The organism is Mycobacterium sp. 852014-52144_SCH5372336, from assembly GCF_001665615.1.
Classification (GTDB): domain Bacteria; phylum Actinomycetota; class Actinomycetes; order Mycobacteriales; family Mycobacteriaceae; genus Mycobacterium; species Mycobacterium neumannii_A.
Genome location: NZ_LZSW01000049.1, coordinates 1 through 56937, shown reverse-complemented (window position 1 = coordinate 56937; position 56937 = coordinate 1). Strand labels below are relative to the sequence as shown.

Below are 56937 nucleotides of genomic sequence, written 5' to 3'. Positions count from 1 at the left end.
CCGGCGAAGCGGGCACCGTAACTGCCCACCCGCGCGGTGTCGCCGTCGAGCAGGGTGTCGACCATCGCCTTGCACGTCATGCCGTACGTGCACAACCCGTGCAGGATCGGACGCGGGAATCCCGCCGCCGCCGCGAAGTCAGGATCGGAGTGCAGCGGATTGCGGTCGCCGCACATCCGGTACAGCAGCGCCTGCTGGGGCGACGTGGGGATCGCGATCTCGAAGTCGGGCGTGCGCTGCGGGGGCTCCGAAGACCCAGACGGTCCCCGCTCACCACCGAAACCGCCTTCACCGCGTGCGAATATCGAGCGCTTCTGGGTCCACAACGGCGTGCCGTCGGGCGCCGTCACCGTGGTCTCCGACCAGATGACCGCGGCCTTGCCCTTGTCCCAGATGTCGGTGAACCGTGTGACGGCGATGCCTGTGCCCGCCGGCGGTATGGGGCCCGGTACCGACACCGCTTCGCTGGCGTGCAGGACCTTCGAGAGCTCGATGTCGATGCCCGGGAACTTGACCGTCGGCGGCTCCGTCATGTGGAAGCTCTGCGCGACGTTGCCGAACGTCGGTAGCACCTGCGGAGTTTCGTCGGTCAGGTACCGCAGCTCGCGCTTGTCCATCGGGTCGGCGCCCGCGCCCAGCCCGAGGTGGTAGAGCTGGATATCACTGCTGGTCCAGGAGAACTCGGCGGCGGGAAGCTCGGCGCCGAGCGCCTCGTCGAGGTTGATGGGCATGCGTTAACTCTTTCCGGCGATGTGTAGTGCTGCAAGGTAACCGAACGTCATCGCCGGGCCGATGGTCCCGCCCGGGCCGGGGTAGGTATGCCCCATGACCGGCGCGCTGACATTGCCCGCAGCATAGAGGCCATCGATCACCGAGCCGTCGTCGCGCAGGGCGCGACCATGCACGTCGGTGACGACGCCGCCCTTGGTGCCGAGATCGCCGGGCACCATCTTGGCGGCGAAGTACGGCGGGTGGCTGATCTCGCCGAGGTTGGGATTGGGCTTGTTGGTCGGATCGCCGTAGTAGCGGTCGTAGGCGCTCTCGCCGCGCTTGAAGTCCTCGTCGACGCCGGAGCGCGCAAATCCGTTGAAACGCTGGACCGTGGCCTTGAACGCATCCACCGGCAGGCCGGTCTTTTCAGCCAGTTCCTCCAGCGTGGCCGCCGTGACGATCACTCCCGATTCCAGCCACTTCTTCGGAATCCGCTGTCCCGGTTGCAATCCTGCGAAAATGTAACGGTCTCGGTACTGCTGGTCGAACACCAGCCAGGCGGGGATGTTCTCACCGGGACCCGCGCCCTGCCCGTACTGGCCGCCGTACATGTGATGGCAGGCCTCGACGTAGGGCATGGACTCGTTCATGAACCGCTTGCCGGCCATGTTGACGATGATCGACCCCGGCGAGTTGCGTTCCGACAGCGCGAACCACGGCGCACCGACCAGCGGCACGGTCGGACCCCACCAGGCGTCCTCCATGACATCGAGTGTGGCGCCAAGCTTCTCGGCGGCGATGATGCCGTCGCCGGTGTTGGCTTTTGCGCCGACCGTCCACTCGGTGGTGATCGGGGCGCGCTGATACTTCACTCGCATCTGCTCGTTGTGCTCGAAGCCGCCCGAGCCGAGGATGACGCCGCGTCGTGCCCGGATCAGTTCCGGCTCACCGGATTCCGGTGCGCTGGCGTCACGTACGTATATCCCGCGAACGACACCGTCTTCGACGTAGAGGTCGGTCAGCGCCGTGTTCAGCCGCACGGGCACCCCGGCTTCGCGGAGCCCGATCCGCAACGGCGCGATCAGCGCGCGGCCCATGCCGACCAGGTTCTTGCCGGTCGCCTTGGCCCACATCGTGCGCGCGCCCACCTTCAGGCTGCGAAGCACACCGCGCGGGTGGCGTTTGAGCTGGTTGAGCCGCACGTAATCCTGCTGCATGACAACGACGTTCAGTGGAACCTTGCCGTAGGGCGGTTCCAGGCCCGGCAGATCTGACCCGAGCTTCTTCGCGTCGAACGGCTTGGGTTCCACCGAGCGTCCCGTCGCCTTGCCGCCCGGCGTCTCGGGGTAGTAGTCGGAGTAGCCCGGCACCCAGCACAGCTTGAGCGGCGAATGCTCGAGCACGAAGGACAGCATCTCCGGGCCGCGGTCCAGATAGGTGTCGATCTTCTCGGCGGGTACGACGTCGCCGATGATGTTGTGCAGGTAGGTGCGAGCGGCTTCGGGAGTGTCTTTGACGCCGGCGCGCTTGAGGACCTCGTTGTTCGGGATCCACACGCCACCACCTGACCGCGCAGTGGAACCGCCGTAGTGCGGAGCCTTCTCGACGACTACTGTGAAAAGTCCCTGGTGGGCCGCGGTGAGCGCGGCGACCATACCGGCGGCGCCGCTGCCCACCACAACGACGTCGTACTCCTGACCAGTCATGTAGAACACGTTATAGAATTGCCCGGCCGACCCACAACCGCGCCGGTCAACAGAACAAGGGGACTTCATAAGGATGCTCAGTGATCAGGTGCGGCAGAAGCTCGCCGCCGATCTCGCCCAGGCCGAGCGCAGCAAGGTTCCCATTTCACCGTTGACCGACGCCCATCCGGACATCGACGTCGTTGATGCCTATGAGATCCAGCTGATCAACATCCGGCAACGCGTCGCCGAGGGCGCCAAGGTCATCGGCCACAAGGTCGGGCTGTCGTCGAAGGCCATGCAGCAGATGATGAACGTCGATGAACCCGACTACGGGCATCTGCTCGACGACATGGCCGTCCATGAGGACACCCCCGTCAAGTCCGCCGACTACCTCTATCCCCGCGTCGAGGTGGAGGTTGGATTCATCCTGGCCGACGATCTGCCCGGTGAAGGTTGCACCGAGGATGACGTCCTGGCAGCGACGGCCGCCTTCGCACCCGCCATCGAGTTGATCGACACCCGCATCACTGACTGGAAGATCAAACTCTGCGACACCATCGCCGACAACGCGTCCTCGGCGGGTTGGGTGCTGGGCGAGAACCGGGTTTCGCCGAAGGACATAGACATTCAGGCCATCACCGCCACTTTATCCCGCAACGGTGAGGTGGTGGCGAAGGGCCGCAGCGACGCGGTGCTGGGTAATCCGGTGACCGCGGTGGCGTGGCTGGCGCGCAAGGTCGACAGCTTCGGTGTCCGCCTCAAGGCCGGTGACATCGTGTTACCCGGCTCGTGCACCAAGGCGTTCGACGCCACCCCCGGCGCCGATTACGTCGCAGACTTCGCCGGGCTCGGCTCGGTCCATCTGAGTTTCGAATAGGAGCGTCATGCCTAAAGCAAGCGTCGCGATCGTCGGGTCGGGCAACATCAGCACCGATCTGCTGTACAAACTGCTGCGTTCGGAGTGGCTGGAACCGCGCTGGATGATCGGCATCGACCCGGAGAGCGAGGGCCTGGCACGCGCCCGCAAGCTCGGGCTGGAGACCTCACACGAAGGGGTCGACTGGCTGCTGGCCCAAAGCGAGAAACCCGACATGGTCTTCGAGGCCACCAGCGCCTACGTGCACCGCGACGCCGCGCCGAAATACGCCGACGCCGGGATCCGCGCGATCGACCTGACACCCGCGGCCATTGGGCCCGGTGTGATCCCGCCGGCCAACCTGCGCGATCACCTCGACGCGCCGAACGTCAACATGGTCACCTGCGGCGGGCAGGCGACCATTCCGATCGTGTACGCGGTCAGCCGTGCAGTGGAGGTGCCCTACGCCGAGATCGTGGCGTCGGTGTCGTCGGCGTCGGCCGGGCCCGGAACGCGCGCCAACATCGACGAGTTCACCAAGACCACCAGCGCTGGTGTGCAGAACATCGGCGGCGCCCAGCGGGGCAAGGCAATCATCATCCTCAACCCGGCCGAGCCGCCGATGATCATGCGCGACACCATCTTCTGCGCGATTCCCGAGGATGCCGACCACGACGCGATCACGCAGTCGATCAAGGATGTCGTCGCCGAGGTGCAGACCTACGTGCCCGGCTACCGGCTGCTCAACGAACCGCAGTTCGACGAGCCGTCGGTGGTCAACGGTGGTCAGCACGTCGTCACCACGTTCATCGAAGTCGAGGGTGCGGGCGACTACCTGCCGCCCTACGCTGGAAACCTGGACATCATGACCGCCGCGGCGGCCAAGGTCGGCGAGGAAATCGCGAAGGAATCGCTGGCTGTGCAGGCAGGAGGCCAGGCATGAGCACGCAGGAGATCTACTTCAACCCGATCTGGGACGTCCGGATGACGGACACGTCGCTGCGCGACGGCAGCCACCACAAGCGGCACCAGTTCACCAAGGACGAAGTGCACGCGATCGTCGCGGCCCTGGACGCCGCCGGTGTGCCGGTCATCGAGGTGACCCATGGCGACGGTCTCGGCGGGTCGAGCTTCAACTACGGCTTCTCGAAAACCCCCGAGCAGGAGCTGATCAAGCTGGCCGCCGAGACGGCCACCGAATCGAAGATCGCGTTCCTGATGCTGCCGGGCGTGGGGACCAAGGAGGACATCAAGGAGGCGCAGAACAACGGCGGCTCGATCTGCCGGATCGCCACCCACTGCACCGAGGCCGACGTCTCGATCCAGCATTTCGGGCTGGCCCGCGAACTCGGCCTGGAGACCGTCGGCTTCCTGATGATGAGCCACACCATTCCGCCGGAGAAGCTCGCCAAGCAAGCGCGCATCATGGCCGACGCCGGCTGCCAGTGCGTGTACGTGGTCGACTCAGCGGGCGCCCTGGTGCTCGAAGGCGTCCGGGACCGGGTCGCGGCGCTGGTGGCGGAGCTGGGCGACGATGCGCAAGTCGGTTTTCATGGCCACGAGAACCTCGGCCTCGGTGTCGCGAACTCGATCGAGGCCGTGCGCGCGGGCGCCAAGCAGATCGACGGTTCATGCCGCCGGTTCGGCGCTGGCGCGGGTAACGCGCCGGTCGAGGCGCTGATCGGCGTGTTCGACAAGATCGGCGTCAAGACCGGCATCGACTTCTTCGATATCGCCGACGCGGCCGAGGAGGTCGTCGCACCGGCGATGCCGGCCGAGTGCCTGCTGGACCGAAACGCGCTGATCATGGGCTATTCCGGTGTGTACTCGAGCTTCCTCAAGCACGCGATCCGCCAGTCCGAGCGTTACGGCGTGCCGGCGCACCAGCTGTTGCACCGCGCCGGCCAGCGCAAGCTGATCGGCGGCCAGGAGGACCAGCTGATCGACATCGCGCTGGAGATCAAACGCGAACAGGACAGCGCCAAGACCGGTTAGCGACGGCTTGACCTAACCGGCCCGGCTGGGCCGCTTCCTCGCGAGCCACACCGCGATTACGACGGCGGCTACGGCCAGGACCGCGTACTGGTAGCGCGATGTCCAGGTGGACACGGTTTCCCAGTTGTCGCCCAATTGGTAGCCGGCCACCACCAACAGGCTGTTCCATACCGCACTGCCCGCGGCCGTCAGCGCGACGAATCGGACGAACGGCATGCAGTAGATCCCGGCGGGAACCGAGACCAGGCTCCGGACCACAGGGATCATGCGCCCGAACAACACCGCCACCGATCCGTGGCGACGAAACCATGCCTCGCTTTTTGCAAGATCGTCGGCGGAGAAGAACGGAAGCCGCTCGACCAATCGGTGCACCCGGTCACGTCCGAGGCGCGCGCCGACCAGATAGAGCACAACGGCGCCCACCACGGAACCCGCCGTGGTTCCGGCGATGGCTTCCCACAGCGACATCTCACCTTGGGCGGCGGACAGGCCCGCGAGAGGCAGGATGATCTCGCTCGGCAGAGGAGGAAAGACGTTCTCCACGGCGATGACTGCGCCTGCACCGACGCCACCGAGACGGTCCATCAACGACACCGCCCATCCCGCCACACCTCCGACGCTGGGGATGTGCTCGCGAGCACGGTGGCGTCGGCGGTCACGGAGCCGTCCCCTCATTGGCGCGAACGTGGGTTACCCGCACGTCTAACCGCGATTTGGCGTGCGGGTAACCCACGTTCGGCGACTCCTACGACGCGGCGCGGGGGGCGCCGATACCCGGGTCGATCTTCGCCGGCTTACCCGCGGTCGGGGCGATGGGAATGTCGAAGATCGCCGTCGGCAGGTACACCGTCGCGCAGGAGTTCGGGATGTCCACGACGCCCGAGAACCGTCCCTCGATGGGCGCTGCGCCGAGCAACAAATAAGCCTGTTCCGGGCTGTAGCCGAAGTTGGTCAGGTAATCGATCGCGTGTAAGCAGGCCCGCTGGTATGCGAGCTGTGAATCTAGGTACCGCTGTTCGCCGTCGAGGGTGACCGACGTCCCCGTGAACGTCAGCCATTCGGAGTACTGCGGCTGCGTGTTACCCGGCAGGAAGACGGGATGCTCGCGCACGCCGTAGGTCTCCATCCCGCCGGAGATGACGTCGACCCGTAGGTCGATGAACCCGCCCATCTCGATGCCGCCGCAGAACGTGATCTCGCCGTCGCCCTGCGAGAAGTGCAGGTCGCCGACGGACAGCTTGGCGCCGTCGACGAACACCGGATAGAACACCCGGCTGCCCCGCGTCAGGTTCTTGATGTCCATGTTTCCGCCGTTCTCGCGCGGCGGCGCGGTGCGGGCGCCCTCGGCCGCGACCTTGTCGAACGCATCGCCGGTAAGAGTGCCGAGGATGGCGTCATTGGGCTCCGGCGGCAGCGCCAAGGGTGGTTCACGATCCGGGTCGGTCGCGATCAATGCGGCCTCACGTGAGTTCCAGTTGTTGAGCAGTTCGGTCGACGGCGCGGTACCCATCAGCCCGGGATGGGTGATGCCGGTGAACTCGACGCCGGGCACGTGCCGTGAGGTCGCCTTTTCTCCGGAGAAGTCCCAGACCGCCTTGTAGGCATCCGGGAACTGGTCGACCAGGAAGCTACCGCCGTTGCTCTTGGAGAAGATTCCGGTGTACCCCCACCCCTGACCTGCCAGCGGACCGGAATCCTCCTGGGGCAGGGGGCCGACGTCGAGGATGTCCACGATGAGCAGATCGCCCGGACGTACCCCCTCGACGGCGATCGGCCCCGACAGTGCGTGCACCTTGGACATCGGAGCGTCGCGGATGTCCTCGGCGGAGTCGTCGTTGTGGATGTCGCCGTCGAACCACTCCCGGCAGTGCACCCGGAACGAGTCGCCCGGCTTGACCGTCACCGCTGCGGGGATGTCGGGATGCCAGCGGTTGTGACCGACTATCTGCTGGTCGGGGAACTTCTTGGAGGAGTCGAGCGGAAAGATGAGTTCGGGCATGGGATTCCCTTCACGGTCGTGGGAGTTTGCGGTGCAGCGGGTTGGTGCTGACGTTCTGTCGACGGGTCGCAGGCGGTGGAGGCGCCGTGACGACATTGGGGCGATCGGCCGTCGCGCGCGTCGCATCCTGGAGATCCATCGCGACGCCAGTGCGGCCCAGGTGCGGTGACGACATCATCTTGCGAGCCTCACCGCGACATTTCGGGCATTCGACGACGTCCGGACGGCTGTGTATCGAATACGCTTGTTCCGTTGTGCCGCAACCGTATTCGCAGCGGTACCTGTACAAGACCATCGTCATACCCTTCCCGCGAGTGGCGCGCGCGGGCATGGACGGGCGAAGATTCGCGGTTCTACGGGCACGTCAGTCGCATACCCCTAAAGTCTTGATGTAACCCTGCTCACATGTCGGTGCGAAACTGTCGCACCCGCGAGGCACCATGATGCGGTGAGCAACCGCGCGCAGGCCCAGGAGATTCTCGAGCAGCTGGCCGGTCCGCAGGCCGTGCTGCGCGACGACCAGTGGAGTGCGATCGAAGCGCTGGTGGTGCACCGCCGCCGGGCACTCGTGGTGCAGCGCACCGGCTGGGGAAAGTCGGCGGTCTACTTCATCGCCGCCAAGCTGCTGCGCGCCGAGGGGCACGGTCCGACGGTGATCGTGTCGCCGCTGCTGGCGCTGATGCGCAACCAGGTCGCCGCCGCCGAGCGGGCCGGTGTCCACGCGGCAACCATCAACTCGAGCAACGTCGCCGAATGGGCCGAGATCCATCAGCGGGTGCGGAGCGGGGAACTCGACGTGCTGCTGGTCAGCCCGGAGCGGTTGAACAACCCCGACTTTCGCGACGCGGTGCTGCCCGCACTGGCGCACGACGCTGGGCTGGTGGTCGTCGACGAGGCACACTGCGTGTCCGATTGGGGCCACGACTTTCGGCCCGACTACCGGCGGATCCGCACTTTGATCGCCGAACTCGGCGCCGACATCCCGGTGCTGGCAACCACCGCCACCGCCAACGACCGGGTGGTCGACGACGTCGCGGCCCAGTTGGGCGTCGGCGGCGGCGACACTTTGGTGCTGCGGGGCGGACTGGACCGCGAGTCGTTGCGACTGTCGGTCGTCAACGCCGGCAACCCTGCGCAACGCGCGGCTTGGCTTGCTGCACACCTCGATTCGTTGCCCGGCTCCGGGATCGTGTACACGTTGACCGTCGCGCAGACGCACGACTTCGCCGCGTTGCTGCGTGAAGGAGGCCATGCGGTTGCGGCCTACACCGGCTCGACCGAAGCCGCCGAGCGCGAACAACTCGAGGCCGACCTGCTGGCCAACCGGGTCAAGGCGTTGATCGCGACATCGGCGCTCGGTATGGGCTTCGATAAACCCGACCTCGGATTCGTTGTGCACCTCGGCGCACCATCCTCGCCGATCGCGTACTACCAGCAGGTCGGCCGCGCCGGTCGGTCAACGGCCAGCGCCGAGGTCATCCTGTTGCCAGGCCGCGAGGATCAGGATGTCTGGCGGTATTTCTCGTCGGTGGCGTTCCCGTCGGAAGCGATGGTGCGCAATGTGATTCGTGCTCTCGACCCTGAGCGTCCGCAGTCGACGGCCGCGTTGGAGCCGATGGTCGATCTCAATCGGACGCGGTTGGAAATGGTGCTGAAGGTTCTCGACGTCGACGGTGCGGTGCGGCGGGTGAAGGGCGGCTGGATCGGCACGGGTCAGGATTGGGTGTACGACGAGGCTCGTTATCGCAAGCTCGACGAGGCGCGCAGACGCGAGCAGCAGGCGATGCTCGACTATCAAGCGACCGACCGCTGCCGGATGGCATTCCTGCGGGCTCAGCTCGATGACCCCGAACTGACCGAGGGAGAGCGGTGCGGTCGCTGCGACAACTGCACAGGTTCGCGCTATGACGCCACGGTCGATGCCGCCGCCGTGGAGGACACCCGAACGCGGCTCATGCGGCCCGGGATCGAACTGACGTCGCGCAAACAGTGGCCCTCGGGGCTTGGCGTTCTCGGGTTGGACCTCAAGGGCAAGATCTCCGACGGTCCGGAACCCGGTCGAGCGATCGGACGGCTGACCGACCTCGGCTGGGGCGGGCGCCTGCGGAGCCTGCTCGACGAACCGGATGCGGAGGCGTCCGACGACGTGGTGCAGGCCGCTGTGCAGGTGCTGGCGGCGTGGAAGTGGGAGAGTCGCCCGACCGCGGTGTTGGCGCTCGACTCGGACACGCATCCGCTGTTGATCACGTCGCTGGCGCGGGCACTCGCCCGGCTCGGGCGACTCAGCGATCTGGGTGTGCTCCGTTACGCGCCCGGGCGCAGGCCGGTGACCGCCAAGAATTCGGCGTACCGCGTGGCCGCGCTGGACGGTGCGTGGGAAACACCGGAGCTGCCTCGGCTCGACGGTCCAGTGCTGCTCGTTGATGACATCACCGACACGGGGTGGACGCTCACTATGGCCGCGCGGCTGCTGCGAGCTGTTGGTGCGCCGGCCGTCTTGCCGTTCGCGCTGGCCAGCGTGAGCTGATTGCCACCCCGAGTGTTAACAGGTTGATTCCACGTACCCAGCTGCGTGCGATCAACCCCGTAGAGGGCGCTGGGACTTTCCTGGCACCCGAAAAACGCCGTCTGTACTGGCGCTGTTTAGCCCGCCCCTCGGGCCGGTTACGCATTACGGAGCGGCCACCGTGTCGCAGACCAAAGGAGTGATTCGATGAACCTGTCCGCAACGACCGTTCGACGCGGCCTGTACGGAATGTTCGCCGGCGGCCTGCTTGCTTTCGGTTCCGCCGCGATCGTGGCACCGGTTGCCAATGCGCAGCCGGCTCCGGCGCCGACGCAGGACAACACCTGCAGCGTGAGCGCGATTGCCAACACCTCGAGCACGGTGTCGGCATCGACGAGCACCTATCTCGCCTCGAACCCCGAGGCCAACGAGGCGCTGACGGAGATCGCCACGAAGCCGCAGGATCAGGCCACGCAGGACTTCCGCGCCTACTTCGCGCAGAACCCGCAGGTCGAGTCCGAGCTGAAGGCCATCAACCAGCCGGTCGCCCAGATCTCGAGCCAGTGTGGTGTCGAGGTGACACCGACGCCGATCTCGGCCGCGTTGACTGACGCGTAACCCTAACAACCCCTTGTGGCGCCGGCTCCCAGCCGGCGCCACAAGCGTGTTCGAAGTATCGCTACCACTTGTAGATCAGGTTTCGCCGGGCCAGCCCGGCACCGCTTCAACAACACCGAAGGTGCAACAGCCGCCCTGCCGTTGGCAGGGCGGCTGCTGTGTGGAGGCCTGTCACCTCATCGGTAAGCGATGAACACGCCGTTCTCCAGGAAGACGCCGAATGCGTTTGCTTCCGCGTTCCACTCGACCTTGAGCGGCTCAAGATCCGGAAAGTCCGGCCTCAGTTCGACCGGCGGCAGCCAGACGTCGGGGATGTTGAGGCGTGCCGGGTCATCCCAGTGTCCCGGCGGAACGCCATAGAACGGGTTCGGAAGCACGCCTATCGTCGGGTCCTTCTTCACCTGTCCGGGCGGGCCGAACGGGTTGTGCCCGGGCGGGTCGCCCGGCGCCCAATTCGAGATGACCGGCCCGGGCGGATTCGGCGGACCGGGGATTTTCGGCCCCGGGTCTGCCTGCGCGAGCCCGCTACCCAGTGCGAATGCCGATAAGCCCAGCGCACCCGCCATTGCGGTGGTGGCGGCAAACTTCTTGATCTCCACGTTGAACTCCTTGTTCGTGGTGGCGCCGTCGGTGCGGCGTCACATCGACTTGTTGTTCACGCCGCCCCGTCCGATCGTCGGCGGTGCGGCTCGAAGACCCCCTGACGCGATTCGGACTACCCCTGAACCGCTCGGGAAAAACGCATCGCAAAAGATTTTAAGTTTGCTGAGCTAAGTGATGTCGCGACGCTTGACCCCGCCCAGCTGGCCGGTCACCGCGTCGGCCGTAGCCACCGATGCTCGCGCTCGTTCGGTGATCTCGTTGTCGGTCAATGCCTTTCCGATGTGGACCGAGACCACCATGATCTGTCGCTGGTAGTGGTCGTACACCGGTGCCGAGATCACGCTGATGTCATGGCGTTTGCGGCCAGTGTCGTTCTCGTTGCGCAGGTAAACCCGTTCGCCGATATCGGAGACCAGTTCACCGAGCAGCGCGCGCAACTCGTCAGGCAACTGTGCCGACATCCCCGCCATCAACGAATACAGTCGGCGTCCGCCGGGCGTCAGCCGTTCGACCAGGTAACCGTCCGTGCGGCATTCGGCGATCACCCGGTTCAACCGTTCGGTGTCGGTTCGCAACGACACTGTGGGCTCTTTCGCCAACCAGTCGCGCTGCGCCTCCTCGTCCCAGAGCACGAACATCAAGCCGACAGGGGGTGCGAACGGATAGCTCTGGCCGACCTCGACGCCGGCACTGACGCCCGACGGGGATACGAGGTCGAGCACCGTGATGCGGTCGTCGACCACCGCCGACAGGGCTGCCGTGACGCCGAAGCGCGACGACAGCCGACGCAGTTCCTCGCGAGCGGCGGGGCTGACGCGCAACGCCTCTTGGGCCCGATGCCCGAGCGTGATCAGGGACGGGCCCAACCTGTAGGTCTTGTCCCTCGGGTCGCGCACCAGATATCCGGCGTCGGCGAGCGTACTGACCAGCCCGAGGCAGGTCGGCTTGCTCAAGCCGGTGCGCCGAGCCAACTCTGAGACGCCGAACCGCTGGTCGGGATGACCGGCCATGAAGTCGAGGACGCGCACCACGCGCTCGGTGGGCGGCGACGCGCGACCGGGGATTTCGGCTGTGCTCACGCGGCCTAGGCTACTTTCCGTTCCATATTTGGACCATAGCGGTCGGTATATTGACTAGCCTTAGAACGCGTTCTAGTTTCGCAGTGTGTACTCACAGCCGCTGATCGATGCGATCGCCGAAGCCGAGCACCTCGTGTCCACCGCGCCGTTCATCGAATCCGAAGCCGACTTACTCGAAGGTCTGCAGTACCTGGCCGGGTGTGTAGCCGCCTGCACTCACCTGGCGTTCGACTACGACCGCGACCATCCGTTCATGCAGTCCGGGACGGGGCCGTTCACCAAGATGGGCCTCGACAATCCCGACGCGCTGTACTTCGGCACCCGGGTGCAGGCCGGTCACGAATACGTCGTCACGGGTAAGCGGGGCACCACGACCGACCTTGCCTTCCAGCTGCTCGGCGGCGAGTACACCGACGACAACGTTCCGCCCAGCCAAGCCGCCTTCGACGACCGCGAACTCGACATCGCCGAGGACGGGACGTTCGAATGGCGCGTCACCCCCACCAGTCCGTCGCAGTTGGTCATCCGCGAGGTCTACAACGACTGGTCAGCACAGCGCGGCTACGTCAGCATCGCGCGCACCGACACCGCCGGAACCGCCCCGCCACCGCTGACCAAGGCGACCATCGAGAAGCGCTACGCCGTTGCAGGCAAGCAACTGGTCCAGCGGGTCAAGACCTGGCTGCAGTTTCCGCACTGGTTCTACAACAACCTGCCGGTCAACACGATGGTGGCGCCCCGGCTCACACCGGGCGGCCTGGCCACGCAGTACTCGTCGGTCGGTCACTTCGACCTGGCGCCGGATCAGGCCATGGTCATCACACTGCCGGTCAGCGACGCACCGTATCTCGGGTTCCAGCTCGGCAGCCTGTGGTACATCTCGCTCGACTACATCAACCACCAGACATCGCTGAACGGCACTCAGGCACAAGCCGATCCGGACGACAAGATTCGCATCGTCGTATCCGACGCCAACCCCGGCGTCACCAACTGGTGCGAGACGCTCGGCCACCGCCGGGGGTATCTGCAGTTCCGCTGGCAGCGCCTGTCACGTGCGCTGACCGAGGCGGACGGTCCGACGGTCGAGGTCCTCGACGTCGACAGGGTCGCCGACGCGCTGCCGTACTACGACAGCAACAAGATCTCCGACGACGACTGGCGTACCAGGATCGCGTTGCGACAACAGCAGATTCAGAACAGGATGGTGGGCTGACCATGGTCGGGATGCTCGATGGAAAAGTCGTCGTCATCAGCGGCGTCGGACCCGCACTGGGCACGACGCTCGCGCGCCGATGCGCCCAGGAAGGCGCGGACCTCGTGCTGGCCGCCCGCACGGTCGAACGCCTGGAGGACGTCGCCAAGCAGGTCACCGATCTGGGTAGGCGGGCGCTGTCGGTGGGCACCGACATCACCGACGACGCGCAGGTGAACAACCTCGTCGACGAGACGATGAAGGCGTACGGCAAGGTCGACGTGCTCATCAACAACGCGTTTCGGGTGCCGTCGATGAAGCCGTTGGCCAACACCACTTTCGAGCACATGCGTGACGCGATCGAGTTGACCGTCTTCGGTGCGCTGCGGCTGATTCAGGGGTTCACCCCTGCGCTGGCGGCATCCACCGGATCCGTCGTCAACGTGAACTCCATGGTGGTGCGTCACTCGCAGGCCAAGTACGGCGCCTACAAGATGGCCAAGTCGGCGCTGCTGGCGATGTCACAGTCGTTGGCCACCGAACTCGGCGAGCAGGGTATCCGGGTGAATTCCATTCTGCCGGGCTATATCTGGGGCGGGACGTTGGAAAGCTACTTCAACCATCAGGCCGGCAAGTACGGCACCACCGTCGACGAGATCTACAAGGCGACCGCGGCCGCATCCGATCTCAAACGGCTGCCCACCGAGGACGAGGTGGCCTCGGCGATCCTGTTCATGGCCAGCGACCTGTCGAGTGGAATCACCGGCCAGGCGCTGGATGTCAACTGCGGGGAGTACAAGGCGTGACGCGCACGGACGTCGGTACGGTCGAGGATCTGCACGCTTCGGCGACCAAGGCCTGCGGCCTCGACGACTTCGGCAGCGACGACGACAACTACCGCGAGGCCCTCGGGGTGCTGCTCGAGTCCTACCGCCGGGACGCGGATCTCACCGAATTCGGCAGCAAGATGCAACGGTTCTTCGTACGCAACGCGCTGGTCGCCCGCTTGGTGTCAGAAGCGGCGTGGAAGCAGCACCCGCAGCACGTCGACGTCTCGATCGAGAAGCCGATCTTCGTGACGGGCCTGCCCCGCACCGGCACCACCGCGATTCATCGGCTGCTGGCCGCCGACCCCCGCCACCAAGGGCTGGAGTTGTGGCTCGCAGAATTTCCCCAACCTCGGCCACCTCGCGAAACCTGGTCCGACAACCCGGTTTTCGCCCAACTCGACGCCCAGTTCAGCAAGGCCCACGCCGAGAACCCGGACTACACCGGCCTGCATTACATGACCGCCGACGAGGTCGAGGAATGCTGGCAGTTGCTCCGCCAGTCGCTGCATTCGGTGTCCTACGAGACGCTCGCCCACATCCCGACGTATTCGCAGTGGCTGGCCAAACAGGACTGGACGAAGCCCTATCGGCGGCACCGCAAGAACCTTCAGTTGATCGGTCTCAACGAACCCGAGAAGCGGTGGGTCCTGAAGAACCCGAGCCACCTGTTCGCGCTCGACGCGCTGTTCAAGACGTATCCGGACGCGCTGGTCATCCAGTGTCACCGGCCGCCGGAGACGATCATGGCGTCGATGTGCTCGCTGGCCCAGCACACCACCGAGGGCTGGTCGAACACGTTCGTCGGGGAGACGATCGGACGCGATTCGCTGGAGACCTGGTCGCGGGGACTGGAACTGTTCAACGCCGAACGGGCCAAACACGATCCGGCCCAGTTCTACGATCTCGACTACTTCGAGCTGATCAAGGATCCCGTCGGCGCCGTGGCCGACATCTACCGTGCGTTCGGAATCGAGTTCACCGACGCCGCGCGTGACGCGGCGACCGCGACTCACGAAGAGAGCAAGAAGGGCCCACGGGCACCCAAGCACACCTACTCCCTGGCCGATTACGGCCTGACCGACGACGAGGTCAAGGAGCGCTTCAAGGGGCTGTGACTTCGTGCCCGGTTCAAGCGGCGGTGTTGGCCAACTTCTCGATCCGCTCGAGCGCGTCCTCGGCCAGGGACCGCACGTCGTAGCCATTGGCGGGACCGCATGTCGAGATCTCGATCGCGGCGTTGTACGCGGCGACCAGCGCGCTGTCACAAGCCCAGTCGTCACCCTTGAACGACCACAGGAGAATCTCGGGTAAGCCGGAATCGACTGGCGGCAGAAGTTCGAAGAGATATTCGCGTTCGGCCATGCTGGTGACCCGAAAGGTCATGCCCTGGCACGAGTCGATTGTGTGCTTCGCCTGTGCGAGTGCACCTTTGGCGTCGAAATCGGCGCGGTAGACGCCGACCATCTCCTCGACGTACACGTCCAGACCGCCGTTGACCGTCATCCAGTGCCCGCCGTCGTACGCCGCGGGATCATGAGCGACGATGAACGGTGGATCCACCTCACGCGCCACGCCCGCGCAGCCATCGGGGTCGACGGATACGAACAGGTTTCCGTCGCCCTTGGTGACGTCGGGGCTCAGCAGGTCGCCGACCTGTCCGGCGGTGATCGGGGCGACCGGCGGTTCGACCGTCGGCTGGGGGCTGTCAACCACCCGCGTGCAGCCCGCAGCGGTCAGCGCGAACAGGCAGAATGTGACCGCAACGCAGCGCATATCAGAGCACTTTACGACTGCGCGTGTTGAGGAAAGCTAGCCGTCGCCAGGGGAGGGGGCCGACGAGATCTCCTCCAGGCACCCTTCGGCCACAGCGTGTTTGATGCTGTCGGCCAACCGGGGACAGGCCTTGGCGCGGGCGGGGTCGGCGCCCGATTCGCGGATCTCGGTGAAGTACGCACACCGTCGCGATGCCTCGGTGTTCCACTGCACCGACGTGTGAGCCGGCCCCAGCTTTTTGACGTCCACCGAGACGTGGCAGAAGCGGCAGTCGACCGACACCAGGCCCGACCGCAGATAGCGTTCGCGGTCCCGTTGGGTGGCTTCTCGCAGCGCCGCCGCCCGTTCGGCGCCGAAAGAGGGCGCCTTCGAGGTGATTCCGGGTGCCGAACCGCCGTGACCGTGGCCGTGGTCGTCGTCGTGCGCGCCATGCAGCATCAGCATCGCCCGGGCCAGCCGGTCGACATCAGGAACTTCGTCGCGCGGACTCATGACGAGGTCTGCTCGGCTCTTTCCTTCTCGTCCTTCTCTTCGGCCTGACGCTTGAGGTTCTCCTCGACCTCGACATGCCACTTCTCGTTGGCCGCCGTGGTGTCGACCTCGATCTCGAAGCGGTCGGTCATGTCCGGGGTGACGTCGGCGACGTCGACGTAGAACTGCTGATACCACCGACGCATCTGGTACACCGCACCGTCCTCCTCGACGAGGAGCGGATTGTCGATGCGCGTCTTGTGCTTCCAGATCTCCACGTCCTGAAGGAAGCCCTTGCTGACACCCTCGGTGAACGTATTGGCCAGCTTCTCGGTCATCTTCTCGTCCAGGCCCTTGGGCTTCTCGACGATGACGCCCCACTGCAACATGAAGGAGTTCTGCGTGACGGGGTAGTGGCAGTTGATCAGGATCGACTCGGCCTTGTATCCGCCGTAGTTGTTGTGCAGCCAGTTGATCATGAACGACGGGCCGAAATACGACGCTTCCGAGTCGAGGTGCGCCTCACCGTAGGTGGTGCCCATGTCGTTGATGTCAGGCCGGCCCACGTTGTGCAGGTACTGCGACGCGATATGGCCCTCGAAGACGTTCTTGAAGTACGTCGGCAAGCCGTAGTGGATGTAGAAGAAGTGCGCCATGTCGGTGACGTTGTCGATGATCTCCCGGCAGTTGGCGTTCTCGATCAGGATCGAGTTCCACTTCCAGTCGGTCCACTCGTCGCTTTCGACCTCCGGGATGTCGGGGATCCGGACCTCAGGCTGGGGCGGATTGCCCTCGTGGTCGTGCCAGACGAACAGGAGCCCGCCGCGAACGTCGGTCTCCCAAGCCCGAGTGCGGGCCAGCCGCGGTGTGCGCTTGGCGTAGGGCACCAGCTTGCATTTGCCGTCCCCGCCCCAGCGCCAGTCGTGGAACGGGCAGGCCACCTCGTCGCCCTTGATTGTGCCCTGGGAGAGGTTTCCGCCCATGTGGCGGCAGTAGCCGTCGAGCACCTTCACATCGCCGTGCGAATCGGCGAAGACCACCAGCATGGTGCCGAAGATCTCGATGCCGTGCGGCTTGCCGTCCAGGTAGTTCTTCACCGGGCCGAGGCAGTGCCAACCCCGGGCGTACCGGTCGGGCAGGGCGCCGGTGTCGATCTCACGAATTCCCGCGCTGTTGGTAGTCACGGTGGGCCTCCCGGTTCTGTGTCTCTAACTAGAACACGTTACAGTTTTTCCCGCTCCACACGCAATCTATGCAGGTAATCCGCCCCCTCATGAAGCGCTCATTGCCACTCAACTAGGGGTATAACCAAACGATGCCGTTGTACTCCTTCGAGGGGCGCGCACCGACGATCGATCCGGACGCGTTCATCGCGCCGACGGCCACGCTGGTCGGTGACGTGCACGTCGAGGCGGGCGCCTCGGTCTGGTTCAACGCGGTCCTGCGGGCCGACTTCGCTCCGATCGTGGTCCGCGAGGGCGCCAACGTGCAGGACTGCTGCATCCTGCACGCCCCGCCCGGCATCCCTGTGGACATCGGACCCGGCGCCACGGTCGCACACGCGTGCGTCGTGCACGGTGCGCACATCGGCGCGGAGGCGGTGCTCGCCAATCACTGCACGGTGCTCGACGGCGCGGTCGTCGGCGCGCGCACCATGATCGCGGCCCACTCGCTCGTCGTCGGCGGCACGAAGATCCCCGACGAGGTGCTGGTGACAGGGGCGCCCGCGAAGGTGCGCGGCCCGATCGCAGGAACCGGCGCGGAGATGTGGGTGAACACCAATCCCGGTGCGTACCAGGAGTTGGCTCGCCGGTACTCGACGGGTCTGCACGCCGTCGAGGAGTGACTACCGCGGCTCCGGCAGGCCGGTGCGCAGTGCGATGTCCTGCATCCTGCCGACGTTGATCACGAATTCGTCGGTGGTGGCGTCGCCGAGTGCGCTCTGAAATTCCAGTCGCACCAGCGCCGGACCCCGCGTGAACAGCAGCATCGTTACTGCCTTGCTGCGGTCGACCGACTCGCCGACGGCGATGATGCCGTCTGCGCCCACCGGAGCCGGTCGCGGTGTCGCGTCGGCGACCACCTGGTTGAGCTGGGGTATGGCCTCGCGCAGTGTTCGGGTCGCGGTTTCGGCATCCGGGTAGATCACGACCGTGTTGGCGATCGCACGCGTGTCGTCCTGGTTGACGAAAAGGGCGCTCGCGCCGGGCAGACCGCCGGGGGCCGGGTTCGTCGACTGGACGGTGAAGGTGTCCTCGTCGTCGCTGAGATCGGACGCCTGTAGCAAAAGGCGGCTGTAGTCGACGGTCGTGTCCGGCTTGTCGGTGCCGCTGGTCGTGGGGGCGTCAGGCGCCGGAGAGTCGGCTGGCGACGTGGTCGAGGTCGGGGTGCCCGTGTCCGGACCTGTGGCAGCCGGGTCGCAGCCGACGGCGGCAGCGCAGATCAGCGCCGCCGTGGCGGCCGCAGACATCGACTTCAGACGGGTAAGACGGCGGTTCTCAGGCAATGCGATCGGACTTCGTGCTCGAGAGTCGGGACAGAGATCAATAACTCAACGTACCGACCTGACCATCGACGCTGGTTACGCGTACTGCGGGCGGTACGGTGGCGCCATGACCATCGGCCAAGTTGCCCAACTGTGGCGCCACCCGGTCAAGTCGCTGGGCGGGGTCAAGGTGGACGAGACCCATATCGGTCCGCGCGGAGTGCTCGGCGACCGGCTGTGGGCGGTTCGTGACCTCGAACGCGACATCACGGCTTCGGCGCGACGCATTCCGCTGCTGCTGACCGCAACGGCTCGCTACGCCGACCCGCTGCCACCGGACGCGGGCCCCGGAAACGTGCCCGAGGTGGAGATCACCTTCCCCGACGGCACTGTTCTGTCGAGCCGCGACCCCGCGGTGCACACCAAGCTCTCCGAACTGGTGGACCGCGACGTCCGGCTCACCGCGCTGCCGCCCGCCGAGGACACGAGCCTGCACCGCATGCGGCTGCACAACCGGAAGGACGCCGTGGCCTCGGCCCAGTTACGCGCCGACTTCGGGGTCAACGAGGGCGAGAAGCTTCCCGACCTGGCGAAGTTCCCAATGGGCGAGCTGTTGAAGCTCGGCCGCTATTCGACGCCGCCCGGCATGTTCGTCGATCTCGCTCCGGTGCACATCCTGACCGCCACCAGCGTGGCTGCCATCGCTGACGAGATCGGTGACGACGTCGACGTGCGGCGGTTCCGGCCCAATGTGCTGATAACGCTCGACGACCCGGAAGGGGACCTCCCCGAATCGAGCTGGGTGGGCGCCGAAGCCAGGATCGGTGATGTGGGCCTCGACGTCATCTCGCAGACCGTTCGCTGCGTCGTGCCCAGCCGAGCGCAGCCGGGACTCGAGGTGGACCGCAGGATCACCCGCGCCGTGGCCGGCCGCGCCCAGCGGTGCCTCGGTGTCTACTGCACGGTCCCGCGGCCCGGCATGGTTCGGGTGGGCGACGCCGTCGACGTCCGGACGGTCTCCCCGTCACGTCCGAGGAAGCTGCTCGACGAAACCACGATGAGGGCCAAGCGCTTCACGCTCGGTCTGGCCACCGCAGCCGCCGACCGGATCTTCCGTTAGAGCTTGCGCGCGCTGGCGGTGGCGCGGTCCAGCTCCCAATAGGCGCGCAGCGCGACCAGTTTGCCCTCGTCGTCGACGCGGTAGGTGAACACGCCCTCGGCCGTCACCTCGTAGCCCGCGGACTGGATCACGATGCGCCCGACGTTGGCTTCCTCGTTGCCGCACTGGAACGTCTCGACAAAGTCGAAACGCAACTCGCTGGGCGCGATCGCCTTATCGTAGAACGCGGCGATGGCTTCCTTGCCGCGGTGGCCTTGGCCCTCCGGGTCGAAATGCGACGGTCCGATCGGGTCCTCGACAACGGCGTCCTCGGCGAAGTTGTCCAGCCATGCCTGCTTGTCGTGGGCGATCGCCGCCTCGCGGGATCGCTTGCCCGCCAGGTGGACCGGTGCGTCGGGGTTGGTGACGGTCACTGCTGCCAGCCCGAGTGGATGTAGGTGTCGGCGAAGCGCTTCATCGAATCCTGTTTGTCCTTGAGCGGTGCGTCGAAGCCCAATCCTTCGAACACCCAGGGCATCACGATGTTGTCGGTGACGCCGGATTCGGCGAGTTCACGGTGGCCGTCGACGCCGAACTTGTCGATGCACACCGCTTGAAACTCGAACGGTGCGTCGGCGCGGCCGTATTCGGCAAGCAGCGCCTTGAGCTTGGCGATCGTCTCGGCCAGCTGCTCACCGGTCATCATCGCGCTGGTCCACCCGTCGCCGACACGCGCCGCGCGCTTGAGCGCGACGTCGGTGTGGCCGCCGACGTAGAACGGGACCGCTGCGGTGGGCGCCGGGCTCATCTGCAGCTTGTCGAAGTCGTAGAACTCGCCGTGGAACTCGACCATGCCGCCGGCCAGCACGAGTTTGATGACCTCGATCATCTCGTCGACCCGCTTGCCGCGCTTGGCGTACGGCTGGCCGCACCACTCGAACTCCTCAGGTGCCCAACCGATCCCAACACCGAACCCGAACCGGTTGTTCGTCAGGTTGGCCACCGACCCGACCTGGCGGGCGAGTAGCAGCGGGTTGCGTGAGCCCAACTTCATCACGTTGGTGTAGAAGCGCAGCGTCGACGTCACCGCACCCATCGCGCCGGCGGCGATCAGCGGGTCCACCCACGGGGTGTTCTCGTCCCACATCCGCGAGCCATCCGGGGTGTAGGGGTAGTCCGCCGATTGCTTCTCCATATAGAAGATGGAGTCCGGCAACGCGATCGAGGTGAAGCCAACCTCCTCGGCGGTCCTGGCGATGTCGACGAGCTGATCGATCGGGCACATCGGCACCGCGCACGTGTACTGCATCCGGGTCACGGTCACGCTGCCGGCTTGTCGCTGGAAACCACCCACATCGAGTAGTACTGCGATCCGCCGCCGTAGGCGTGACCGAGCGCCTTGCGGGCGCCCTCGACCTGGTGCTCACCGGCCTTGCCCATCACCTGGATCGCCGCCTCGGCGAACCGGATCATGCCCGACGCGCCAATGGGATTGGAGGACAGCACACCGCCAGAGGCGTTGAGCGGGATGCGTCCGCCGATCGCGGTCTCCCCGGCCTCGGTCAGCTTCCAGCCCTCTCCCTCCGCTGCGAAGCCGAGGTTCTCGAGCCACATCGGCTCGAACCAGGAGAAAGGCACATAGATCTCGGCGACGTCGATCTCGTCGATCGGGCTCGTGATGCCCGCGGATTCCCACAACGCCTTGGCCGCGTCGCGGCCCGCTTGCGGATTGACCTGATCGCGACCCGAGTACGCCAGTGGTTCGGTGCGAAGCGCGGTCGCGTGGATCCAGGCGACCGGGTTGCCGTCGGCCAGACGCTGGTCGGCAATCTCCTCATTGCCGATCACCAGTGCGCAGGCGCCGTCGGAGGACGGGCACGTCTCGTCGAATCGGATGGGGTCCCACAGCATCTGCGATGACATCACCTTCTCCAGCGTGATGTCGGGCTGATGCAGATGGGCCAACGGGTTCTTGGCGCCGTTGAGCCGGTCCTTGACCGCGACCATCGCACCGATGTGGTTAGGTGCGCCGGAGCGGCGGATGTAGGCGCGCACGTGTGGGGCGAAGTAACCGCCTGCGCCCGCGCCGACGGGTTTGGTGAACGGCACCGGAATGCTCAACGCCCACATGGCGTTCGACTCGGACTGCTTCTCCCACGCCATCGCCAGCACGCGCCGGTATTTGCCGGACTGCACGAGGCTGGCGGCCACCACCGCGGTCGAACCGCCCACCGAACCGGCGGTGTGCACGCGGATCAACGGCTTGTTCGTCGCACCGACGGCATCGGCCATGAACAGTTCGGGCATCATCACGCCCTCGAAGAAGTCCGGCGCCTTGCCGACCACCACCGCGTCGATGTCGTCCATCGTCGCGCCCGCGTCGGCCAGCGCCTTGTCGATGGCTTCGCGCACCAGGCCGTTCATCGACACGTCCTGGCGCTTGGCGACGTATTTCGTCTGTCCGGTGCCCAGTACCGCAGCCAGTTGCTTGCTCATGACCGTCCTTCCAGGACCGCGACCAGATTCTGTTGCAGCGCAGGCCCGCTCGTGGCATGCGCCAACACCCGCTGCGCGGAGCCGGTGAAGATGTGTTGTGCGGCGAACCCGATGCGCTCGAGGCCCGCGGAGAACATCGGGTTGGCGGACAACGCTCCACCCGACGGGTTGACCTTCGTCTTGCCGCCCAAGCCGATCGCCTCGGTGAGGATCAGGTGCTGGTGGCTGAACGGCGCGTAGATCTCGGCCACTTCGATGGATCCCGCGTCACCGCCGGTGGCTGCCTGTGCGGACGCTGCCGTCGACGGCGAGGTGGTCAGATCACGGGCGCCCAGTATTGGCGTCTCGATGCGATGTTCGATCCCGGTGATCCACGCGGGGTTCTCACGGAGCTCACGTGCCCGGTCACCGGCGGCGAGCACGATCGCCGACGCGCCGTCGGTGATCGGCGCGATGTCGTGGCGGCGCAACGGATCCGCGAAGTACGGACGTTCCAGGAGTTCATCGATCGATTTGGCCGGCTTCTCGCTGTCGGTGCGGCCGGCGGCCGTCATCGCGTCCAGCGCCACCTGCGCCATCTGCTCGGCGGTCCACTTGCCGGCGTCCAGTCCGAACCGCGCCTGCAGGCCGGCCATCGACACCGCGTCCGGCCACAGCGGGGCCACGCTGTACGGGTCGGTCTGCAGCGCCAGCACCCGGCGCAGCACACCCGCGCTGGACTTGCCGAAGCCGTACACCAGCGCGGTGTCCACCTCACCGGTGAGGATCTTGATGTAGGCCTCATAGAGCGCCCACGCCGCGTCCATCTCGACGTGCGACTCGTTGATCGGCGGCACCGCACCGATCGAGTCGATCGCGGAGATGAATGAGAAAGCCCGGCCCGCAAGATAATCCGACGAACCCGAGCACCAGAACCCGATATCGGTCTGCTTCAGGCCGAGCTCGTCGTAGAGCTGATGGAAGCACGGCATCAGCATTTCGACGCCGTTGGTGGTCCCGTCGGTGCGCCGTACATGTGGTGCGTGCGCGAAGCCGACGACCGCTACCCCGTTGTCCGAAGTCATGAAATGAAAGCCCCTTTACAGGTGGTGCTTGTAGGAGTCGTAGTCGGCGTCGGGCTCACCCGTCGGCCGGAAGTGGTCGATGTTGTCGATGCCCAGGCCCCACTCCTCGCGCGGTTTCCAGACCGCTTCCACGCGCATGCCCATCCGGACCTCCGACGCCTCGATCTCGGTCACCAAGTGCAGGAAGGGAATGTCGGCGCCGTCGAGCAGCACGTAGGCGGCGACGTAGGGCGGTTTGATGCGCTGCCCGGCGAACGGGATGTTGATCACGGCGAACGTGGTGACGGTGCCCTTGTCCGAGAGTTCGAGGAACTCGTCGAGCGCGAGACCGGTGGCGGGGTCGGCCTCTCTGGGTGGGAAGTACACCTTGCCTGGCTTGCCGTCACGGCCGTGCTTCGAGCGCGCCCCGAGCAGCTTGCCCTCCTCGAGCGCCCGCAGGAATGTGCTTTCGGGCAACGATGCGGTGTGCTGGATCTCGATCGACGACGGCGACACCTGCACCGTCACCGGGTCGCGGTCGTCGGGCTGACCCTCCGGTTCCGCCTCGTCGCCGAGGGCGAAGTACGCGATGTCGGTGATGGCGCCGACGGGTTGGTCGACCCAGTGCGCGTGCACCCGCGCGCCGGTGCTGATCGCGTCGGACGACTCGGCATCGACCGCGTGCAGCAACGGGGTGTCGGCGCCGTCCAGTTTGATCAGGGCCCACGCGAACGGCCGGTCGAGAGGCTGACCCTGGAGCGGGGCCGGCTGCCAGGTCCACGAAACCACGGTCCCGACACCGGCCACCGGTACGATTTCCGTCAATCGCTCGTAGGTCACGGGATCGAACTCGGCAGGCGGCACGTGCACCCGCCCATCCGAACCGCGCACTCCGACGATGCGTCGCTCGCGCAGGGCGGTGAAGAACTGGGACAGGAGTGGTCCGACTGAACGGGTGTAGTCGAATGAGAGCTTCAGCGGCGCGGAAAGCGGCCGCTCATGCGGATCGATCTGCACCGGGCTGCTTTGGCTGGTGGTCACGGCATCGAGTAGAACAGGTTCTAACAATGGTTTCAAGACACCGTTATGAGGTCTGCAAATGAAGCTCGGACTGCAATTGGGGTATTGGGGCGCGCAACCGCCTGAGAACCACGCCGAACTGGTCGCCGCCGCCGAGGAGGCCGGCTTCGACACGGTGTTCACCGCCGAAGCCTGGGGCTCGGACGCCTACACACCGCTGGCGTGGTGGGGCCGCGAGACCAAGCGCATGCGGTTGGGCACGTCGGTCATCCAGTTGTCGGCGCGCACTCCGACCGCGTGCGCGATGGCGGCGCTGACGCTCGACCACCTCTCGGGCGGACGGCACATCCTGGGGCTCGGGGTGTCTGGACCGCAGGTCGTCGAGGGTTGGTACGGCCAGCGCTTCCCGAAGCCGTTGGCGCGCACCCGTGAGTACGTCGACATCCTGCGTCAGGTGTGGGCTCGCGAAGCGCCAGTGCGCAGCGACGGCCCGCACTATCCGCTGCCGTTGAGCGGTGAGGGCACGACGGGTCTTGGCAAGAACCTCAAACCGATCACCCATCCGCTGCGTGCCGACATTCCGGTGATGCTGGGCGCCGAAGGGCCGAAGAACGTCGCACTGGCCGCGGAGATCTGCGATGGCTGGCTGCCGATCTTTTACTCACCGCGCATCGCCGACATGTACAACGAGTGGCTCGACGAGGGCTTCGCCCGCCCCGGCGCGCGCCGCAGCCGCGAGGACTTCGAGATCTGCGCGACGGCGCAGGTGGTCGTCACCGATGACCGCGCCGAGATCATGGAACTGATGAAGCCGCATCTGGCGCTTTACATGGGCGGGATGGGCGCCGAGGACACCAACTTCCACGCCGACGTCTACCGCCGGATGGGTTATGCGGAGGTCGTCGAGGACGTGACCAAGCTGTTCCGCAGCGGACAAAATGACGGCAAAGAGCGAGCGGCCAAGATCATCCCCGACGAGTTGGTCGACGACTCGGCGATCGTCGGCGACCTCGGTTATGTGCAGGAACAGATCAAGGCGTGGGAGGCGGCGGGCGTGACGATGATGGTCGTCGGCGCGCGTTCGCCCGAGCAGATTCGGGATCTCGCCGCGCTTGTGTAGACCTCGAGTAGACACTTCCTTGCTAGTTGTCTACCCGGCGTTCTAGATTGACGCGATGACCCAGCACACCATCGCAGGCACGGTGCTCACCATGCCGGTGAAAATCCGCAAGGCGCATCAGCACATGGCGATGTTTTCGGTGGACGCCGACGCCGCTCAACAATTGATCGACTACAGCGGTCTGAAGGTCTGCCGGTTCCTGCCGGGCCGAGCGATCGCGGTGCTGATGCTGATGCGCTACGAGGATGGCGACCTCGGCCAGTACTACGAGTACGGCACCAACGTGATGGTGAACCCGCCGGGTTCGGATGCGACGGGTCCGCGGGCTCTGCAGTCCGCGGGTGCGTTCATTCACCACCTGCCGGTCGATCAGGCGTTCACGCTGGAGGCGGGAACAAAGATTTGGGGTTATCCGAAGGTGATGTCGGAGTTCACGATTCGTGACGGGCACACGTACTCGTTCGACGTCACCATCGACGGCCAGTTCGCGGTCGGCATGGATTTCCGTCCCGGCCTACCGGTTCCGGGCAAGTTCACCGCCAAGCCGCAGGCCCACCCCACGTACTCCTGTCGCGACGGTGTGGTGCGCCGGACCGTCGGCGAGATGAAGCTGAGCGACGTGCGCTACCGGCCGGGCGGAGCCAGGGTCCGGCTCGGCGAACATCCCTATGCGAAGGAACTGGCCTCGCTAGGCTTCCCCAAACGCGCTTTGTTCTCCGGTTCGGCTGGGAACGTGGAGATGTCGTTCGCGGATGCAGAGGAGCTTCGATCGTGACCGTTACGGCGCCGCAGACCAAACCCGATGTCGACCTGACCGACGGCGCCTTCTACGCCGGCGACTCGCGGTCGGTCTACAAGTGGATGCGCGAGAACGAACCGGTGTTCCGTGACCGCAACGGATTGGCAGCGGCCGCAACGTATGCCGCCGTGATCGAGGCCGAGCGCAACCCGGAACTGTTCTCCAACGCCGGTGGCATCCGACCCGACCAACCGGGCGTCGAGATGATGATCGAGATGGACGACCCGCAGCATCTGCTGCGCCGCAAGCTCGTCAACTCCGGGTTCACGCGTAAGCGAGTGAAAGACCTGGAGGGCTCGATCGAGAACCTGTGCGACACGCTGATCGACAACGTGTGCGAGCGCGGCGAATGCGACTTCGTCTGGGACATCGCCGCGCCGCTGCCGATGGCCGTCATCGGCGACATGCTCGGGGTCCGTCCCGAGGAGCGCGAGATGTTCCTCAAGTGGTCCGACGACCTGGTGGGTGCCCTCAGCAGCACCGCGGACCCGGAGGAATTCCAGGTCACCATGGACGCCTTCGCGGCCTACAGCGAATACATGATGGGCATGATCGCGGCCCGCAAGGAGACCCCGACCGACGATCTGGTCAGCGTGTTGGTGCACGCCGAGGTCGAGGGCAGCAAGCTCGAGGACCATCAGATCGTCACCGAGGTGCTGCTGCTGTTGATCGGCGGTGACGAGACCACGCGGCACACCCTGTCCGGTGGCACGCGGCAGTTGCTGTTGCACCCCGAGCAGCATCGGCGCCTCGCGGGCGATCTGTCGTTGCTGCCCAACGCGATCGAGGAGATGCTGCGCTGGACGGCGCCGGTGAAGAACATGGCGCGGACCGTCACCGCTGACACCGAGTTCCACGGAACGGCCCTCAAAGAGGGCGAGAAAATGATCCTGCTGTTCGAGTCGGCCAACTTCGACGAGGCGGTTTTCGAGCGTCCCGAGTCTTTCGATATCGAGCGCTATCCGAACAACCACTTGGCGTTCGGCTTCGGCACGCACTTCTGCCTGGGCAACCAGCTCGCGCGACTCGAGCTGTCGGTCATGCAGACCAAACTGCTGCAGCGACTGCCCGATCTGAGACTGGCCTCCGGCGACGAGTTGCCCTTGCGGCCCGCCAATTTCGTGAGTGGTCTGGAGAAGATGCCGGTGGCGTTCACGCCGACGGCGAAGGTGCTCTAATCCCATTGCGCCGATTGTGAAACGAGCGACGGAAATCCGACCGAAACCGTCGCAGGTTTCACGAACGAGCGAGGGCGCGGGGGGCGCTGCGGTCCTACTTCATCTGGAAGTTCGGGGCGCGCTTCTCCTTGAACGCCCGCGGGCCCTCCTTGGCGTCCTCGCTCAAGAACACCGGGATGCCGTTGGCGGTGTCGGGCTTGAACGCCTCGTTCTCGTGCATGCCCTCGGTCTCGCGGATGGTTTTCAGGATCGCCTGCACGGCCAGCGGCCCGTTGTTGTTGATCACCTCGGCGATCTCCAGCGCCTTGTCCAGCGCGGAGCCGTCGGGCACCACATAGCCGATCAGCCCGTACTCCTTGGCCTCGGCGGCGGTGATGTGCCTGCCCGTCAACAGCAGATCACACGCGATGGTGTACGGAATCTGGCGCACCAGGCGCACCGCCGATCCGCCCATCGGATACAGGCTCCACTTCGCCTCGGAGATGCCGAACTTGGCGCTCTCGCCCGCGATGCGGATGTCGGTGCCCTGCAGGATCTCGGTGCCGCCCGCGATGGCCGGGCCCTCGACGGCGGCGATCAGCGGTTTGGTCAGTCGGCGGCCCTTCAGCAGCGCGTCGATGCGCGACGGGTCGTAGCTGCCGTCGGAGAACGAGTCGCCGGGCGGCTTGGCCGTGGCCGCCTTGAGGTCCATACCCGCGCAGAAGTAGCCGCCGGCGCCGGTCAGGATGCAGGTGCGGATCTCGGGATCGTTGTCGACGCGGTCCCAGGCGTCCACCATGATCGAGAGCATCTCGGTCGAGAGCGCATTGCGTGCCTCGGGCCGGTTCAGCGTCAGGATCAGGGTGTGTCCGCGCTGCTCAATGAGGGCGTCGGGGCCCTTCTGGGGATCACTCACGAGGGTTCGCCTTCCAGCGTCGATGCCACAGACTTGTCTGGAAATGTAACACGTTCTAGTTTAGGTCTCGTGGCCCTGAACATTGCCGATCTCGCCGAGCACGCCATCGACGCCGTGCCAGACCGTGTCGCCCTCATCTGCGGCGACGACCAGTTGACGTACGCCCAGTTGGAGGAGCAGGCCAACCGGTTGGCCCACTACCTCATCGACCAGGGCGTCAAGAAGGACGACAAGGTCGGCCTGTACTGCCGCAACCGCAACGAGATCGTCGTTGCGATGCTGGGCATCGTCAAGGCCGGCGCCATCCTGGTCAACGTCAACTTCCGCTACGTCGAGGGCGAGCTGAAGTACCTGTTCGAGAACTCCGACATGGTCGCGCTGGTACACGAGCGCCGCTACGCCGACCGCGTCGCGAACGTGCTTCCCGAGACGCCTGCCGTGAAGACCGTCCTGGTGGTGGAGGACGGCAGCGATGACGACTTCGAGCGTTACGGCGGCGTCGAGTTCTACTCCGCTCTCGGACAGAGTTCGCCCGAGCGTGATTTCGGTCCGCGCAGCGAGGACGACATCTATCTGCTCTACACCGGCGGCACCACCGGTTTCCCCAAGGGCGTGATGTGGCGTCATGAGGACATCTACCGGGTGTTGTTCGGCGGCACCGACTTCGCCACCGGCGAGTTCGTCAAGGACGAGTACGACCTGGCGAAGGCGGCCGCAGAGAACCCGCCGATGATCCGCTACCCGATTCCGCCGATGATCCACGGCGCCACCCAATCGGCGACCTGGATGTCGTTGTTCTCCGGTCAAACCACGGTGCTGGCACCGGAATTCGACGCCGACGAGGTCTGGCAGACCATCGAGAAGCACAAGGTGAACCTGCTGTTCTTCACCGGCGATGCGATGGCCCGCCCGCTGCTCGACGCGCTGACCAAACTGCACGACGCCGGTCGGGAGCCCGACCTGTCGGCGTTGTTCCTGCTCGCGAGCACAGCCGCACTGTTCTCCACCAGCATCAAGGAGAAGTTCCTCGAACTGCTGCCCAACCGGGTGATCACCGATTCGATCGGATCCTCGGAGACCGGCTTCGGCGGCACCAGCATCGTGGCCAAGGGGCAGTCGCACACCGGCGGGCCGCGGGTCACGATCGACCACCGCACCGTCGTCCTCGATGAGGACGGCAACGAGGTCAAGCCGGGATCGGGTGTGCGCGGGTTGATCGCGAAGAAGGGCAACATCCCGGTCGGGTACTACAAGGACGAGAAGAAGACGGCGGAAACGTTCAAGACGTTCAACGGGATTCGCTACGCCATCCCGGGTGACTACGCCGAGGTCGAGGCCGACGGCACCGTCACGATGCTCGGGCGAGGCTCGCAGTCGATCAACAGCGGCGGCGAGAAGATCTACCCCGAAGAGGTCGAGGCCGCGCTCAAGGGTCATCCCGACGTGTTCGACGCGCTCGTGGTCGGCGTGCCCGACGAGCGCTACGGCCAGTGCGTCGCAGCCGTCGTGCACCGCCGCCCTGGCACCAACCCGACGCTGGCCGAGCTCGACACGTTCATCCGCCGGGAGATCGCGGGATACAAGGTGCCGCGCAAGATCTGGTGGGTCGACGACATTCACCGCACGCCGGCCGGTAAGCCGGACTACCGCTGGGCCAAGGACGTCACCGAAGAGCGCCCCGCCGACGAGGTGCACGCCAACCATGTGGGGTCGGCGTCGTGACGGGAATGCGCACCGAGCTGTGCGGTCGGTTCGGCATCGACTACCCGATCTTCGTCTTCACGCCATCGGAGAAGGTCGCCGCAGCTGTCAGCAAGGCGGGCGGTTTGGGCGTGCTGGGCTGCGTGCGGTTCAACTCGGCAGACGATCTCGAAGACGTGCTCTGCTGGATGGACGAGAACACCGACGGCAAGCCCTACGGCGTCGACGTGGTGATGCCCGCCAAGGTGCCCCAGGAGGGCACGGCGGTCGACATCAACAAGCTGATCCCGCAGAGCCATCGCGACTTCGTCGACAAGACGCTCGCCGATCTCGGGGTTCCGCCGCTGCCGGAGGACGGGGACCGTAACGAGGGCGTCCTCGGCTGGCTGCACTCCGTGGCGCGCTCGCACGTCGAGGTGGCGCTCAAGCATCCGATCAAGCTGATCGCCAACGCGCTCGGCTCGCCGCCGAAGGACGTCATCGACCAGGTGCACACCGCGGGAGTCCCGGTCGCGGCCCTGGCCGGCAGCGCCAAGCACGCGCAGCGCCATGTGGACAACGGCGTCGACATCGTGGTGGCGCAGGGGCATGAGGCCGGCGGCCACACCGGTGAGATCGGCTCGATGGTGCTGTGGCCGGAAATCGTTGACGCGCTTGGCGGTAAGGCCCCGGTGTTGGCCGCCGGCGGTATCGGCACCGGCAGGCAGGTGGCCGCGGCGCTGGCGCTCGGCGCTTCCGGGGTGTGGATGGGTTCGGCGTTCCTGACGGCGGCCGAGTACGACCTCGGCCACCGCAAGCCCGGCGGCATCTCGACGATCCAGGAGGGGCTACTGCGGGCGACGTCGGCCGACACCGTGCGCCGGCGGATCTACACCGGCAAGCCCGCCCGTCTGCTCAAGACGAAATGGACCGACGCCTGGGATGCGCCCGACGCTCCCGAGCCGTTGCCGATGCCGCTGCAGAACATCCTCGTCAGCGAGGCGCATCAGCGCATGAACGAGTCGGACAACCCCGACACCGTGGCAATGCCGGTCGGCCAGATCGTGGGGCGGATGAACGAGATTCGCCCGGTCGCCGACATCATCGCCGAGTTGGTGGAGGGCTTCGAGGAGGCCACGCGCCGGCTCGACGGCATCCGCGGAAACTAGCTTCCCGGCCGAGCGTGGGCTCGAGTCACGCTAATTCGCGGACTGCGTGACACGACGCCACGTTCGGCGCAGGAGGGGTCACCCACCAGCGCTAGCGCGAAATCGGGTACACGGGATCGGAGCAGTCGGTGCCCTCGGCCGCCAGCTGCCGTTTGATCACCTTGAACGTCTCCGTGCGGGGTAGCGCCGTGCTGACCCGTACGAAGGCGGGCCACTGCTTGGGACCGAGATCGGTTTGGTCGCAGAGGAATTCGCGGAAGGCATCGACGTCGAAGGCCACACCTTCAGTGAGGGTCAGCGCGGCCATCACCTGGTCACCGACATCCGGCGCGGGTATCCCGTAGACCGCGACCTCCACGACGTGGGGGTGCCGCAGCAGCACCCGCTCGATCGGTGCCGCGCCGAGGTTTTCGCCGTCCACGCGCATCCAGTCGCCGAGGCGGCCCGCGAAGTAGGCGAAGCCGTTCTCGTCGCGGTAGGCCAAGTCGCCGCTGTGGTACACGCCGCCGCGCATCCGCTCCGCGTCGGCCTCCGGGTCGTTGTAATAGCCCTCGAAACGCCCTGCGTCCGAGACGTTGACGAGCTCACCGGTGACACCGGGCGGGCACGGTTCGCCGGTATCGACATCGACGATCTCGGTCCCCGGCGGGAGTGGGCCCAGCGAGCCGGGCGGAGTGTCGGGCGTGCGGGCGATCGCGATACCACCCTCGGTGGAGCCGAAGCCGTCCATCACCACCGTGCCGAACCGCGTCGCGAACCGCTCGACATCGGCGGGCGCACCCTCGTTGCCGTACACGGCTCGCAACGGATTGTCCGCGTCGTCGGGGCGCTCGGGTGTCGTGAGGACATACGACAGCGGCTTTCCGACGTAGTTCGCATAGGTCGCACCGAAGCGACGGACATCGGGCAGGAACTGTGAGGCGGAGAACTTGCGGCGCAACGCCAGAGAGCCCTGTGACGCCAGCGCCACCGCCCACCCGACCAGTACCGCGTTCGAGTGAAACAGGGGCATCGACACGTAGCAGACATCGCGGGGTCCGAGGTCGAAGCGCTGTGTCATCGTCACTCCCGCCACCGCGACCTTGCCGTGGCTACATTTGACGGCCTTCGGATCACCGCTCGTACCCGATGTGTAGATCAGCATGAACAGGTCCGCGGGATCGGCCTCGCGCACGACGACCGGCTCATCGGCGAACGCCGCCACCTCGGCCGCCCATTCGGCAGAGTCGACATCGATGTGGTCGATGCCGTCGATGATGTCTCGCGCACCCGAATCGGCAAGCACCAATTGGCAATCGGCATGCGCGATGTCGCGCTGCAGCGCCGCTCCCCGGCGGACGGGGTTGAGGCCGACCGGCACGATCCCGGTCAACCCCGCGGCGGCCAGGACCGCCGAGAAGAACGGCGTGTTCTGCAGCAGCACCCCGACGTGAGGGGGCCGGTCCGGATCGAGACGGACCCGCAACGCGGCGGCGACGGCCGCGGCGTACCGCAGGTGCTCTCGCCAGGGCGTGAAGGTCTCCTCGAAAAGCACTCCGCGATCGTCGATGTCGACCAGCGGCGCCAGCAGTTCGGCGACCGTGGGCAGCCTGTTCACATCACGCGGGCGTATCGGCCAGCTCCCGACCGATGCGCAGCAGTTGACCCGTCGCGCCGCCCACCGCGAACTCGGTCTGCTTGGCCGCCAGGAAATATCGGTGCACAGGGTGGTCGATGTCGATCCCGACTCCGCCGTGCACGTGCACGGTGGTGTGGGCGACGCGGTGGCCGGCATCCGCGGCCCAGAACGCGGCGGTGCTGACGTCGACGTCGGCGGGCAGATCTTCGGAGAGCCGCCATGCGGCCTGGGTCAGGGTCAACCGCAGGGCCTTGACGTCGATGTAGCCGTCAGCCAGTCGTGACGACACCGCCTGGAAGCTGCCGATCGGCCGGTCGAACTGTTCGCGTTCGCGGGCGTACTCCGCGGTGAGCTCCAGCGCGCGTTCGAGCGCTCCGAGCTGAAAGGCGCTGCGGCCCAGCGCGGCCCGCACGGTCAGCCACGCCGCGACGTCACCGTCGCCGACGACCCGGCCGGCATCGACTTCGGTGCCCTGCAGTTCTACGTGAGCGACGCTGCCGTGACCGGTGGTGCTCAACGACTCGACCGTCACGCCGGGGTCGGTGGCCGCCACCAGGAAAACCTTGAGGCCCGAGTCCGTTTCGGCGGGGATCAGGAACGCATCGGCGACCGGACCGTAGGGGACCTGGGTGCGGGATCCGGTGAGCCGGTAGCCCGCACCGGAGGACTGCGCCTGCACCGGGCCCTGACCCATCTCGCCGTCGAGCGCGACGGTGAGGACCTTGTCGCCCTTGATCGCGGGCACCGCCCACTCCTGCTGCAGTGCCTCCGGGGCGAACCTGGCCAGCGCGCCGGCGCCCAGTACGACCGACTCGAGGTATGGCACCGCGGACAACTGCCTGCCGAGCGCGACCAGGATCGCCACCTGTTCGAGCACCCCGAATCCGCCGCCGCCCACCGACTCCGGAGCGGCAGCAGAGAGCACGTCGGCCTCGATCAGCTTGCCCCACAGCGTTTTGTCGAACCGTTGCTCGAGGCGGTCCAGTTCGCGCTGGCGCTCGGGGGTCACGACGGAGTCGACGATCGTGCGGACCAGTCCGCCGAGATCCTCTGACGCTTCGGTTGTCCTGAAGTCCATGTCGAGTCCTATCGGTTCACTCGGGGCAGGCCGAGCGCGACCATGCCGATGATGTCGCGCTGAATCTCGTTCGTGCCGCCGCCGAACGTCAGGATCAGGCAGCTGCGGTGCATCCGTTCGATCCGCCCGCGCAGCAGGGCCCCCGGCGTGCCAGGACGCAGCGTGGCCGCGGTGCCCAGCACCTCCATCAGCAGGCGGTAGGCCTCGGTGGCCAGTTCGGTGCCGTACACCTTGGCCGCCGACGCGTCCGCGGGTGAGGGCGCGGCGTCGTCGGCGGACGCCAGTTCCCAGTTGATCAGCTTGAGCACCTCGGCCTTGGCGTGCACCCGGGCCAGGTTCAGCTGCACCCACTCGGAGTCGATCAACCGCTTGCCGTGCACATCCTTGGTGTTCTGCGCCCACTCGCGAACCCCGTTGAGCGCCAGGAAGATCGGTTGAGCGGACACCAGTGCGACCCGCTCGTGGTTGAGCTGGTTGGTCACCAGCTTCCAGCCGGCGTTCTCCTCACCGACCAGGTTGGTCGCCGGCACCCGGACGTCCTGGTAATAGGTGGCGCTGGTGTCGACACCGGCCATGGTGTGCACCGGCGTCCAGGAGAACCCCTCGGCGGTGGTGGGGACGATCAGCATCGAGATTCCGCGGTGCTTTTTGGCCTCGGGATTGGTGCGCGCGGCCAGCCACACGTAGTCCGCGTAGGCGATCAGGCTCGTCCACATCTTCTGGCCGTTGATGACGTAGTCGTCGCCGTCGCGGACCGCAGTGGTGCGCAGCGACGCCAAGTCGGTGCCTGCGCCGGGTTCGGAGTAGCCGATCGAGAAGTGCAGATCCCCCGCCGCGATCTTGGGGAGAAAGAACTTCTTCTGCTCCTCGGTGCCGAAGTGCATGATCGTCGGCGCGACGCTGTTGATCGTCAGGAACGGCACCGGGACATTCGCGATCGCGGCCTCGTCGTTGAAGATCAACCCGTCGATGGGAGGGCGCTCCTGGCCGCCGAACTCCTTGGGCCAGGACAAGGTCAGCCAGCCGTCCTTGCCCATCTGCGCGACGGTCTCGCGGTAGACGTTGCCGCGTCCCATCTCGCCCTCGTTAGATGCCAGCGCCTCTGCGCGCTCGGGCGTCATCAGCTTGGTGAAGTAGGAGCGCAGCTCGCGGCGCAGCTCTTCCTGCTCTGGGGTGTAGCCGATCCGCATCGCCTTGTCCTAACTTCTCTAGAGGCACGAAATGGCATACCGGGAGCCAGCCCCGATTCCCTCCCGGTTGTAACACGTTCTAGTCTTGGGGTCCAGGCCGGTGCCACACTGGGCTCGGAGCAGCTTTGACCGCGAGGAGGTTGTGATGAGGGTGGAAGTGGACCGGGACCGGTGCGAAGGCAACGCCGTTTGCGTGGGAATCGCGCCCGCCCTGTTCGATCTCGACGAGGACGATTACGCGGTGGTCAAGCTCGATCCGGTACCCGCCGACCAGGAGGACCTGGCCGAGCAGTCCATCGCGGAGTGCCCGAGAGCGGCGCTGCTTCGCCGCGACTAGAGGTATTCATAAATTGACGACGCACGCGGGCATCCGAGGAGTGGCATGAGTACAGACCCCAACGACCTGTCCGGCCGCGTGGCGGTGGTAACCGGCGCGGCGGCAGGGCTGGGACGCGCGGAGGCCATCGGCCTTGCCCGGGCGGGCGCGACGATCGTCGTCAACGACATCGCCCCCGCGCTCGACAAGTCCGACGTGCTCGACGAGATCTCCGCGGCGGGTGCCAAGGGCGTCGCGGTGGCGGGCGACATCAGCGAGCGCTCGACCGCCGACGAACTGGTCGAAACGGCCGACGGACTCGGCGGCCTCGGCATCGTCGTCAACAACGCGGGCATCACCCGCGACCGCATGCTGTTCAACATGTCCGACGAGGACTGGGATGCGGTGATCGCCGTGCACCTGCGCGGGCACTTCCTGTTGACCCGCAACGCGGCCACCTACTGGCGCGCGAAAGCGAAAGAAAACGACGGCCAGGTCTACGGCCGGGTCATCAACACCTCGTCGGAAGCCGGGCTGGTGGGGCCGGTCGGGCAGGCCAACTACGGCGCCGCCAAGGCCGGGATCACCGCGTTGACGCTGTCGATGGCCCGTGCGCTGGAACGCTACGGTGTGCGGGCCAACGCCATCGCGCCCCGCGCCCGCACCGCGATGACCGCGGACGTGTTCGGCGAAGCGCCGGAGTTGACCGAGGGCCAGATCGACCCGCTGTCGCCCGACCACGTCGTGAACCTGGTGCGCTTCCTGGCCTCGTCGGCGGCCGAAGGGGTCAACGGTCAGCTCTTCATCGTCTACGGTCCTACGGTGACACTGGTGGCAGCGCCGACGGTCGAGGCACAATTCAGCGCCGAGGCCGATGCCTGGGACCCCTCGAAGCTGTCGGCAACCCTCCAGGAGTACTTTGCTGGACGCGATTTGCAGAAGGGTTTCTCGGCCACCGCGCTGATGAATCAGTAAGACTGACGGTCTCGTTCGTTACGTCCGAGCTTGACTAGAACACGTTCTAGAATGAGCTGGGTCACACTTGCCTTGGCCAGCACAAAAATCACATTTGTGACTCCATTTTCGGAGCTTTGACACTCCGAACGTGTTCTAGTTAGTATGATCCGGCTCACCGAGAGCAACGCTTAGCCAAGGGGTGGGAAGTCCGCCGTGACAACGTATTTCACCTCTTCGCCACGAAGACGACGCGCCGAACATCCCTTCCCCCGAGAACGGAGCAAAGGTTGATCGAACAGCTCGCGGCACCGGCACGGGCCGTGGGCGGGTTCGTCGAGATGTCGTTTGACACGTTCGCCAAGACGTTCCGGCGGCCGTTTAGTTCCGTGAGTTCCTCGACCAGACCTGGATGATCGCGCGGGTTTCGCTCGTTCCGACCCTGCTGGTGGCCATTCCTTTCACGGTGCTGGTCGCGTTCACCCTCAACATCCTTCTGCGCGAGATCGGCGCCGCCGACCTGTCCGGCGCGGGTACCGCCTTCGGCACCATCACCCAGCTCGGGCCCGTGGTGACCGTGCTGGTGGTGGCGGGCGCCGGTGCGACCGCCATCTGCGCGGACCTGGGTGCGCGCACCATCCGCGAGGAGATCGACGCCATGCGGGTGCTGGGCATCGACCCCATCCAGCGGCTGGTGGTGCCGCGCGTGCTCGCCTCGACGTTCGTGGCGCTGCTGCTCAACGGCCTGGTCTGCCTGATCGGCCTGTCCGGTGGTTACGTGTTCTCGGTCTTCCTGCAGGGCGTCAACCCCGGCGCGTTCATCAACGGGCTGACGGTGTTGACGGGCCTCGGTGAGCTCGTCATGGCCGAGATCAAGGCTCTGTTGTTCGGGGTGGTGGCCGGACTGGTGGGCTGCTATCGCGGGCTGACCGTCAAGGGAGGCCCCAAGGGCGTGGGCACTGCGGTCAACGAGACCGTCGTCTACGCGTTCATCTGCCTGTTCGTGATCAACGTCGTGATGACCGCGATCGGCGTGAGGGTGCTCGAGCGATGAACGCTTGCGTGAAGAGCAAAGGGCTGCGATGAGCTACGACGTCACGCTTAGCTTCCGGCGCTTCTTCAGCGGTGTGCCGAAGATCGTCGACAACATCGGCGAGCAGGCGCTGTTCTACGGCGAGACGATGCGCTACCTGCCCAACGCGGTGCGGCGGTACCGCAAGGAGACGGTCCGCAACATCGCCGAGATGACGATGGGCACCGGCGCGCTGGTGATGATCGGCGGCACGGTCGGCGTCGCCGCCTTCCTGACCCTGGCCTCCGGCGGCGTCATCGCCGTTCAGGGCTACAGCTCACTGGGCAATATCGGCATCGAGGCGTTGACCGGCTTCCTGTCGGCCTTCCTCAACGTGCGCATCGTCGCCCCGGTGATCGCGGGCATCGCGCTGGCGGCGACGATCGGCGCGGGCACCACCGCTCAACTGGGCGCCATGCGGGTCTCCGAGGAGATCGACGCGGTCGAGTCGATGGCCGTGCACTCGGTGTCCTACCTGGTGTCCACCCGGCTGATGGCGGGCATGGTCGCGATCATCCCGCTCTACTCACTGTCGGTGCTCGCCGCGTTCTTCGCCGCCCGATTCACCACCGTGTTCATCAACAAGCAGTCCTCGGGCCTCTACGACCACTACTTCAACACCTTCCTGGTGCCGACGGACCTGCTGTGGTCCTTCCTTCAGGCAATAGTCATGGCCATCGCGGTCATGCTGGTGCACACCTACTACGGCTACAACGCATCGGGCGGTCCGGTCGGTGTCGGCATCGCGGTCGGCCAGGCCGTGCGGACCTCACTGATCGTCGTCGTCACCATCACCCTGTTCATCTCACTCGCCGTCTACGGCGCGTCCGGCAACTTCAACCTCTCCGGGTAGGCGGGGACGATGTCTGATACCGAGGCCAAGCGCAGCCACGTGAGGATCGCCGCGGCGATCCTCGCCGCGATCCTGATCGCGGCGACGGTGTTCACCTACCTGGCCTACACGGCGGCCTTCACGCCGGTGGACACCGTGAGCGTCACTGCTCCCCGCGCGGGTCTGGTGATGGAGCGCGACGCCAAGGTCAAGTACCGGGGCGTGCAGATCGGCAAGGTCGAGTCGATCGAGTACGCCGGCGACGAAGCCAAGCTGACGTTGGCCATCAACCGCACCGAGATGCGCTACATCCCCTCCAACGCCAATGTGCGCATCGGCAGCACGACGGTTTTCGGCGCTAAGTCCGTCGAGTTCCTGCCGCCGGCGCAGCCGTCGGGTCAGCAGCTGAAGGCCGGCGCGACCGTGGCCGCCAAGGATGTGCAGCTCGAGGTCAACACGCTGTTTCAGACGTTGAGCGACGTGCTCAACAAGATCGACCCGATCAACCTGAACGCCACGCTGAGCGCGGTGGCAGAAGGCATGCGCGGCAACGGTGACGATGTCGGCGCGTTGCTCGCCGGGCTGAATTACTACCTGCAGCAACTCAATCCGAAGCTGCCCACGCTGCAGGAGGACCTGCGCAAGACCGCGGTGGTGGCCAACATCTACGGCGATGCCGGTCCGGATCTGGCTCGGATCATCGACAACGCACCCGCGATCAGCGACACGATCGTCGACGAGAAGGACAATCTCAACGCGACGCTGTTGGCCGCGACCGGCCTCGCCAACAACGGCACCGCCACCCTCCAACCCGCCGAAGACGACTACATCGCGGCGATCCAACGACTCCGTGTGCCACTAAAGGTGGTCGGTGAGTACTCACCGATGTTCGGTTGCCTGCTGAAGGGCACTGCCCAGGCGGTGGACCGGTTCGCCCCCATTATCGGCGGAATCCGACCGGGTCTGTTCGTCGCCTCGAATTTTCTCCCCGGTTCACCGGCGTACACGTATCCCGAGAGCCTCCCGATCGTGAACGGCACCGGTGGCCCGAACTGCCGTGGTCTCCCTGAAGTCCCGAACAAGCAATTCGGCGGGTCCTGGTATCGCACGCCGTTCCTGGTGACCGACAATGCTTATGTCCCGTACCAACCGAACACCGAGTTGCAGTTCGACGCGCCGTCGACGCTGCAGTGGCTGTTCAACGGGGCGTTCGCGGAACGGGATGACTTCTGATGTGGGGGTACCGCCCGCGCGCGGGGGACGCTTGCGCGAAGAAGCGGAGGCCCTGATGCGCGGCGACAAGACGTTGCTCAGCGTGAGCATCTTCACCGTGGTCATGCTCCTGGTGGCCGCGATGCTGGTGGTTGTCTTCGGCGAATTCCGGTTCACCGCGGAGAAGGGCTATCACGCGACCTTCACCGACGCCTCCAGGTTGAAGGCTGGCCAGGACGTTCGGATCGCCGGTGTCCCGGTCGGTACCGTCGGTGACGTCAAGCTCAACCCCGACAACACGGTCGATGTCTCCTTCGATGTCGACAAGCGCTACCAGCTCTACACCTCGACGCGCGCGGTGGTCCGCTACGAGAACCTGGTGGGGGACCGGTATCTCGAGATAGCCTCCGGGCCCGGCGAACTGCGAAAGTTGCCGGCCGGCAGCACGATTCCCAAGGAGAACACCCAACCCGCGCTCGATCTAGACGCGCTGCTGGGCGGCCTTCGGCCGGTGCTCAGGGGTCTCGACGGTCAGAAGGTCAACGAGGTCAGCAACGCGGTGATCGAGCTGTTGCAGGGCGGGGGCGGTGCGCTGTCGAACCTGTTGTCGACCACCAGTGCGTTCGCCCAGAACCTGGCGGCTAGAGACCAGCTCATCGGTGACGTCATCGGCCACCTGAACACCGTGCTGGCGACCGTCGACGAGAAGGGTTCGCAGTTCGACGCCAGCGTCGACCAACTGCAGCAGCTCATCACGGGTCTGGCCGAAGGCCGCGATCCGATCGCCGGTGCCATCGAGCCGCTCGCGTCGGCGGAGAATGATCTGACCGACATGCTGCGGAAGTCACGCAGGCCCGTCCAGGGGGTCATTGAGAACGTGCGACCTCTGGCGCAGCGGCTCGACGAGCGCAAGGCCGATGTCAACAAGACGATCGAGCCCTTGGCCGAGAACTATATGCGGCTCAACGCTCTTGGCGCCTACGGTTCGTTCTTCAGCATCTTCTACTGTTCGACACGATTGAAGGTCAACGGTCCTGCGGGCAGTGACATCCTGATTCCGCTGGGTGGTCCGCCCGATCCGTCGAAGGGGAGGTGCGCGCCGAATGTCGAGTAGAGCCGGTGATTCGAATCCGTTGCGCAAGGGCATCTTCGGGATCTTCCTGGTGGCATGCCTGGTGCTGGTGTCGTTCGGCTACAGCAGCCTGCCGTTCTTCCCGCAGGGCAAACCCTACGAGGCGTACTTCAGCGACGCGGGCGGCATCATCCCTGGCAACGACGTCAACGTGTCGGGCATCAAGGTCGGCAAGGTCACCGTTGTCGAGCTGGCAGGAGACGCGGCCAAGGTGCTGTTCACGGTCGACCGTGACATCAGGGTGGGCGACCAGTCGATGGTCGCGATCAAGACCGACACGGTGCTCGGTGAGAAGTCGTTGGCGGTGACTCCGCAGGGAACGGGTGAGGCGACGGTCATTCCGTTGGCGCGCACCACGACTCCGTACACGTTGGCCACGGCGTTGCAGGACCTCGGGCAGACCGCGGGCGAGCTGGACAAGCCGCGGTTCGAGCAGGCGCTGCAGGCGATCACCGACTCGCTCCGCAACGCCACCCCGCATCTGCGGGGTGCGCTGGACGGGGTGGCGAACCTGTCGCGCAGCCTGAACAAACGTGACGAGGCGCTCGCGCAGCTGCTCGGCCACGCCAAGCGGGTCTCCGACACGCTGGCGCGGCGCGCCGGACAGGTGAACCAGCTGATCGTCGACGGCAACCGGCTGTTCGCCGCGCTCGACGAACGGCGCCAGGCGCTGAGCAATCTGATCGCCGGCATCGACGATGTGTCAGAACAGCTTTCCGGTTTCGTCGCCGACAACCGCCGTGAGTTCAGGCCCGCGCTGGAGAAGCTCAACCTGGTGCTCGACAACCTCCTCGAGCGGCGCGAACACATCAGCGAAGCGCTCAAGCGGCTGCCGCCGTACGCCACGACGCTCGGCGAGGTGGTCGGGGCCGGCCCGGGCTTCCAGGTCAACCTGTATGGGCTGCCGCCCGCACCCCTGGCTGAAGTGCTGCTCGATTCCTACTTCCAGCCGGGAAAGCTTCCGGACAGCCTTGCCGACTATCTGCGCGGGTACATCTCCGAGCGCCTGATCATCAGGCCGAAGTCACCGTGACGCAAGCGACTTCGACCTTGATCCGCAGCGGCTGGTTGCGGCCGACGCTGGCCGCCCTGCTGGTGATCACGCTCGCCGTCGGGGTGTTCCTGGTGTGGCCGACCCGGTCCGGTAACAAGGTGACGGCGTACTTCACCTCGGCGGTCGGGCTCTATCCGGGCGACGAGGTCCGCATCGTGGGGGTCCCCGTCGGCAGGGTCGACTCGATCGAGCCGCGGGTCGGCGACGTGAAGGTCACGATGACGCTGGATCACGGGATCCAGGTCCCGGCGGATGCCAAGGCGCTCGTGATCGCACCGAATCTGGTGTCGGCCAGGTTCGTTCAGCTCACACCGGCCTACACCGGTGGCACGGCGATGGCCGACGGCGCGGAGATCGGACTCGACCGCACCGCGGTACCGGTCGAGTGGGACGAGGTCAAAGAACAGCTCACCGCACTGAGCGCGCAACTCGGACCCAAACCCGGTTCGATGCAGGGCCCGCTGTCGGTCGTCGTCAACCAGGCCGCAGACACCTTCGACGGAAACGGGGACACGTTCCGCAAGGCGCTGCGGGAGCTCTCGCAGACCGCGGGCCGGCTCGGCGACTCGCGCACCGACCTGTTCGGCACAATCCGCAACCTGCAGGTACTGGTCAATGCGCTGTCGAACAGCAACGAGCAGATCGTGCAGTTCTCCAACCACGTTGCGTCGGTATCGCAGGTGCTCGCGGACAGTTCGGCGGGCCTGGACAACACGCTCGCCACGTTGAACCAGGCGCTGGGCGACGTGAGGGGCTTCCTCAACGAGAGCAACAGCGCGCTGATCGACCAGGTCACCAAGCTGGCCGACTTCACGAGCATCCTGACCGAGCGCAGCGAGGACATCGAGCAAGTCCTGCACGTTTCACCAAACGGGCTATCGAACTTCTACAACATCTATAACCCGGCCCAGGGCACCGTGGGCGGCCTGCTGACGCTGCCGAATTTCGCCAACCCGGTGCAGTTCATCTGCGGCGGCTCATTCGAGGCGGCCCCTAAACCGGACAACTTCAAGCGCACGGAGATCTGCCGGCAGCGTATGGGTCCGGTTTTCAAGCGTATCGCGATGAACTTCCCACCGCTGCTGTTCCACCCGATCAACAGCATCACCGCGTACAAGGGCCAGATCATCTATGACTCTCCCGCCACCGAGGCAAAAGCGGAAACTCCGGTTCCGTATCTGCAGTGGAATAGCGCCCCAGGTGTGACACCGCCGCAGATATCGGCGGATATGGACCTCAGTTCGCTCATGGTGCCCCCTGCGCCCGACGTGGCTCCCGGCGCCGCGCATGTCGGTGGACCGATCGTTGAAGCTCCGCTCGCGGACTCCCAAGGTTCGGCGGAGAGCCCGTCCGAGGCCGGCGAACCCGTCGCCCCCGGGCCGATGCCCGCCCCGCTGCCAGGTGGAGGTGCACCGTGATCCGCAAGATCGTGGCGATAGCGTCGCTGGCCGTGCTTCTGGCCGGCTGCTCGTTCGGCGGGCTCAACTCCCTGAACATGCCGGGCACCGCCGGGCACGGCCCCGGTTCCTACGAGATCACCGTGGAACTGCCCGATGTGTCGACGCTGCCGCAGAACTCGCCGGTGATGGTCGACGACGTCACCGTCGGAAGCGTGTCGGGTATCGAAGCCGTGCAGCGTTCCGACGGTACGTACTACGCCGCGGTCCAGTTGTCGCTGGACGAGAACGTCAACCTGCCCGAGAACGCGACCGCGAAGGTGGCGCAGACCTCGCTGCTCGGTTCGCAACACATCGAACTGGCCGCACCCGCCGACGGCCCCGGCGTCGGGAAGCTCAAGAACGGCTCGCACATCCCGCTGGACCGGACCGGCCGCTATCCGACCACCGAGGAAGTTCTGTCCACTCTCGGCGTCGTGGTCAACAAGGGCAATCTCGGTGCGCTGCAAGACATCACGGACGAGACGTACAACGCGATCGCCGGACGGCAGGGCTCGTTCGTCGACCTGATCCCGCGGCTCGCCGAACTGACCAGCTCGCTGGACCGCCAAACGAACGACATCATCGCCGCCATGGAGGGGTTGGACCGGTTCGCCGGGATCCTCGCGCGTAGCAAGGACAACCTCGGGCTGACACTCGACCGCCTACCCACGGCGTTGCAGGTGCTCAACGACAACCGCGCCAACATCGTCGAGGCCTTCACGGCGCTGCGGAGCTTCGCCACCATCGCGTCCCGTGTCCTGGAGCAGACCAAGGATGACTTCGCGGCGGATTTCAAGGATCTCTACCCGGTGGTGAAGTCCTTCAACGACAACGCGGACTATCTGATCAAGGACCTCGAATTCCTGCCGACATTCCCCTTCCACTACAAGTACTTGAGGAACGCAGTGCGTGGCGACTACCTCAACGTGTACACCACATTCGATCTGACGCTGCGGCGTACCGGTGAGTCCGTCTTCACGACGTCGTGGGGATTGGATCCGAACATGAAGCGAATGCACGAGGTAATCACCCCGCCCGATTTCATGACCGGCTCGTTGGCCAACCTTTCCGGACAGGCCGCTGACCCGTTCGAGATTCCGCCGGGCACGGCGACGCAGCACGGGGAGGGGCCCTAGATGCTGTCGCGCCTTACTCATATCCAGCTTTCGATTTTCGCGATCGTCACCGTGCTGACGGTGGGCGCGATCTCGATCTTCTATCTGCAGCTACCGGCCGCGGTCGGCATCGGCACCTACCGAGCGACCGCGAATTTCGTCGCCGCAGGCGGGCTGTACGAAAACGCGAACGTCACATACCGCGGGGTGACGATCGGCCGGGTCGAGTCGGTCGGTCTCTCCGATGACGGCGTCGTCGCCAAGATGCGCCTCAACAGCGGCACACCCGTACCGGAGAACGTGACCGCCACGGTCAAGAGCGTGTCCGCGGTCGGCGAACAGTACGTCGACCTGGTGCCTCCCGCGGACGCGTCGAGCGCCACGCTGCGCGACGGCTCCAACATCGGGGTCGATCGCACGGCGATCGGACAAGACATTGCGGGTCTGCTGGAGGAGGCGCAGGCGCTCGTCACGAGTGTCGGGGACAGCCGCATCCAGCAACTGCTGCGCGAGACCTTCAAGGCGTTCAACGGGTCCGGACCCGAACTGGCGCGGATGATCCAGTCGGCGCGGATGCTCGTCGACGAGGCCAACGCCAACTACGGCCAGGTGAATCAGCTCATCGACCAGGTCGGTCCATTCCTCGACGCGCAGATCCGCAGCGGCGACGACATTCGCTCGCTGGCCGACGGGCTGGCGCGCTTCACCACCGAGGTGGCCAACGCCGACCCGCAGTTGCGCGCGACGCTGCAGACCGTGCCCGGGGCGACGGCCGAGGCCAACGAGCTGTTCAGCGGTATCCGGCCGTCGTTCCCGGTGCTGGCCGCCAACCTGGCGAACTTCGGCCGCATCGGCGTCATATACCGCAAGTCGCTCGAGCACTCACTGGTGGTCTTCCCGGCGCTGGTGGCAGCATTGCTGACCGTGGCCGGCGGCGTGCCTGCAGACGAAGGCGGCAAGCTCGACTTCAAGATCCACCTTCAAGACCCGCCACCGTGCCTGACTGGGTTCGTGCCACCGAGCGAGATGCGCAGCCCGGCGGACGAGACGCTGCGCGAACTGCCCAAGGACCTGTACTGCAAGACGCCGCACAACGATCCGTCCGTCGTTCGCGGCGCGCGCAACTACCCCTGCCAGGAGTTCCCTGGCAAGCGTGCGCCGACCGTGCAGCTGTGCCGCGACCCGCGCGGTTACGTCCCCATCGGCAACAACCCGTGGCGTGGTCCGCCGGTGCCGCTCGGAACACCGATGGACGTGATGGAGGACGACACCCCCGAGGACGGCCGCAACATCCTGCCGCCCAACAAGTTCCCCTACATCCCGCCGCAGGTGGACCCGGACCCCGGCCCACCGGCGGTGCAGCTGCCGCCCGGCGTTCCGCCGGGTCCCGGTCCCGCGCCGCATGCGCCGTTCCCACTCCCGGTGCCGCCGAACGAGGTCCCGCCGAGCCTGCCGCCCGCGTGGCCGTTCTTCAGCCCGCCGGACCACGTGGTGCCGCCGTACGGCCGCACACCACCGCCCCCGCCGGCAGGCATCGTTCCGCCGCCTCCGGCGCCGCCTGGGTCTCCGCCACCGGCGGGTCCGCCGCTGCCCGCGGAGGCGCCACCGATGGCGACGGGATCGACCGGTCCCCGTTTCACGACATACGACCAGAACGGGCAGTTCGTCGACCCCGAGGGCGGAACTGGCGTCATCGCGGCCGCGACTGACAAACTGGCGCCTGCAGAAAACTGGGTCGATCTGATGTTGGCCCCAAGGCAGGCGTAATGACGGAGGTTCGGCTTCGGTGAGCTCGAGCGAAGTGACGAGCGAGACGGCACCGGCGCAGACCAGGTCGAGGTCGGGGCGGCGTCGGCGGGCATCGCGGGCGGCAGGCCCGGCGAGCGGTGAGTCCACGGCGACGGCCGTTCGGGTCGAGGCGCCCAAACCGGTCACGGTCCGGCTGACGAAGCCGGCGGCCCCGCCGCCCCGCAGGCAACCCAACCGCAAGCTCGTCGCGACGGTCTTCCTGGCTGCTGCCGCCGCCGCCACGGCCGTGCTGGTGGGGCTGGGCGCGTTGATGGTCGCTGCGCAGCGCGACACCGACGCGACGCTGGCGCGCGAGCAGCGCTTCGTCGACACGGCCTCGCAGCTGGTGGTGAACATGTTCAGCTACGAGCAGGACACCATCGACCAGAGCGTCGACCGGTTCGTCAACAGCACCAGCGGACCGCTTCGCGCGATGATGACCGAAGGCAACAACACCGAGAACCTCAAAATGCTGTTCCGCGACACCAACGCCAGCGCCGAAGCCGTGATCAACGGCGCGGCCTTGGAGAAGATCGACGAGGTCGCGAACAACGCCGCGGTGTTGGTGTCCGCGCGGGTCACCGTGACCGACCTGGACGGCAACAACCAGCCGTCGCAACCGTATCGGTTGCGGGTCATCGTGCACGAGGACGACAACGGGCACATGACGGCCTACGACCTGAAATACCCCGACGGTGGGAACTGATGCCCGCACCGTCAACTAGCACCAAGTCGCCGTGGACCGCGCGGATCGTCGGCGCGCTGTCGGTTCTGTTGGCAGTCGCGTTCGTGGCGTCGGCCGGTGTCGGTGGCTGGCTCTACTGGAACCGCGTGGAGCAGCGCGGCGAGCTGGCCGCGCGCAGCGAGTTGGCTCCGTTGGCCGAGCGCCAGATCCCGAAGGTGTTCGGCTACGACTACCAGACCGTGGAGCGCACGCTCAACGAGGTCTACCCGATGCTCACCCCGGATTACCGCCAGGAGTTCCGCGATCGCGCGGACAAGGACATCATCCCGCAGGCGCGCGAACGCCAGTTGGTCAGCCAAGCGCACGTCGTCGGGGTCGGCGTGCTCGACGCGCATCGTGAATCGGCTTCGGTGATGGTGTATTTGAACCGCACCGTCACCGACAAGTCCAAGGAACCCATCTACGACGGCAGCCGCCTGCGGGTCGACTATCAAAAGGTCGACGGCAAGTGGCTGATCCAGTACATCACCCCGATTTAATCGGGAGCAGGTAACTGGCTTCAGGACCGCCCGTCGGCGGACTCCGTGGAAGCCAGCGCATCGAGGAACGCCCGCGCCCACCGGTCGACGTCGTGTGCGAGCACCTGTCTGCGCAGCGCCCGCATGCGGCGCCTGCCCTCTTCCGGCGCTTGGTTCAACGCGGCCTCGATGGCGTCCTTGACACCCTCGAGATGATGCGGATTGGCCAGGTAGGCCTGACGCAATTCCGCTGCCGCACCGGTGAACTCGCTGAGAACCAACGCGCCGCCCAGATCGCTGCGACACGCCACGTACTCCTTGGCGACGAGGTTCATGCCGTCGCGCAGCGGGGTCACCAGCATGACGTCGGCCGCGACGAAGAACGCGATCAACTCCTCGCGCGGCACCGGGCGGTGTAGATAGTGCACGATCGGATGGCCGACCTCACCGTATTCGCCGTTGATGTGGCCGACCTGACGTTCGATGTCCTGGCGCATCTCGATATAGCTCTCGACCCGCTCCCGACTGGGTGTCGCAAGCTGGACGAGCACGGTGTCCTCGCGGCTGGCCCGGCCCTCGGCGAGCAGTTCCGACAACGCCCTGAGCCGGACGTCGATGCCCTTCGTGTAGTCGAGACGGTCCACACCCAGAAGGATCTTGCGGGGGTTGCCCAACTCGGCGCGGATCTCCTTGGCGCGCTGGCGGATCGACCGGGACCGTGCCTGCTGGTCGAGCGAGGTCGAGTCGATCGAGATGGGGAAGGCGCCGACCTTCACCGTGCGGAAGCCGAAACTCACCTCACCGAACCGTGACCGGACCCCGATCGTGGCTCGAGAAGTGTTGGCGCCGACCAGCCTTCGGGCCAGGATGAGGAAGTTCTGCGCACCGCCGGGCAGATGAAACCCGACCAGATCCGCACCGAGCAGGCCTTCGATGATCTCGGTGCGCCACGGCATCTGCATGAACAACTCGACCGGCGGGAACGGGATGTGCAGAAAGAACCCGATGGTGAGGTCCGGACGCAGCATGCGCAGCATCTTGGGCACCAACTGCAGTTGGTAGTCCTGGATCCACACGGTCGCGCCGTGCGCGGCGTGTTTTGCGGTGGCTTCCGCGAAGCGCCGGTTCACCACCACGTAGGTGTCCCACCACTCCCGGTGGTAGATCGGCTTGACGATCACATCGTGGTAGAGCGGCCACAGGGTCGCGTTCGAGAAGCCTTCGTAATACTTCGCGACGTCGTCGGCGGACAGCTTGACCGGGCACAGGGTCATGTCGTCCTGTTGGATCGGCTCGTCGTCGGCGTCGGGTACACCGGGCCAACCGATCCACGCCCCGCGCCGACGGCGGAGCAACGGTTCCAGGGCCGTGACCAATCCGCCCGGACTTCTCTTCCAGGTGGTGCTGCCGTCAGGTAGCCGCTCCATGTCGATCGGCAGGCGGTTGGCCACCACCACGAAATCGGCGCTGCCGGAGTCGGCCCGTGGACCGTCCCCTGAAGTCACTTACGCCTCGAGTTTCGAGGGCCCAATGCCGAGCATCGAGAGGAACACCCGGCATTCGTCGGCGTCCTTCGCGTACGCGGCGACGACGCGTCGCGCCTGGCGGGCGGTGCTGTCGGCGAGGGGTTCGACGTCGCCGAGCTCAGCGGGATCTGATTTCGCAGGCATACGACAACTGTATGCGAAAGGGAGACCGCGCCGGTCGGTTAACCCCTTTGACTAGGGGCTGTGGCTGAAGACGGGAGCCGGGGGCGGTGTCACCGTCTGCGCCTGGGCCTCCTCTGCCAGGCCGATGCAGCCGCCCTGGTTGTGGCCGATGCACGGGATGCCCATGACCTCGGGGACGTCGGGGTTACCGGGTTGTGTGGTGAACACCGAGCCGGCGTTGGGCACCGTGTGGGGTACGCAGTTGCCGGTGAACTGGTCCGGTTCCTCCCCGCCCGAGCAGCCTTGAGCCTGCGGCGCAACCGGGGCCGTGGGTGTTGCGAAGACGGAGACCACCGGTGCCGCGGCGATCGCAACCGCGAAGCCGCCGGCAAGGATCAGCCGTTGTACAGGGGACTTCAAGCTCGCCATTGTCACGCTTTCTGTAGTGATCAACCGTGCTCTTGGCAGGGATTCTATGGAAGCCGAAAGCTTTCTGCACAGCTTCGCAAAATGGCCGACCTGCCCGACTACGGGCTGGCGCTGATGGTGGAGCGAGGCTGCGCGGGTGGGCCGGCCGCGGCTTCGTCCTCGGCCAACCCCAGACAGGCCCCGGCGTTGTGCCCGATGCAGGGGATACCTTGAATCTCCGGGACATCCGGGTTCGCCGCGGTGGTTTGGAAAAGAGGCGGCGAGTTCGGGACCATGAACGGCACACACGTCATGGTGAATTGGTCTTGCTCCTCACCCCCCTGGCAGCCCTGAGCCAGTGCAGCGCTCGGTTCCGACGCGACATGCAGTGCGGCCATGGGACCTGCCGCGGCCGCGACTATGAAAGCGCCGGTGAGAACGAGTCTCCGGAGCGGGACCGAATAATTCGCCATTCCGCGATTCTAGGAGCCGATCGGTTGATTCGTGCATCTTTGCACCGTTGGCAGGCCCCGAACCGCCGAAGGTGGTTAGCGCCACGAGTGCCGGTTGGGCCGTGACAGCCTTACCCAGCAACGGAATACGCCGCACCGAAGGACGCGCGAATGGCATCTGTGAATCGACTGCCAGGTTGCTGCGGCACCGGCGATAAAGCGATGCGGGGCGCACCGTAATGTGCAGGTGGTCGAACTACAAGCGAGGTGATCCGCGATGGCGAGCCCTGATCTGACGAGCGCCGATGCCGGAGGCGGTGCAGCGCAACAGGTGACGTACGAAACCCTCGACGACGGCCAGATCGCCCGCATCTGGCTGAATCGTCCGGACGCGCAGAACGCCCAGTCCCGCACATTGTTGGTGCAGTTGGACGAGGCGTTCGGCCGCGCGGAGGCCGACGACACTGTGCGGGTGGTGATCCTGGCCGCGCGCGGCAAGAACTTCTCGGCGGGCCACGATCTCGGGTCGGAAGAGGCGATGCTGGAGCGAACGCCGGGCCCGGCTCAGCATCCGACGTTTCAATCGCACGGCGCCACCGTGCCGGCGATCGCCGAGCGCACGTATCTGCAGGAGTGGCACTTCTTCTTCGAGAACACGCGCCGGTGGCGGGATCTGCGGAAGATCACGATCGCCCAGGTGCAGGGAAATGCGATATCGGCCGGGCTCATGCTCATCTGGGCGTGCGATCTGATCGTCGCTGCCGACGATGCCAAGTTCAGCGACGTGGTGGGCGTGCGGATGGGAATGCCCGGCGTCGAGTACTACGCGCATCCATGGGAATTCGGCGCTCGGAAGGCCAAAGAGCTTCTGCTGACCGGTGATTCGATCGACGCCGATGAGGCGTACCGCCTCGGCATGGTGTCGAAGATCTTCGCGCGCGATGAACTTGAGGACAAGACACTCGAATTCGCCCGCCGGATCGCCGAGCGCCCGACGATGGCGGCGTTGCTCATCAAGGATTCGGTCAACGCCGCCGCGGATGCGATGGGCTTCACCGAGGCGCTGCGCCACGCGTTCCACATTCACGAACTCGGACACGCGCACTGGGCGGCGCACAACGAGAACCGCTACCCGGTCGGGCTGCCGCCGAATGTGCCGGACTGGCGCACACTCGGCCCGCCGAAGCCCGCCCGCCGTGACGTGCCGTGACGTATAACTAGAACCTGTTCTAGCGGTAGCGAAGGGGTTTGCGGTGGAGTTGTCCCTGACGGGTCGGACGGTGTTGGTGACGGGCGGCGGCAGCGGCATCGGTAAGGGTGTGGCTGCCGCTGTGGTGGCCGCCGGCGGTAACGCGATGCTCGTCGGCCGCAACGCCGACAGGCTGTCCAGCGCGGCCGACGAGATCAAGGCCCAGGGCGGCCCCGGTTCCGTGCTCTACGAGCCGGCCGACGTGACGAACGAGGACGAGGTGGAACGGGTCGTCGAGGCCACCACGGCGTGGACCGGCCGCCTCTACGGTGTCGTGCACTGTGCAGGTGGCAGCGAGACGATCGGGCCGATCACCCAGATCGATTCCGAACTGTGGCGACGCACCGTCGATTTGAACATCAACGGCACCATGTACGTGCTCAAGCACTCGGCGCGCGAACTGGTGCGCGGTGGCGGCGGATCGTTCATCGGCATCTCGTCGATCGCAGCGAGCAACACGCACCGCTGGTTCGGCGCATACGGCGTTTCCAAGGCGGGCATCGACCACATGATGCAGCTCGCCGCCGACGAACTCGGCGCCTCCTGGGTGCGCGTGAACTGCATCCGCCCCGGCTTGATCCGCACCGAGCTCGTCGCACCGGTACTCGAATCCCCGGAGCTCAGCGGCGACTACGCCGCCTGCACGCCGTTGCCGCGGCCCGGTGAGGTGGAGGACATCGCCAATGCCTCGCTCTTCCTGCTCAGCGATGCCGCCAGCTTCATCACCGGTCAGGTCATCAACGTCGACGGCGGTCAGTTGGTGCGGCGTGGACCCGACTACTCGTCGATGCTCGAGCCGCTCTTTGGGGCGGAGGGTCTGCGGGGAGTCGTCTCGACCTGACGAGTGAAACCCCCGCTCTCCTGACAGCGCGGTAACGTCGGCCCGTGGTCACCTTGGACCGACTGGTCAACGTGCTGGGGAGCTACGGCGTGCGCCTGCGCTTCTGCCCGATCCCGCGCTCGACGGAATTGGGCAGCGTGGTGATGCACGAGGTCACCGAGGGCCGCACGATCACCGGTGACGTGCTGCTGGCGATCGGCGCGCGAACGGTCAACGAGGCGCTGCGATGGGCGGTTTCGGCGCGCGCGATGGTGGTGTTGCTTCGAGACGGCGACAACGACACGACATTCGCCGGCATGGTCGAGGGCGTCGCGGTGATGGTCGTCGATCCGGCGGTGCCGTGGAGCGAACTCTCTGCCATCGTCTACGGGCTGGTGCTGGAAGGCCGGGAAACGGAATCCGGCCGCGGCCCAACGGATTTGTTCGCGCTTGCCGACAGCTTGGCCGAGTCGGCTGGCGGCGCGGTGACCATCGAGGACCCGCTGTCACGCGTGCTCGCGTACTCGACGATGCAGGAGAACGCCGACCGCGCCCGCGTCGCGACGATCATGAACCGGCAAGCGCCGGAGTGGTTGCGTGAATACTTCGCGTCGCAAGGCGTGTTCACCCATCTCACGTCCTCGGACGATCCGATGTTCGTCGCGCCCAACGCCGATCAGGGCCTGTCGGGCCGCACGGTGGTCGCGGTGCGGTCGGGTCGAGAGCTGATGGGTGCGGTGTGGGTCTCGTCCCCGAAGCCGTTGGTGGATCCCGAACTAACGGCGCTGACCGACAATGCCAGGACCGTCGCCCTTCACCTGTTGCGCTCGCGCGCCAGTGCCGATCTCGAACGGCAGGTCGAATCCGATCTGGTGCTGCGGCTACTCGACGGAAGTGCCGACGCCGCAGCGTCGGCCAGCAGGTTGGGGCTGTCGCAGGGGCCGGCGCGGGTCATCGCCGTGCAGGCGTCGATCGACGGTGAACGGGATGCGGCGCTGCTGCTGGCCTTCGAACGCGCGACCGCCGGCTTCGGTTGGTCGCGTCCGGGTCGCAGTGCGCTGGCGGGCAACACGCTCTACACGTTGATGCCGGGCGAACGGGTCGCAGGCGCCCGCAAGTGGGTCGACGCGTTGAAGGCAGCGCTGCCGGACCGGGTGATGGTGGTGGCCGGCATCAGCAAGGCGGCCGTGGCCGTCGACCTGCCAGCGGCACGGCAGGAGGCCGACGAATGCCTGGCGCTGCACGAGGTCGGGCCGAATGACGCCGTGCCGCCCGCCTACGACGAGTCATGGGACGAGATCCTGCTGCAGCGTCTTCGGACCGCCGCACGCGCGGGACGTACGCCAGACAGGGGACCGGTCGCCGAACTGCGCCGCCACGACCAGGACCACGCCTCCGAGTACATCCCGACGTTGCGGGCGTATCTGGAGGCGCTGGGTGATCCCGCCCAGGCAGGGCTGCGCCTGGGCGTCCACGAGAACACCGTGCGGTACCGCCTGCGCAAAATGGGGGAGATCACCGATCTGCCGCTGGAGGACGCCCGCAAGCGCCTCGCCATGATGATCGAACTCGCCGCGATCGACACCGACTGAGCCGCCACGATCGGACCGGCCCGACCAGGTCATTGTCGGATCGCCACAACGGCGACCCGGCCGATTGTCCTGCACGGGCAAGTCGGAACGCACTCGTCCGGCCGACCATGGAGTCAACGAACAGACTTTTTCAGTGATGGAGGGATGGCAATGGTCGGCGGCGAGCGGATTGACGGTGGACCGCGGTCTGCGATCGTGGTCGGCGCCGGCATCGTCGGCTTGTCCACGGCGTGGTTCCTGCAGGAGCGCGGTGTCGACGTCACCGTCGTGGACCGCAGCGGGGTCGCCGCAGGCGCCTCGTGGGGCAACGCCGGATGGGTCGCGCCCGCGCTGACGCTGCCGTTGAACTCGCCGAAGACGCTGCGGTACGGCCTGCGCTCGTTGCGTGACCGCAACGCCCCCCTGCACATCCCTTTGACCATCGACGGTGCGTTGTGGCTGTTTCTGATCCAGTTCGCCGCGAACTCTCGTTCGTCGGTGTGGAACCAGGCGGTGGCGGCCAACGTGCCGCTGAACCAGGAATGCATCGAGGCTTTCGACGTCTTGATCTCGAACGGGGTGGACGCCCCGGTGACCGACGCCCCGATCACCGCGATCTTCCGCACCACCGACGACGCCGAGAAGACGATGCGCGAACTGCGTGCCCTCGAACGCGCCGGGCAGGAGCTGTTCGTCACCGGCTTGTCCGGTGAGGCGTTGCGCGAGCAGGTGCCCCTGGCTTCGCCCGCGATCACCGCCGGCATCAACATCAACGGCCAGCGCTTCGTCGACCCTGGCCGTTTCGTGCAAGCCCTGGGCCGTGCGGTCGAGGAGCGTGGCGGAAGCATCCTGACCCATGACGTGCGGGGCGTGTTCAGTTCCGGCAACGGCGTGGTGGTGCAGCCCTACAGCGGCAAACATCTGACCGCCGACAGCGCGGTGATCGCCACCGGCGCGTGGATGTCGCGGCTGGCGGGGCACCGGCTGCGCGTGCCCGTAGAGTCCGGTCGCGGTTACTCGTTCACCGTGCCGGTGGATCGACCCATCCCCGGACCGATCTATCTGCCGGATGCACGCATCGCGTGTACGCCGTACAAGGGTGCGCTGCGAGTGGCAGGCACGATGGAGTTGCGCGATCCGCACGAACCGGCGATCCCCGAGCGCGTCGGCGCGATCGTCGACTCGGCGAGCCCACTCCTGGAGGGAGTCAGGTGGGCCGAACGCAGCGACATCTGGGTGGGTCCGCGGCCGATCACCCCGGACGGCAGACCGCTGATCGGTGAGATGTCGCGCAACGTCTACGTGGCGGGCGGGCACGGCATGTGGGGACTGGCTCACGGTCCGGTCACCGGCCGGCTCCTGGCCGAACAGATCACGACCGGCAAGCAACCCGAAGCGCTGCGGCCCTTCGATCCGCTCCGCCGCGCGGTCGCATAGGCCGAGCAAGCACACGACTTTTCTGCCCCTCGCGGGGCACGGCGAGTCGTCAGGGGCGGCGCTGCCACAGCCCGTGGCCCGCCCCTGACGGCAACACCCTTCGAGAAAGGACCGAACATGACGAGCATGACGAGCACCGACCGCGTCTGGATGACGCGCCGTGCCTACATCAAACTGCAGGCCGAACTGGCCGAGCTGAGGGCCAAACATCGACCCGAGGTGTCCGACGACGCCACCGACGATGACGCCGCCCGTACGGCGGAGGACCGAATGCGGTCCAACCGGATCCACCGGATCGAAGACCTGCTCGCGAACGCCGTCGTTGGCGAGAACCCGCCCGACGATGGCGTGGCTGAGCCGGGCATGGTCTTGACCATCCGCTACGACGACACCGGTGACACCGAGACGTTCCTGCTCGGGATCCGCGGTATCGAACCCGCCGAGATCGAGGTCTACTCGCCGCGGTCGCCGCTGGGCGTCGCGATCCTCGGCGCACGGCCGGGGGATCGGCGAACGTATGAGGCCCCCACCGGTAAGGAGTTACGAGTGACGCTCCTGGAAGCCACGCCCTACGAGGGCGCCATCGACTCGGCAGCCGGCCGACTCCCAGCTTGATTGCACGGAAGGACCGAAAAATGACAAGTGCGCAGCGGATCTGGATCTCGCGGGCGGCCTACGAGCGGTTGCAAGAGGAGCTCGCCACACTGCGCGAGCTGTGCGCGAACGCGGTCGGCGACGAAGACGCCGACGAAAACGCCAGCGCGATCAAGCGGGCACGTCAAGCTCGTATCCAGCAGATCCACGAGATGCTCATCAACGCTGTCGTCGGTGAGGATCCGCCGGACGACGGTATCGCCGAACCGGGCATGGTCGTCACGGTGCGGTTCGACGACACCGCCGAGATCGAGACGTTCCTGCTCGGCGTGCGCAGCGCCGAACACGGCGACATCGAGGTGTACTCCACTCAGTCGCCGCTGGGCGCGGCCATCCTCGGTGCCCGCCCCGGTGAGCAGCGCAGCTTCCGGACACCGAATGGAACCGAGCTGTCGGTCACGATGCTGACGGCGGTGCCGTACGGCATGCACAGCGACGACGGGACACCTGTGAACGCGGCCGGCTGACCGGCGCGGCCGCGCCGCTTCGCCGAATGGCTTTCGGTCCGCTTCGGCGCTACCTAAGATCGAGGTCACGAGATTTGGGTACATGACCCCTGGCCCCGCGCCGAAGGGAGCGTTACGTGACCGCCGAAGTGACCTCGGTTCCTCAGCTGGAGGTACGTCGCCCGTTCCCGGCCCGAATGGGCCCGAAGGGCACGCTGATCTACAAGCTCATCACCACGACCGATCACAAGCTGATCGGCATCATGTACGTGGTCACCTGCTTCGTGTTCTTCTTCATCGGCGGGTTGATGGCCCTGTTCATCAGGGGCGAGCTGGCGATGCCGGGGCTGCAGTTCCTGTCCAATGAGCAGTACAACCAGCTGTTCACCATGCACGGCACAATCATGCTGCTGTTCTATGCGACGCCGATCGTGTTCGGGTTCGCCAACCTGGTGCTGCCGCTGCAGATCGGCGCCCCCGACGTGGCGTTTCCGCGGCTCAACGCATTCTCGTACTGGCTGTTCCTGTTCGGCGGGCTCATCGCGATCGCGGGCTTCATCACCCCCGGTGGCGCGGCCGACTTCGGCTGGACGGCCTATGCGCCGCTGAGCAACGCCATGCATTCACCGGGCGCCGGCGGTGACCTGTGGATCATGGGCCTGGCCGTGGCCGGTCTGGGCACCATCCTCGGCGGGGTCAACATGATCACCACCGTGGTGTGCATGCGCGCACCCGGTATGACGATGTTCCGGATGCCGATCTTCACCTGGAACATCCTGGTGACGTCGATCCTGGTGCTGCTGGCCTTCCCGTTGCTGACCGCCGCGCTGTTCGGGCTGGCGGCCGACCGCCACCTCGGCGCGCACATCTACGATCCCGCCAACGGCGGTGTGCTGCTGTATCAGCACTTGTTCTGGTTCTTCGGCCACCCCGAGGTGTACAT

The 56937-nt window shown here is 66.2% G+C and carries 57 protein-coding genes and 2 pseudogenes (1 of these 59 only partly in view); 34 read left to right on the top strand and 25 right to left on the bottom strand.

Going from position 1 to position 56937, the window contains the following annotated elements; all coding sequences use genetic code 11:
* Window positions 1-731, bottom strand: the 5' portion of a protein-coding gene (locus A5759_RS14965) for a MaoC family dehydratase (RefSeq protein ID WP_068199010.1). The gene continues 130 nt to the left of window position 1, outside the view; 731 of the gene's 861 nt are visible here — the first part of the coding sequence; the start codon lies at window positions 729-731; its stop codon lies off the left edge, out of view.
* A gap of 3 nt (window positions 732-734) precedes the next feature.
* Complete coding sequence (gene kstD, locus A5759_RS14960) at window positions 735-2417, bottom strand: 3-oxosteroid 1-dehydrogenase (RefSeq protein ID WP_068199230.1); 1683 nt, start codon at window positions 2415-2417, stop codon at window positions 735-737.
* Window positions 2418-2490: 73 nt separating this feature from the next.
* Here kstD and A5759_RS14955 point away from each other — a divergent pair, with 73 nt between their 5' ends.
* Genes A5759_RS14955 through dmpG form a run of 3 tightly spaced genes read left to right on the top strand, consistent with a single transcriptional unit; the run spans window position 2491 to window position 5250 of the window.
* A complete protein-coding gene (locus A5759_RS14955) occupies window positions 2491-3276 on the top strand; it encodes a 2-keto-4-pentenoate hydratase (protein ID WP_068198995.1) in 786 nt (261 codons plus the stop codon).
* Window positions 3277-3283: 7 nt separating this feature from the next.
* Window positions 3284-4198, top strand: coding sequence for an acetaldehyde dehydrogenase (acetylating) (locus A5759_RS14950; protein WP_066841104.1), 915 nt, complete (start codon window positions 3284-3286; stop codon window positions 4196-4198).
* Window positions 4195-5250, top strand: a complete 1056-nt coding sequence (gene dmpG, locus A5759_RS14945) for a 4-hydroxy-2-oxovalerate aldolase (protein ID WP_068198991.1) — start codon at window positions 4195-4197, stop codon at window positions 5248-5250. Before A5759_RS14950 ends, dmpG begins: the two co-directional genes overlap by 4 nt.
* A gap of 12 nt (window positions 5251-5262) precedes the next feature.
* On the opposite strand, the gene A5759_RS14940 is transcribed toward dmpG, so the two are convergent.
* From A5759_RS14940 to A5759_RS26340, 4 genes and pseudogenes are all read right to left on the bottom strand, one after another.
* The gene (locus A5759_RS14940; protein WP_082962131.1) at window positions 5263-5925 is read right to left on the bottom strand and encodes a DedA family protein; all 663 of its coding nucleotides are present in this window, start codon (window positions 5923-5925) and stop codon (window positions 5263-5265) included.
* A 70-nt stretch (window positions 5926-5995) separates the two neighbouring features.
* The gene (fmdA, locus tag A5759_RS14935; protein ID WP_068198988.1) at window positions 5996-7249 is read right to left on the bottom strand and encodes a formamidase; all 1254 of its coding nucleotides are present in this window, start codon (window positions 7247-7249) and stop codon (window positions 5996-5998) included.
* Between the two features lie 10 nt (window positions 7250-7259).
* Complete coding sequence (locus A5759_RS26345; protein WP_231984654.1) at window positions 7260-7427, bottom strand: zinc ribbon domain-containing protein; 168 nt, start codon at window positions 7425-7427, stop codon at window positions 7260-7262.
* A gap of 33 nt (window positions 7428-7460) precedes the next feature.
* A pseudogene (locus A5759_RS26340) lies at window positions 7461-7544 on the bottom strand (zinc ribbon domain-containing protein); the annotation flags it as partial.
* 153 nt (window positions 7545-7697) lie between these two features.
* On the opposite strand from A5759_RS26340, the gene A5759_RS14930 reads away from it, so the two are divergent.
* Both A5759_RS14930 and A5759_RS14925 read left to right on the top strand, forming a co-directional pair.
* Window positions 7698-9776 carry a RecQ family ATP-dependent DNA helicase gene (locus tag A5759_RS14930; RefSeq protein ID WP_068198985.1) on the top strand — a complete coding sequence of 693 codons (2079 nt, stop codon included), beginning with the start codon at window positions 7698-7700 and terminating at the stop codon, window positions 9774-9776.
* A gap of 186 nt (window positions 9777-9962) precedes the next feature.
* Complete coding sequence (locus A5759_RS14925) at window positions 9963-10373, top strand: hemophore-related protein (RefSeq protein WP_064399207.1); 411 nt, start codon at window positions 9963-9965, stop codon at window positions 10371-10373.
* A 176-nt stretch (window positions 10374-10549) separates the two neighbouring features.
* On the opposite strand, the gene A5759_RS14920 is transcribed toward A5759_RS14925, so the two are convergent.
* Both A5759_RS14920 and A5759_RS14915 read right to left on the bottom strand, forming a co-directional pair.
* Window positions 10550-10972 carry a hypothetical protein gene (locus tag A5759_RS14920; RefSeq protein ID WP_064399203.1) on the bottom strand — a complete coding sequence of 141 codons (423 nt, stop codon included), beginning with the start codon at window positions 10970-10972 and terminating at the stop codon, window positions 10550-10552.
* A 171-nt stretch (window positions 10973-11143) separates the two neighbouring features.
* Window positions 11144-12055: an IclR family transcriptional regulator gene (locus A5759_RS14915; protein ID WP_068198980.1), complete on the bottom strand. Its 912-nt coding sequence runs from the start codon at window positions 12053-12055 to the stop codon at window positions 11144-11146.
* Between the two features lie 85 nt (window positions 12056-12140).
* Between A5759_RS14915 and A5759_RS14910 the strand changes: the two genes are divergently transcribed.
* Genes A5759_RS14910 through A5759_RS14900 form a run of 3 tightly spaced genes read left to right on the top strand, consistent with a single transcriptional unit; the run spans window position 12141 to window position 15192 of the window.
* Window positions 12141-13268 (top strand): hypothetical protein, encoded by a 1128-nt coding sequence (locus A5759_RS14910; protein ID WP_064399201.1) that lies wholly within the window; start codon window positions 12141-12143, stop codon window positions 13266-13268.
* A gap of 2 nt (window positions 13269-13270) precedes the next feature.
* A complete protein-coding gene (locus A5759_RS14905; RefSeq protein WP_064399200.1) occupies window positions 13271-14053 on the top strand; it encodes an SDR family oxidoreductase in 783 nt (260 codons plus the stop codon).
* A complete protein-coding gene (locus A5759_RS14900) occupies window positions 14050-15192 on the top strand; it encodes a sulfotransferase (protein WP_068198978.1) in 1143 nt (380 codons plus the stop codon). The genes A5759_RS14905 and A5759_RS14900 overlap by 4 nt, the downstream gene beginning before the upstream one ends.
* Before the next feature lie 13 nt (window positions 15193-15205).
* Here the strand turns inward: A5759_RS14900 and A5759_RS14895 are convergent, their stop codons facing one another.
* The 3 genes from A5759_RS14895 to A5759_RS14885 are packed head-to-tail and all read right to left on the bottom strand — an operon-like array spanning window position 15206 to window position 17505.
* Entirely contained in the window at window positions 15206-15850 is a 645-nt protein-coding gene (locus tag A5759_RS14895; protein WP_068198977.1) for a sensor domain-containing protein, read from the bottom strand.
* Window positions 15851-15886: 36 nt separating this feature from the next.
* Window positions 15887-16342 carry a hypothetical protein gene (locus tag A5759_RS14890; protein WP_068198974.1) on the bottom strand — a complete coding sequence of 152 codons (456 nt, stop codon included), beginning with the start codon at window positions 16340-16342 and terminating at the stop codon, window positions 15887-15889.
* The gene (locus A5759_RS14885; protein ID WP_064399196.1) at window positions 16339-17505 is read right to left on the bottom strand and encodes a Rieske 2Fe-2S domain-containing protein; all 1167 of its coding nucleotides are present in this window, start codon (window positions 17503-17505) and stop codon (window positions 16339-16341) included. Before A5759_RS14885 ends, A5759_RS14890 begins: the two co-directional genes overlap by 4 nt.
* Window positions 17506-17636: 131 nt before the next feature.
* On the opposite strand from A5759_RS14885, the gene A5759_RS14880 reads away from it, so the two are divergent.
* Window positions 17637-18167, top strand: a complete 531-nt coding sequence (locus tag A5759_RS14880; RefSeq protein WP_066841074.1) for a gamma carbonic anhydrase family protein — start codon at window positions 17637-17639, stop codon at window positions 18165-18167.
* On the opposite strand, the gene A5759_RS14875 is transcribed toward A5759_RS14880, so the two are convergent.
* On the bottom strand, window positions 18168-18791 hold the full coding sequence (locus A5759_RS14875; protein ID WP_066841072.1) for a hypothetical protein: 624 nt from the start codon (window positions 18789-18791) through the stop codon (window positions 18168-18170).
* A 142-nt stretch (window positions 18792-18933) separates the two neighbouring features.
* Here A5759_RS14875 and A5759_RS14870 point away from each other — a divergent pair, with 142 nt between their 5' ends.
* Window positions 18934-19926 carry an MOSC domain-containing protein gene (locus tag A5759_RS14870; protein WP_197506047.1) on the top strand — a complete coding sequence of 331 codons (993 nt, stop codon included), beginning with the start codon at window positions 18934-18936 and terminating at the stop codon, window positions 19924-19926.
* Here the strand turns inward: A5759_RS14870 and A5759_RS14865 are convergent.
* From A5759_RS14865 to A5759_RS14845, 5 genes are read right to left on the bottom strand one after another with little or no spacing between them, the layout of a single operon-like run.
* The gene (locus A5759_RS14865) at window positions 19923-20339 is read right to left on the bottom strand and encodes a nuclear transport factor 2 family protein (RefSeq protein ID WP_064425075.1); all 417 of its coding nucleotides are present in this window, start codon (window positions 20337-20339) and stop codon (window positions 19923-19925) included. The genes A5759_RS14870 and A5759_RS14865 overlap by 4 nt on opposite strands.
* The gene (locus tag A5759_RS14860; protein ID WP_064399363.1) at window positions 20336-21214 is read right to left on the bottom strand and encodes a TIGR03619 family F420-dependent LLM class oxidoreductase; all 879 of its coding nucleotides are present in this window, start codon (window positions 21212-21214) and stop codon (window positions 20336-20338) included. Before A5759_RS14860 ends, A5759_RS14865 begins: the two co-directional genes overlap by 4 nt.
* Window positions 21215-21225: 11 nt before the next feature.
* Window positions 21226-22401 carry a thiolase domain-containing protein gene (locus A5759_RS14855; RefSeq protein ID WP_064399192.1) on the bottom strand — a complete coding sequence of 392 codons (1176 nt, stop codon included), beginning with the start codon at window positions 22399-22401 and terminating at the stop codon, window positions 21226-21228.
* Entirely contained in the window at window positions 22398-23465 is a 1068-nt protein-coding gene (locus A5759_RS14850; RefSeq protein WP_064399191.1) for a thiolase domain-containing protein, read from the bottom strand. The genes A5759_RS14855 and A5759_RS14850 overlap by 4 nt, the downstream gene beginning before the upstream one ends.
* 15 nt (window positions 23466-23480) lie before the next feature.
* Entirely contained in the window at window positions 23481-24485 is a 1005-nt protein-coding gene (locus A5759_RS14845) for a Zn-ribbon domain-containing OB-fold protein (RefSeq protein WP_064419344.1), read from the bottom strand.
* A gap of 58 nt (window positions 24486-24543) precedes the next feature.
* Between A5759_RS14845 and A5759_RS14840 the strand changes: the two genes are divergently transcribed.
* The 3 genes from A5759_RS14840 to A5759_RS14830 are packed head-to-tail and all read left to right on the top strand — an operon-like array spanning window position 24544 to window position 27561.
* Entirely contained in the window at window positions 24544-25584 is a 1041-nt protein-coding gene (locus tag A5759_RS14840; protein WP_064425076.1) for an LLM class F420-dependent oxidoreductase, read from the top strand.
* Window positions 25585-25639: 55 nt separating this feature from the next.
* Window positions 25640-26359 carry an acetoacetate decarboxylase family protein gene (locus A5759_RS14835; protein WP_064419346.1) on the top strand — a complete coding sequence of 240 codons (720 nt, stop codon included), beginning with the start codon at window positions 25640-25642 and terminating at the stop codon, window positions 26357-26359.
* Entirely contained in the window at window positions 26356-27561 is a 1206-nt protein-coding gene (locus A5759_RS14830) for a cytochrome P450 (RefSeq protein WP_064399187.1), read from the top strand. Before A5759_RS14835 ends, A5759_RS14830 begins: the two co-directional genes overlap by 4 nt.
* 94 nt (window positions 27562-27655) lie before the next feature.
* Here the strand turns inward: A5759_RS14830 and A5759_RS14825 are convergent, their stop codons facing one another.
* Window positions 27656-28456: a crotonase/enoyl-CoA hydratase family protein gene (locus A5759_RS14825; protein ID WP_064399186.1), complete on the bottom strand. Its 801-nt coding sequence runs from the start codon at window positions 28454-28456 to the stop codon at window positions 27656-27658.
* 69 nt (window positions 28457-28525) lie between these two features.
* On the opposite strand from A5759_RS14825, the gene A5759_RS14820 reads away from it, so the two are divergent.
* Together A5759_RS14820 and A5759_RS14815 are read left to right on the top strand one after the other, a co-directional pair.
* Complete coding sequence (locus A5759_RS14820) at window positions 28526-30178, top strand: acyl-CoA synthetase (RefSeq protein ID WP_064425077.1); 1653 nt, start codon at window positions 28526-28528, stop codon at window positions 30176-30178.
* A gap of 5 nt (window positions 30179-30183) precedes the next feature.
* Window positions 30184-31305 carry a nitronate monooxygenase family protein gene (locus tag A5759_RS14815; protein WP_064425078.1) on the top strand — a complete coding sequence of 374 codons (1122 nt, stop codon included), beginning with the start codon at window positions 30184-30186 and terminating at the stop codon, window positions 31303-31305.
* Window positions 31306-31396: 91 nt separating this feature from the next.
* Here A5759_RS14815 and fadD17 read toward each other — a convergent pair whose 3' ends face one another.
* From fadD17 to A5759_RS14800, 3 genes are read right to left on the bottom strand one after another with little or no spacing between them, the layout of a single operon-like run.
* Window positions 31397-32902: a long-chain-fatty-acid--CoA ligase FadD17 gene (gene fadD17 / locus A5759_RS14810; protein ID WP_068198972.1), complete on the bottom strand. Its 1506-nt coding sequence runs from the start codon at window positions 32900-32902 to the stop codon at window positions 31397-31399.
* A gap of 1 nt (window position 32903) precedes the next feature.
* Window positions 32904-34001 carry an acyl-CoA dehydrogenase family protein gene (locus A5759_RS14805; RefSeq protein WP_068198970.1) on the bottom strand — a complete coding sequence of 366 codons (1098 nt, stop codon included), beginning with the start codon at window positions 33999-34001 and terminating at the stop codon, window positions 32904-32906.
* Window positions 34002-34009: 8 nt separating this feature from the next.
* Window positions 34010-35191: an acyl-CoA dehydrogenase family protein gene (locus A5759_RS14800; protein WP_064419351.1), complete on the bottom strand. Its 1182-nt coding sequence runs from the start codon at window positions 35189-35191 to the stop codon at window positions 34010-34012.
* Between the two features lie 145 nt (window positions 35192-35336).
* On the opposite strand from A5759_RS14800, the gene A5759_RS14795 reads away from it, so the two are divergent.
* The 12 genes and pseudogenes from A5759_RS14795 to A5759_RS14740 all read left to right on the top strand — a co-directional run bounded on the left by A5759_RS14795 (window position 35337) and on the right by A5759_RS14740 (window position 47329).
* On the top strand, window positions 35337-35528 hold the full coding sequence (locus tag A5759_RS14795) for a ferredoxin (protein WP_064419352.1): 192 nt from the start codon (window positions 35337-35339) through the stop codon (window positions 35526-35528).
* Window positions 35529-35573: 45 nt separating this feature from the next.
* Window positions 35574-36482: a 3-oxoacyl-ACP reductase gene (locus A5759_RS14790; protein WP_064419353.1), complete on the top strand. Its 909-nt coding sequence runs from the start codon at window positions 35574-35576 to the stop codon at window positions 36480-36482.
* A 269-nt stretch (window positions 36483-36751) separates the two neighbouring features.
* Window positions 36752-37515, top strand: a pseudogene (locus A5759_RS14785) (ABC transporter permease).
* Window positions 37516-37543: 28 nt separating this feature from the next.
* Entirely contained in the window at window positions 37544-38386 is an 843-nt protein-coding gene (locus A5759_RS14780; RefSeq protein WP_064419354.1) for an ABC transporter permease, read from the top strand.
* 9 nt (window positions 38387-38395) lie between these two features.
* Window positions 38396-39598 (top strand): MCE family protein, encoded by a 1203-nt coding sequence (locus tag A5759_RS14775; RefSeq protein ID WP_064419355.1) that lies wholly within the window; start codon window positions 38396-38398, stop codon window positions 39596-39598.
* Between the two features lie 55 nt (window positions 39599-39653).
* Window positions 39654-40691, top strand: coding sequence for an MCE family protein (locus A5759_RS14770; RefSeq protein WP_068199192.1), 1038 nt, complete (start codon window positions 39654-39656; stop codon window positions 40689-40691).
* The gene (locus tag A5759_RS14765; RefSeq protein ID WP_066841043.1) at window positions 40681-41742 is read left to right on the top strand and encodes an MCE family protein; all 1062 of its coding nucleotides are present in this window, start codon (window positions 40681-40683) and stop codon (window positions 41740-41742) included. Before A5759_RS14770 ends, A5759_RS14765 begins: the two co-directional genes overlap by 11 nt.
* On the top strand, window positions 41739-43181 hold the full coding sequence (locus A5759_RS14760; protein ID WP_064419357.1) for an MCE family protein: 1443 nt from the start codon (window positions 41739-41741) through the stop codon (window positions 43179-43181). Before A5759_RS14765 ends, A5759_RS14760 begins: the two co-directional genes overlap by 4 nt.
* Window positions 43178-44338, top strand: coding sequence for an MCE family protein (locus A5759_RS14755; RefSeq protein ID WP_064419358.1), 1161 nt, complete (start codon window positions 43178-43180; stop codon window positions 44336-44338). The genes A5759_RS14760 and A5759_RS14755 overlap by 4 nt, the downstream gene beginning before the upstream one ends.
* Window positions 44339-46084 carry a virulence factor Mce family protein gene (locus A5759_RS14750; protein WP_064419359.1) on the top strand — a complete coding sequence of 582 codons (1746 nt, stop codon included), beginning with the start codon at window positions 44339-44341 and terminating at the stop codon, window positions 46082-46084.
* A gap of 34 nt (window positions 46085-46118) precedes the next feature.
* Window positions 46119-46811: a hypothetical protein gene (locus A5759_RS14745; protein WP_064419360.1), complete on the top strand. Its 693-nt coding sequence runs from the start codon at window positions 46119-46121 to the stop codon at window positions 46809-46811.
* Window positions 46811-47329, top strand: coding sequence for a hypothetical protein (locus tag A5759_RS14740; RefSeq protein ID WP_064419361.1), 519 nt, complete (start codon window positions 46811-46813; stop codon window positions 47327-47329). The genes A5759_RS14745 and A5759_RS14740 overlap by 1 nt, the downstream gene beginning before the upstream one ends.
* A gap of 20 nt (window positions 47330-47349) precedes the next feature.
* On the opposite strand, the gene A5759_RS14735 is transcribed toward A5759_RS14740, so the two are convergent.
* The 4 genes from A5759_RS14735 to A5759_RS14725 all read right to left on the bottom strand — a co-directional run bounded on the left by A5759_RS14735 (window position 47350) and on the right by A5759_RS14725 (window position 49763).
* Window positions 47350-48813 (bottom strand): trehalose-6-phosphate synthase, encoded by a 1464-nt coding sequence (locus A5759_RS14735; protein WP_064419362.1) that lies wholly within the window; start codon window positions 48811-48813, stop codon window positions 47350-47352.
* Window positions 48814-48978 (bottom strand): hypothetical protein, encoded by a 165-nt coding sequence (locus A5759_RS25955; RefSeq protein WP_090279904.1) that lies wholly within the window; start codon window positions 48976-48978, stop codon window positions 48814-48816.
* Window positions 48979-49029: 51 nt separating this feature from the next.
* Entirely contained in the window at window positions 49030-49386 is a 357-nt protein-coding gene (locus tag A5759_RS14730) for a hypothetical protein (RefSeq protein ID WP_064419363.1), read from the bottom strand.
* Between the two features lie 98 nt (window positions 49387-49484).
* Window positions 49485-49763, bottom strand: a complete 279-nt coding sequence (locus A5759_RS14725) for a hypothetical protein (RefSeq protein WP_231984641.1) — start codon at window positions 49761-49763, stop codon at window positions 49485-49487.
* 331 nt (window positions 49764-50094) lie between these two features.
* On the opposite strand from A5759_RS14725, the gene A5759_RS14720 reads away from it, so the two are divergent.
* The 7 genes from A5759_RS14720 to A5759_RS14690 all read left to right on the top strand — a co-directional run.
* Window positions 50095-51027 carry an enoyl-CoA hydratase gene (locus A5759_RS14720; protein ID WP_064419365.1) on the top strand — a complete coding sequence of 311 codons (933 nt, stop codon included), beginning with the start codon at window positions 50095-50097 and terminating at the stop codon, window positions 51025-51027.
* 43 nt (window positions 51028-51070) lie between these two features.
* Window positions 51071-51907, top strand: coding sequence for an SDR family oxidoreductase (locus A5759_RS14715; RefSeq protein ID WP_064419366.1), 837 nt, complete (start codon window positions 51071-51073; stop codon window positions 51905-51907).
* Between the two features lie 44 nt (window positions 51908-51951).
* On the top strand, window positions 51952-53478 hold the full coding sequence (locus tag A5759_RS14710; RefSeq protein ID WP_064419367.1) for a CdaR family transcriptional regulator: 1527 nt from the start codon (window positions 51952-51954) through the stop codon (window positions 53476-53478).
* A gap of 150 nt (window positions 53479-53628) precedes the next feature.
* Window positions 53629-54894: an FAD-binding oxidoreductase gene (locus A5759_RS14705; RefSeq protein WP_064419368.1), complete on the top strand. Its 1266-nt coding sequence runs from the start codon at window positions 53629-53631 to the stop codon at window positions 54892-54894.
* Between the two features lie 126 nt (window positions 54895-55020).
* Entirely contained in the window at window positions 55021-55509 is a 489-nt protein-coding gene (locus A5759_RS14700; protein ID WP_066841243.1) for a GreA/GreB family elongation factor, read from the top strand.
* A gap of 20 nt (window positions 55510-55529) precedes the next feature.
* Window positions 55530-56015, top strand: a complete 486-nt coding sequence (locus tag A5759_RS14695; protein ID WP_064419369.1) for a GreA/GreB family elongation factor — start codon at window positions 55530-55532, stop codon at window positions 56013-56015.
* 176 nt (window positions 56016-56191) lie between these two features.
* Window positions 56192-56937 (top strand): cbb3-type cytochrome c oxidase subunit I (locus A5759_RS14690; protein ID WP_369816210.1); only part of this gene is annotated, 746 nt, incomplete at its 3' end.

Coding starts and splice junctions, on each gene's coding strand:
- A5759_RS14890 (WP_068198974.1), bottom strand. CDS start 16,342: ATGAGTCCGCGCGACGAAGTTCCTGATGTCGACCGGCTGGCCCGGGCG.
- A5759_RS14875 (WP_066841072.1), bottom strand. CDS start 18,791: ATGTCTGCGGCCGCCACGGCGGCGCTGATCTGCGCTGCCGCCGTCGGC.
- A5759_RS14730 (WP_064419363.1), bottom strand. CDS start 49,386: ATGGCGAGCTTGAAGTCCCCTGTACAACGGCTGATCCTTGCCGGCGGC.
- A5759_RS14750 (WP_064419359.1), top strand. CDS start 44,339: ATGCTGTCGCGCCTTACTCATATCCAGCTTTCGATTTTCGCGATCGTC.
- A5759_RS14925 (WP_064399207.1), top strand. CDS start 9,963: ATGAACCTGTCCGCAACGACCGTTCGACGCGGCCTGTACGGAATGTTC.
- A5759_RS14870 (WP_197506047.1), top strand. CDS start 18,934: ATGACCATCGGCCAAGTTGCCCAACTGTGGCGCCACCCGGTCAAGTCG.
- A5759_RS14725 (WP_231984641.1), bottom strand. CDS start 49,763: ATGGCCGCACTGCATGTCGCGTCGGAACCGAGCGCTGCACTGGCTCAG.
- A5759_RS25955 (WP_090279904.1), bottom strand. CDS start 48,978: ATGCCTGCGAAATCAGATCCCGCTGAGCTCGGCGACGTCGAACCCCTC.
- kstD (WP_068199230.1), bottom strand. CDS start 2,417: ATGACTGGTCAGGAGTACGACGTCGTTGTGGTGGGCAGCGGCGCCGCC.
- A5759_RS14720 (WP_064419365.1), top strand. CDS start 50,095: ATGGCGAGCCCTGATCTGACGAGCGCCGATGCCGGAGGCGGTGCAGCG.
- A5759_RS14805 (WP_068198970.1), bottom strand. CDS start 34,001: ATGGACTTCAGGACAACCGAAGCGTCAGAGGATCTCGGCGGACTGGTC.
- A5759_RS26345 (WP_231984654.1), bottom strand. CDS start 7,427: ATGATGTCGTCACCGCACCTGGGCCGCACTGGCGTCGCGATGGATCTC.
- A5759_RS14905 (WP_064399200.1), top strand. CDS start 13,271: ATGGTCGGGATGCTCGATGGAAAAGTCGTCGTCATCAGCGGCGTCGGA.
- A5759_RS14795 (WP_064419352.1), top strand. CDS start 35,337: ATGAGGGTGGAAGTGGACCGGGACCGGTGCGAAGGCAACGCCGTTTGC.
- A5759_RS14770 (WP_068199192.1), top strand. CDS start 39,654: ATGCGCGGCGACAAGACGTTGCTCAGCGTGAGCATCTTCACCGTGGTC.
- A5759_RS14895 (WP_068198977.1), bottom strand. CDS start 15,850: ATGCGCTGCGTTGCGGTCACATTCTGCCTGTTCGCGCTGACCGCTGCG.
- dmpG (WP_068198991.1), top strand. CDS start 4,195: ATGAGCACGCAGGAGATCTACTTCAACCCGATCTGGGACGTCCGGATG.
- A5759_RS14775 (WP_064419355.1), top strand. CDS start 38,396: ATGTCTGATACCGAGGCCAAGCGCAGCCACGTGAGGATCGCCGCGGCG.
- A5759_RS14850 (WP_064399191.1), bottom strand. CDS start 23,465: ATGACTTCGGACAACGGGGTAGCGGTCGTCGGCTTCGCGCACGCACCA.
- A5759_RS14940 (WP_082962131.1), bottom strand. CDS start 5,925: ATGAGGGGACGGCTCCGTGACCGCCGACGCCACCGTGCTCGCGAGCAC.
- A5759_RS14740 (WP_064419361.1), top strand. CDS start 46,811: ATGCCCGCACCGTCAACTAGCACCAAGTCGCCGTGGACCGCGCGGATC.
- A5759_RS14815 (WP_064425078.1), top strand. CDS start 30,184: ATGCGCACCGAGCTGTGCGGTCGGTTCGGCATCGACTACCCGATCTTC.
- A5759_RS14840 (WP_064425076.1), top strand. CDS start 24,544: ATGAAGCTCGGACTGCAATTGGGGTATTGGGGCGCGCAACCGCCTGAG.
- A5759_RS14880 (WP_066841074.1), top strand. CDS start 17,637: ATGCCGTTGTACTCCTTCGAGGGGCGCGCACCGACGATCGATCCGGAC.
- A5759_RS14780 (WP_064419354.1), top strand. CDS start 37,544: ATGAGCTACGACGTCACGCTTAGCTTCCGGCGCTTCTTCAGCGGTGTG.
- A5759_RS14695 (WP_064419369.1), top strand. CDS start 55,530: ATGACAAGTGCGCAGCGGATCTGGATCTCGCGGGCGGCCTACGAGCGG.
- A5759_RS14800 (WP_064419351.1), bottom strand. CDS start 35,191: ATGCGGATCGGCTACACCCCAGAGCAGGAAGAGCTGCGCCGCGAGCTG.
- fmdA (WP_068198988.1), bottom strand. CDS start 7,249: ATGCCCGAACTCATCTTTCCGCTCGACTCCTCCAAGAAGTTCCCCGAC.
- A5759_RS14950 (WP_066841104.1), top strand. CDS start 3,284: ATGCCTAAAGCAAGCGTCGCGATCGTCGGGTCGGGCAACATCAGCACC.
- A5759_RS14955 (WP_068198995.1), top strand. CDS start 2,491: ATGCTCAGTGATCAGGTGCGGCAGAAGCTCGCCGCCGATCTCGCCCAG.
- A5759_RS14855 (WP_064399192.1), bottom strand. CDS start 22,401: ATGAGCAAGCAACTGGCTGCGGTACTGGGCACCGGACAGACGAAATAC.
- A5759_RS14700 (WP_066841243.1), top strand. CDS start 55,021: ATGACGAGCACCGACCGCGTCTGGATGACGCGCCGTGCCTACATCAAA.
- A5759_RS14835 (WP_064419346.1), top strand. CDS start 25,640: ATGACCCAGCACACCATCGCAGGCACGGTGCTCACCATGCCGGTGAAA.
- A5759_RS14860 (WP_064399363.1), bottom strand. CDS start 21,214: ATGCAGTACACGTGCGCGGTGCCGATGTGCCCGATCGATCAGCTCGTC.
- A5759_RS14790 (WP_064419353.1), top strand. CDS start 35,574: ATGAGTACAGACCCCAACGACCTGTCCGGCCGCGTGGCGGTGGTAACC.
- A5759_RS14765 (WP_066841043.1), top strand. CDS start 40,681: ATGTCGAGTAGAGCCGGTGATTCGAATCCGTTGCGCAAGGGCATCTTC.
- A5759_RS14705 (WP_064419368.1), top strand. CDS start 53,629: ATGGTCGGCGGCGAGCGGATTGACGGTGGACCGCGGTCTGCGATCGTG.